The organism is Aromatoleum petrolei (assembly GCF_017894385.1).
Classification (GTDB): domain Bacteria; phylum Pseudomonadota; class Gammaproteobacteria; order Burkholderiales; family Rhodocyclaceae; genus Aromatoleum; species Aromatoleum petrolei.
The window spans coordinates 57672-115342 of record NZ_CP059560.1 but is presented as its reverse complement, the minus strand read 5'-3'; the positions used below and the strand labels follow the sequence as shown (position 1 = coordinate 115342).

The 57671-nt window shown below is 66.0% G+C and carries 43 protein-coding genes (2 of these 43 cut by a window edge); 15 read left to right on the top strand and 28 right to left on the bottom strand.

Annotated features, from left to right (window positions below; translation table 11 throughout):
* From ToN1_RS00460 to nosZ, 5 genes are all read right to left on the bottom strand, one after another.
* Positions 1–932: the 5' portion of an ABC transporter ATP-binding protein gene (locus ToN1_RS00460; RefSeq protein ID WP_169208820.1), read on the bottom strand. The gene continues 10 nt to the left of window position 1, outside the view; the window shows 932 of its 942 coding nt (coding positions 1–932); its start codon is at positions 930–932; its stop codon lies beyond the left edge, outside the window.
* Positions 904–2202 carry a nitrous oxide reductase family maturation protein NosD gene (locus ToN1_RS00455; RefSeq protein ID WP_210147946.1) on the bottom strand — a complete coding sequence of 433 codons (1299 nt, stop codon included), beginning with the start codon at positions 2200–2202 and terminating at the stop codon, positions 904–906. The genes ToN1_RS00460 and ToN1_RS00455 overlap by 29 nt, the downstream gene beginning before the upstream one ends.
* A gap of 3 nt (positions 2203–2205) precedes the next feature.
* Complete coding sequence (locus tag ToN1_RS00450) at positions 2206–2640, bottom strand: transcription regulator (RefSeq protein ID WP_169208821.1); 435 nt, start codon at positions 2638–2640, stop codon at positions 2206–2208.
* An 18-nt stretch (positions 2641–2658) separates the two neighbouring features.
* Positions 2659–4869, bottom strand: coding sequence for a NosR/NirI family protein (locus ToN1_RS00445; protein WP_169208822.1), 2211 nt, complete (start codon positions 4867–4869; stop codon positions 2659–2661).
* A gap of 219 nt (positions 4870–5088) precedes the next feature.
* Complete coding sequence (gene nosZ / locus ToN1_RS00440) at positions 5089–7041, bottom strand: TAT-dependent nitrous-oxide reductase (protein ID WP_169208823.1); 1953 nt, start codon at positions 7039–7041, stop codon at positions 5089–5091.
* 280 nt (positions 7042–7321) lie between these two features.
* Between nosZ and ToN1_RS00435 the strand changes: the two genes are divergently transcribed.
* Together ToN1_RS00435 and ToN1_RS00430 are read left to right on the top strand one after the other, a co-directional pair.
* A complete protein-coding gene (locus ToN1_RS00435; RefSeq protein WP_244860919.1) occupies positions 7322–8560 on the top strand; it encodes an ATP-binding protein in 1239 nt (412 codons plus the stop codon).
* Positions 8557–9099: a response regulator transcription factor gene (locus tag ToN1_RS00430; RefSeq protein WP_169208562.1), complete on the top strand. Its 543-nt coding sequence runs from the start codon at positions 8557–8559 to the stop codon at positions 9097–9099. Before ToN1_RS00435 ends, ToN1_RS00430 begins: the two co-directional genes overlap by 4 nt.
* A 51-nt stretch (positions 9100–9150) precedes the next feature.
* Here ToN1_RS00430 and ToN1_RS00425 read toward each other — a convergent pair whose 3' ends face one another.
* The 12 genes from ToN1_RS00425 to ToN1_RS00370 all read right to left on the bottom strand — a co-directional run bounded on the left by ToN1_RS00425 (position 9151) and on the right by ToN1_RS00370 (position 24238).
* On the bottom strand, positions 9151–9660 hold the full coding sequence (locus tag ToN1_RS00425) for a hypothetical protein (protein ID WP_169208561.1): 510 nt from the start codon (positions 9658–9660) through the stop codon (positions 9151–9153).
* Between the two features lie 22 nt (positions 9661–9682).
* The gene (locus ToN1_RS00420) at positions 9683–10372 is read right to left on the bottom strand and encodes a response regulator (RefSeq protein WP_169208560.1); all 690 of its coding nucleotides are present in this window, start codon (positions 10370–10372) and stop codon (positions 9683–9685) included.
* On the bottom strand, positions 10372–12309 hold the full coding sequence (locus tag ToN1_RS00415) for a histidine kinase (protein WP_169208559.1): 1938 nt from the start codon (positions 12307–12309) through the stop codon (positions 10372–10374). The genes ToN1_RS00420 and ToN1_RS00415 overlap by 1 nt, the downstream gene beginning before the upstream one ends.
* Before the next feature lie 85 nt (positions 12310–12394).
* On the bottom strand, positions 12395–13102 hold the full coding sequence (narI, locus tag ToN1_RS00410; protein ID WP_169208558.1) for a respiratory nitrate reductase subunit gamma: 708 nt from the start codon (positions 13100–13102) through the stop codon (positions 12395–12397).
* 9 nt (positions 13103–13111) lie between these two features.
* Positions 13112–13654: a nitrate reductase molybdenum cofactor assembly chaperone gene (gene narJ, locus ToN1_RS00405; protein ID WP_169208557.1), complete on the bottom strand. Its 543-nt coding sequence runs from the start codon at positions 13652–13654 to the stop codon at positions 13112–13114.
* An 11-nt stretch (positions 13655–13665) separates the two neighbouring features.
* Positions 13666–15216 (bottom strand): nitrate reductase subunit beta, encoded by a 1551-nt coding sequence (gene narH, locus ToN1_RS00400; protein ID WP_169208556.1) that lies wholly within the window; start codon positions 15214–15216, stop codon positions 13666–13668.
* Positions 15217–15340: 124 nt separating this feature from the next.
* The gene (locus tag ToN1_RS00395) at positions 15341–19096 is read right to left on the bottom strand and encodes a nitrate reductase subunit alpha (protein WP_169208555.1); all 3756 of its coding nucleotides are present in this window, start codon (positions 19094–19096) and stop codon (positions 15341–15343) included.
* 69 nt (positions 19097–19165) lie between these two features.
* Positions 19166–20863, bottom strand: coding sequence for an MFS transporter (locus tag ToN1_RS00390; RefSeq protein WP_210147944.1), 1698 nt, complete (start codon positions 20861–20863; stop codon positions 19166–19168).
* A gap of 39 nt (positions 20864–20902) precedes the next feature.
* On the bottom strand, positions 20903–22156 hold the full coding sequence (locus ToN1_RS00385; protein WP_169208554.1) for an MFS transporter: 1254 nt from the start codon (positions 22154–22156) through the stop codon (positions 20903–20905).
* A gap of 164 nt (positions 22157–22320) precedes the next feature.
* Positions 22321–23583, bottom strand: coding sequence for a GumC domain-containing protein (locus ToN1_RS00380; protein ID WP_169208553.1), 1263 nt, complete (start codon positions 23581–23583; stop codon positions 22321–22323).
* Positions 23580–23795: a DUF2249 domain-containing protein gene (locus ToN1_RS00375; protein WP_210147943.1), complete on the bottom strand. Its 216-nt coding sequence runs from the start codon at positions 23793–23795 to the stop codon at positions 23580–23582. The genes ToN1_RS00380 and ToN1_RS00375 overlap by 4 nt, the downstream gene beginning before the upstream one ends.
* On the bottom strand, positions 23795–24238 hold the full coding sequence (locus tag ToN1_RS00370) for a hemerythrin domain-containing protein (RefSeq protein WP_169208552.1): 444 nt from the start codon (positions 24236–24238) through the stop codon (positions 23795–23797). Before ToN1_RS00370 ends, ToN1_RS00375 begins: the two co-directional genes overlap by 1 nt.
* Positions 24239–24548: 310 nt before the next feature.
* On the opposite strand from ToN1_RS00370, the gene ToN1_RS00365 reads away from it, so the two are divergent.
* Complete coding sequence (locus ToN1_RS00365) at positions 24549–28337, top strand: DUF748 domain-containing protein (protein ID WP_210147942.1); 3789 nt, start codon at positions 24549–24551, stop codon at positions 28335–28337.
* Between the two features lie 41 nt (positions 28338–28378).
* The gene (locus ToN1_RS00360) at positions 28379–28675 is read left to right on the top strand and encodes a 4a-hydroxytetrahydrobiopterin dehydratase (protein ID WP_169208774.1); all 297 of its coding nucleotides are present in this window, start codon (positions 28379–28381) and stop codon (positions 28673–28675) included.
* 84 nt (positions 28676–28759) lie between these two features.
* On the opposite strand, the gene ToN1_RS00355 is transcribed toward ToN1_RS00360, so the two are convergent.
* On the bottom strand, positions 28760–30031 hold the full coding sequence (locus ToN1_RS00355) for a bifunctional O-acetylhomoserine aminocarboxypropyltransferase/cysteine synthase (protein ID WP_169208775.1): 1272 nt from the start codon (positions 30029–30031) through the stop codon (positions 28760–28762).
* 255 nt (positions 30032–30286) lie between these two features.
* Between ToN1_RS00355 and ToN1_RS00350 the strand changes: the two genes are divergently transcribed.
* Complete coding sequence (locus ToN1_RS00350; protein WP_169208776.1) at positions 30287–30649, top strand: hypothetical protein; 363 nt, start codon at positions 30287–30289, stop codon at positions 30647–30649.
* Here ToN1_RS00350 and pabB read toward each other — a convergent pair.
* Positions 30639–32423 (bottom strand): aminodeoxychorismate synthase component I, encoded by a 1785-nt coding sequence (gene pabB, locus ToN1_RS00345; RefSeq protein ID WP_169208777.1) that lies wholly within the window; start codon positions 32421–32423, stop codon positions 30639–30641. The two genes, ToN1_RS00350 and pabB, sit on opposite strands and share 11 nt — an antisense overlap.
* A gap of 31 nt (positions 32424–32454) precedes the next feature.
* On the opposite strand from pabB, the gene ToN1_RS00340 reads away from it, so the two are divergent.
* On the top strand, positions 32455–33876 hold the full coding sequence (locus ToN1_RS00340) for a sensor domain-containing diguanylate cyclase (RefSeq protein ID WP_244860917.1): 1422 nt from the start codon (positions 32455–32457) through the stop codon (positions 33874–33876).
* 40 nt (positions 33877–33916) lie between these two features.
* Here ToN1_RS00340 and ToN1_RS00335 read toward each other — a convergent pair whose 3' ends face one another.
* Positions 33917–37096 carry an error-prone DNA polymerase gene (locus ToN1_RS00335; RefSeq protein WP_169208778.1) on the bottom strand — a complete coding sequence of 1060 codons (3180 nt, stop codon included), beginning with the start codon at positions 37094–37096 and terminating at the stop codon, positions 33917–33919.
* 198 nt (positions 37097–37294) lie between these two features.
* Between ToN1_RS00335 and ToN1_RS00330 the strand changes: the two genes are divergently transcribed.
* Both ToN1_RS00330 and ToN1_RS00325 read left to right on the top strand, forming a co-directional pair.
* Positions 37295–41134: a CHASE domain-containing protein gene (locus ToN1_RS00330; RefSeq protein WP_210147941.1), complete on the top strand. Its 3840-nt coding sequence runs from the start codon at positions 37295–37297 to the stop codon at positions 41132–41134.
* A gap of 348 nt (positions 41135–41482) precedes the next feature.
* A complete protein-coding gene (locus tag ToN1_RS00325; protein ID WP_210147940.1) occupies positions 41483–43294 on the top strand; it encodes a M61 family metallopeptidase in 1812 nt (603 codons plus the stop codon).
* A gap of 6 nt (positions 43295–43300) precedes the next feature.
* Here ToN1_RS00325 and ToN1_RS00320 read toward each other — a convergent pair whose 3' ends face one another.
* From ToN1_RS00320 to lexA, 4 genes are all read right to left on the bottom strand, one after another.
* The gene (locus ToN1_RS00320) at positions 43301–44680 is read right to left on the bottom strand and encodes an MATE family efflux transporter (RefSeq protein WP_169208940.1); all 1380 of its coding nucleotides are present in this window, start codon (positions 44678–44680) and stop codon (positions 43301–43303) included.
* 63 nt (positions 44681–44743) lie between these two features.
* Positions 44744–46177 carry a Y-family DNA polymerase gene (locus ToN1_RS00315; protein WP_210147939.1) on the bottom strand — a complete coding sequence of 478 codons (1434 nt, stop codon included), beginning with the start codon at positions 46175–46177 and terminating at the stop codon, positions 44744–44746.
* Positions 46113–46835, bottom strand: coding sequence for a translesion DNA synthesis-associated protein ImuA (gene imuA / locus ToN1_RS00310; protein WP_210147938.1), 723 nt, complete (start codon positions 46833–46835; stop codon positions 46113–46115). Before imuA ends, ToN1_RS00315 begins: the two co-directional genes overlap by 65 nt.
* A 39-nt stretch (positions 46836–46874) precedes the next feature.
* On the bottom strand, positions 46875–47486 hold the full coding sequence (lexA, locus tag ToN1_RS00305; RefSeq protein ID WP_210147937.1) for a transcriptional repressor LexA: 612 nt from the start codon (positions 47484–47486) through the stop codon (positions 46875–46877).
* A gap of 139 nt (positions 47487–47625) precedes the next feature.
* Between lexA and ToN1_RS00300 the strand changes: the two genes are divergently transcribed.
* The 3 genes from ToN1_RS00300 to ToN1_RS00290 all read left to right on the top strand — a co-directional run bounded on the left by ToN1_RS00300 (position 47626) and on the right by ToN1_RS00290 (position 50756).
* Positions 47626–48138, top strand: a complete 513-nt coding sequence (locus ToN1_RS00300) for a peroxiredoxin (RefSeq protein ID WP_169208963.1) — start codon at positions 47626–47628, stop codon at positions 48136–48138.
* Positions 48104–48583, top strand: a complete 480-nt coding sequence (locus ToN1_RS00295) for an FKBP-type peptidyl-prolyl cis-trans isomerase (protein ID WP_210147936.1) — start codon at positions 48104–48106, stop codon at positions 48581–48583. Before ToN1_RS00300 ends, ToN1_RS00295 begins: the two co-directional genes overlap by 35 nt.
* A 91-nt stretch (positions 48584–48674) precedes the next feature.
* Positions 48675–50756 (top strand): ABC transporter ATP-binding protein, encoded by a 2082-nt coding sequence (locus tag ToN1_RS00290; RefSeq protein ID WP_169207471.1) that lies wholly within the window; start codon positions 48675–48677, stop codon positions 50754–50756.
* 15 nt (positions 50757–50771) lie between these two features.
* Here the strand turns inward: ToN1_RS00290 and ToN1_RS00285 are convergent, their stop codons facing one another.
* On the bottom strand, positions 50772–52280 hold the full coding sequence (locus ToN1_RS00285; RefSeq protein WP_210147935.1) for a transglycosylase SLT domain-containing protein: 1509 nt from the start codon (positions 52278–52280) through the stop codon (positions 50772–50774).
* A gap of 142 nt (positions 52281–52422) precedes the next feature.
* On the opposite strand from ToN1_RS00285, the gene ToN1_RS00280 reads away from it, so the two are divergent.
* Entirely contained in the window at positions 52423–53391 is a 969-nt protein-coding gene (locus ToN1_RS00280) for a diguanylate cyclase domain-containing protein (protein WP_169207470.1), read from the top strand.
* Between the two features lie 6 nt (positions 53392–53397).
* Here ToN1_RS00280 and gloB read toward each other — a convergent pair whose 3' ends face one another.
* On the bottom strand, positions 53398–54189 hold the full coding sequence (gloB, locus tag ToN1_RS00275; protein ID WP_169207469.1) for a hydroxyacylglutathione hydrolase: 792 nt from the start codon (positions 54187–54189) through the stop codon (positions 53398–53400).
* Here gloB and ToN1_RS00270 point away from each other — a divergent pair.
* The 3 genes from ToN1_RS00270 to dnaQ are packed head-to-tail and all read left to right on the top strand — an operon-like array spanning position 54188 to position 56164.
* The gene (locus ToN1_RS00270) at positions 54188–54928 is read left to right on the top strand and encodes a class I SAM-dependent methyltransferase (protein WP_169207468.1); all 741 of its coding nucleotides are present in this window, start codon (positions 54188–54190) and stop codon (positions 54926–54928) included. The two genes, gloB and ToN1_RS00270, sit on opposite strands and share 2 nt — an antisense overlap.
* A complete protein-coding gene (rnhA, locus tag ToN1_RS00265; protein WP_169131280.1) occupies positions 54929–55390 on the top strand; it encodes a ribonuclease HI in 462 nt (153 codons plus the stop codon).
* A 45-nt stretch (positions 55391–55435) separates the two neighbouring features.
* Positions 55436–56164, top strand: a complete 729-nt coding sequence (dnaQ, locus tag ToN1_RS00260; protein WP_169207467.1) for a DNA polymerase III subunit epsilon — start codon at positions 55436–55438, stop codon at positions 56162–56164.
* A gap of 71 nt (positions 56165–56235) precedes the next feature.
* Here dnaQ and ToN1_RS00255 read toward each other — a convergent pair whose 3' ends face one another.
* Together ToN1_RS00255 and mutS are read right to left on the bottom strand one after the other, a co-directional pair.
* Positions 56236–56991 carry a fused MFS/spermidine synthase gene (locus ToN1_RS00255; protein ID WP_169207466.1) on the bottom strand — a complete coding sequence of 252 codons (756 nt, stop codon included), beginning with the start codon at positions 56989–56991 and terminating at the stop codon, positions 56236–56238.
* Positions 56988–57671, bottom strand: the 3' portion of a protein-coding gene (mutS, locus tag ToN1_RS00250) for a DNA mismatch repair protein MutS (protein ID WP_425305842.1). Its footprint extends 1857 nt past the window's final position; 684 of the gene's 2541 nt are visible here — the last part of the coding sequence; its start codon lies off the right edge, out of view; it ends in the stop codon at positions 56988–56990. The genes ToN1_RS00255 and mutS overlap by 4 nt, the downstream gene beginning before the upstream one ends.

The following is a 57671-nucleotide window of genomic DNA, read 5'->3' as shown; positions in this document are numbered from 1 at the left end:
AAGCCGAAGAACACGTCTTCGAGCGAGGGTTCGTGCACGTGCAGGTCCAGCACCTTGTCGCCGAGCGAGGCGAGCGCCTGCATCACGAGCATCTTGGATTCGCGCCGGCACTCGACGGCGACGTGGTCCTCGCGTGCTTCGACGGCGCTCACGGGCAGGCCGCCAAGCACCGTACGGACGTGATCGAAGTCCTCGTGCGCGAGACGGACGCGGAACCACAGCGGCAAGTCCATTTGTTCGCGCAGCCCTTGCACGGTGCCGATGGCCTGGATTTTGCCGGAGGCCATGATGGCGAGCCGATCGACGCGTTCCTGGATCTCAGCGAGGATGTGCGAGGTGAGGATCATCGTCACACCATCCGACTTGAGACCGCGCAGGATCACGTAGAACTCGCGGATCGCCTCGGGATCGAGACCGGTGGTGGGTTCGTCGAGGAACAGGATGCGGGGCTTGCCGAGCAGGGACTGGGCGAAACCGAGGCGCTGACGCATGCCCTTGGAGTATTCGCGCACGCGCCGGCGCGCGGCGTGGGCGAGCCCGACACGTTCAAGCGCGGGGGCGCATTCGCTCCCCGCGACGCCCTTGAGGCGGGCGAAGAACTCGAGCGTCTCGACGCCGGTGAGGTTGTCGTAGAGGACGACGTTCTCGGGCAGGTAGCCGATCTTGCGGCGCACGGCGCGGAAACCGCCGCCCGTGACGGGTGAGCCATCAATGCGGATGTCGCCGGCCGTTGCCGGGATCAGGCCCAGCATCATCTTGAACAGCGTGCTCTTGCCGGCGCCGTTGTGGCCGATCAGGCCGAACAGCTCGCCCGGGGCGACCTCGAGGTCGACGCCGTCGACGGCGCGTACCGTGCCGTAGTGCTTGGTCGCACCGCTTACGGCAATCACCGGTGCGGCGCGTTCAGCGGGAGCCGGGGAAGTATCTGCCAAGCCATTCTCTCCAGTTGTTGTTCTTCGGCTGCATCTGCGGATTGGGGTCGACCACGCTGGGTGCGCGCAATAGCGGGAACTGCTGGCCGACGAGGCGCAGGGTCTGCACTGCCGGGCTCCCCAGCAGCAGTTTCACCATTGGGTGCTGCCATGACAGGCGGTCTACGAGATCGTTGGCTTCGTAGGGAACGTCGCCGATCGCATCGCCGTTGCGATCCCAGCCAAGATAGTTGCTCCAGTGGTTGCCGTCCTTGACGCCCCACAACTCGTCCTTGGCGCCGACGTAGCGCACCTGCTCGCGGTTGCTCACGAAGTCATTGATCTCGACGACATTGTTCTTTGAGCCCGCCGACAGGTGCACGCCGACGATGTTGTCGACGACGAGATTGCCGCGCAAGGTGTTGTACTCGGCGTCGTAGATGAAGAAGCCGCGGTTGTTGCCGGCGACGACGTTGTTCTCGACAACGGAGTCCTGGATCGTGCGCAGCATGATGCCGTGGTCGGAGTTCGCCCATGCCCGATTGTTGCGTACGGTCTGCTCGCGCACTTCCATCAGCGCGAGGCCGCCACGGTTCAGGTACACGTCGTTGTCCTCCCACAGGTTGTAGTAGGAGTTCATGTAGTGCGTGCCGTAGCGGCTGTGGTGCAGGCGATTGCCGCGGAAGACGGCGTGGTGCGAGACGTCGACATAGATCGAGTCGCGCACGAAGCTCACTTCATTGCCGATGATCTGCGCGCCGGTCGTGTTGTACAGCTGGATGCCGTTGCCGCGGCTCGGCGAACGGTAGTCGCGCTTGCCGGTGATGATGTTGTGTTCAATGCGCACATCCTTGACCTTCTCGATCCACAGCCCGAAAAGGTTGTAGGTCAGGTCGCAGTTGCGCACGACGGCGCGGTCTGCGCCGGGCCGGATGTAGATTCCGGCGTTCTGCGCACCGAGATCGTCGCCCGAGTCGCGCACGATCAGGCCTTCGATCACGACGTCGGGCGACGTTACGCGGATGGTGTCGCCCTTGAGTCCGCCACTCACAGTTGGGCGTTGGATGCCGCGCAGCGTGAGCGCTTTGGCGATCACCAGGTTTTCATTGTAGTGACCCCGTGCAACTTCGACGACATCTCCCGGCGCCGCGCGCTCGATGGCTGCCTGGATCGACTGGCCCGGCGCGACCGGGAGCGTCGCGGCCCGGAGCGAGGCAACGCACAGCAGCGCAAGCAGTCCGATGCCGGCATGCCGCAGCGTCCTCGCGAACGGTGCCGTCGTGCGACCCATCGATCAGCCCTGGACGACCAGAAAGCCCATCGATTTCAGCACGAGGAACAGCGTCGCCCCGATCAGCAGGTTCTTGAAGCCCACGTAGCAGACCATGTCCATCCTGTTCGCGACACGATAACGACGACCCCACCACGGGCCGTCCTTGACGTAGGGCTTGGAGCCGAGGCGCACGACGACCTCGAACACGCTCCAGCCGAACCACCAGCCGATCAATGCGCCCGCCTGCATCTGCCCCAATGCCGCGAGTACCCATACGACGCTTGCCGCGACGGCCAGAGCAATGCTGGCTGCGTGCAGGGCGCGCTGGCGCTGGAAGCCGTGGCTGCTCCACGGCCACAGGTGATCCCACACTTCGGCCGCCATCAGGCGCACGAGACTCGTCGATTCCGCATAGGGCGGGTTGGCGGGATCGGTGGGCATCGTCGGATTGACCATCTGTTCTTGCTCCGAAATTCAGTTGTGCGCGGCTGCTGCTTGCCGCTGCGGCGAAACGGTCGCGGCTGCCGGACGTGCGGGCATGGGCTTGATCGGGATGAAGTAGCCATCGGCCCCGATCGGCGTGAGCGGCAGTCCGGCCTTGGTGCGGCGCTTGCGTTCCTGGGCGAGCGGCGGGCACGCGTGGTCGTCCGTGTAGAGCACCATGCAGTCCAGGCAGTGGAGGCATTCACGGTGGTCAATGCGACCATCGGCGTCGATCGCCTGCGACCCGCAGCCGACCGCACAGGCCTTGCAGCTATTGCACTCCTGCTTGCGCTTCAGACCAAACCAGCGGAAGGTCGAAGGCATCGCCAGCGATGCGCCGAGTGGGCATAGGTATTTGCAGAAGGGCCGTTCGGTGAAGATCGACAAGCCAAGCAGTCCAGCCGCGAACAGGGTGTAGGGCCAGCTGCGGTTGAACAAACCGACGAGGAAGGTCGTCTTGAAGGGTTCGATCTCGGCAAGCTTCTCCGCAAGGCCCATCGAGAACATCGACACCGCGAGCAGGCCGAAGAAGACGCCGTACTTCACCCACTTCAGGCGGTTGTGCCACCTGCGCGGCAGCTGGAACTGGAAGCGCTTGAGGCCCACCGCGCGGCCCACCTTGTACAACAGTTCGGACAGCGAGCCGAAGGGGCACAGCCAGCCGCAGAACAGTCCCCGTCCCCAGACGAACACCGTGACGATGATGAAGATCCAGAACAGGAAAATGAAGGGATCGGACAGGAAGAGTTCCCACTTCCACTGGAATAGCAGTGCGTGGAACCACGTCAGCACCTGCGTGATCGAGGGCTGCGCGAGCATGCCGAAGCCGACGAAGCCGATGCTGATGATCCACGCGCCGTACTTGAACACATTCACCGGCCACTTGTTTTTGTGCGTGGCGCGGCGCGTGAGTCTGTCGCGGAAGGCATAGACGGTGGCCACGCCGAGCAGGAGCGCCGCGAACAGGGCGATTTCGACTGCGCGGGTCTTCCATACGCGCACCCACGGCGCATCGGGTTTGACCACTTCGGGGCGACCGCCCTGCAGGTATTGCGCCGGCAGCCAGTATTCGGTGTCGAAGTTGGCAAAGCTGCGCGCGCCCGTCGCGCGATCGACGCGATTGCCGAGGAACACGAACTTCCACGGATACGCGGCCGAGAACGCCTTGGAGCGCACGATGAAGATCGCCGACTCGGTATAGGCGGGCGCGCCGGGGGCGGCGATGCCATAGAGGTTGAAGGCGTCGGTGTCGCGGAAGGTGAAGGAGTCGGCTCCCTGGCGGACCTGCACGCGGTCGTAGATACCGCCGCGCACGAAGCCGGATCCCTTGAAGGATTCCTTGCCGCCACTGCGTACGACGAAGAGGGCGTGCTCGCCTTCCTTGAGATCCGACATCAGGCGGTTGTATGGGCCGTCGCCGAGGATTGCACGGCCGATGTCGGGTTGGTTGAGGTAGCCGAACCACAGCTCGATGAAGGGCTGCGGGCCGCGCGGGAGACCGACCTGTTCGGGCGTGACCACGACACGCTGGACCGCACCTTCCTTCACCAGGGTGTTCCAGTCGGGTTTCGCGCCGGTTTGGGCGAATTTCGCCTGTTCGCGGATGGTCGGCTTGAGGATGCCGACTTGGCGCGCGACCGAGGTGCCCGAGGTCATCATGACCTGGTTCTGGGAAATGACCGTGACCGTCGCACCGGAGATGGCGTCGAGGCCGATGATGTTCTCTTCAGGGCGCGATTGGCCAATCTCGATGTTATTGCCGACGAACTGCCCGAGGTACTGCTGGTTGAACCGGATCAGGGATGATTCAGGGATGCCCAGCAGCAGGATCGGTTCGGAGTGCTTGAGAATCTTGACGCCAACGAAGTGTCCGCCGGTGTCCATGCCGATCAGGGTGATCACCGGTTTGCCGGAATAGGCGGGCGTGTCGGTTATATCGGTCGACAACATGACGTAGCCGACGAGCTTCTTCTTGCCCCCTTCCTCTGCATAGCCCTCGACATAGCGGGGCTGGCCCTTGCGCTCCGAGAAGGACGTGGCGCCGGGCAGTACCTCGGTGCAGGGCGCGTACTTGCACAGCTCCGGGGCGGTATTGATTTCGTCGGGCAGCTTCGCTTCATACGTATCCGCGATCGCGAGCGATGCGGTCGACGAAAGCACGGCGGACAACAGGAGGTTGCGGACTACAGCCAGAAAATTCATCACACTTTCCGATCGGGCGGGACTATGTATTAGCAGTGTACGAATTAGGACTTGGGAGGTAATTGTTCCCGATCAATTGGTACAAATTGATCTTGTGCGCTGCAAGAAAAAAGAGGGGCCAGCGGCCCCTCCAATTTCACCCATCGTGGCCCCGTTGCCGAGGCCAGGCAAACCGCGCCGGAAGCCGTCGGGCCCCCGGTGCAGTCCCTCAGGAGACGATCAGGCTTCCACCATCAGGCGACTACGCATCTCGAGGTGCAGTGCGTGGCAGAAGTGCGTGCAATAGCACCAGTAGACGCCCGGCTTGTCGGCCTTGAACGTGACCGACTTGGTTTCCTGCGGGTTCACGATGAAGTTGATGTCGTACTTCGGAATCGCGAAGCCGTGCGTCAGGTCTTCCACCTTGTCGTGGTTGGTCAGGATGATCGTGACCTCGTCGCCCTTCTTCACCTTGAACTCGCCCAGGCTGTAGGCCGGCGCCTGGCTGATGAGCTTGATCGTGACCTTCTTGCCGTCACGGAAGATGCCGCTTTCCTTGTAGTCCTTCACCGCGTTCGGGAACTCGTCCATGTTGTAGATCTGGCGAGTCTTGATGATGTCACGGCGGACGATGATCGAGTCGTGCGGCTCGGACAGCACGGAGTGGTCGGCAACTAGCTTCATCTTGTCGCCGCTGATGTCGATCATCTGCGCGGTTTCAGCATGCAGCGGGCCGACCGGCAGGAAGCGGTCCTTCGAGAACTTGTTGTCGGAGATGAAGAACTTGCCATCGGCTTCCTTCGTCTCGCCCATTGACGTGAAGCCGTGGCCCGGCTGGTAATGCACGTCGATGCGATCCACCACGACCGTGACGTTCTTGTCGCCCTGGTAGGACTTGATCGCGGCTTCCACGTTCCACTTCACGATCTGGCTATCGAGGAACAGGGTGGTGTAGGCGTTGCCCTTGTTGTCGAAGCCGGTGTGCAGGGGACCGAGACCGATTTCCGGTTCCGCGACGACTGCGTCACGCGGTTCCTTCAGGTCGCCGTCGAACCACTTCAGCACGAGCTCGTGCGAAATGACGGTGGCCGTCGGGGACAGCTTGCCGGAGCAGGCGTAGTACTTGCCGTCCGGGCTGATGTTGACGCCGTGCGGGTTCTTGGGGATCGGGACGTAGCAGGTGAGCGCGGTCTTCGGATCGGCGTTCGATGCGATGCGCCCATCGACAACCGGAACCTTGGAGCCGGCGATGTGGGTGACCTTTCCAGCCTTGATGGCCTCCTCGATGCGGGCCACATGGAAGAACAGGCAGGCATCGCGTTCAGCCGACATCGTGTCCGGATAATGGACACCCATTTCGGTGTTGTACTGGTTCGTGGCCGCGAGCTTGCCGTCGTAGGAGGTGGCGACGAGGTCGCAGTTGCCGTCGATCAGCACCTGCCAACGCACTTCCATGGACTCGGAGTCGACGCAGGTGAAGACCGACCTGTAGTCCTCGATCTTGTCCATGTTCTTGCCGTCGTTCGGCAGGGGGATCGAGAATTCGCCGCCGCAGAAGACGCGGGTCGTGTAGTTGATGGCCGGGTCGACCGGGTCGCACTTGTCCGGGAAGGTGCCGTGGTAGCCCTGCATGTTGGGCAGCTCGGTGATCTTGTCGCATTCCATCGTGTCGAGACGGACACGGGCGATGCGGCCATGAATCTTGTCATTCACGAACAGGTACTTGCCGTCGTACGTGCCGTCCTTGTACGAGGGATGCACGTGGTGCGTGTCACCGGTCGTGTACTTCAGGCTGCCGTCCGGCTTGGTGCCGATGATTGCCTTCGATTCGTTGGTGATGCCCCAGCCGACGAGACAGTCGGTGTTGAAGACGGGGATGCCTTTCAGTTCGCGGCCCGACGGCAGGCCGTAGACGCGAACGTTTCCGGAATGGCCGCCGCTCGAGAAGGAATAGTAGGTGTCGAGCTGGCCCGGCGGCACTTCGTACTTGCCGAATTCGCCTGCGTCGGCATGGGCAGCCGGTGCAGCTGCAGGGGCAGCCGGAGCCGTCGCGGGGGCCTGTTCCTGCTTGCAGGCGGAAAGGCCGACCGAGAGGCCTGCGCCGGCGAGGCCGGCGAACGCGGCCTTACCGAGGAATTTGCGACGACTCGGATCGAGCGTTGCGTCGGCTGGGGTAATCTTTTCTTCGCTCATTAGCTTGTCGCTCCCATTTCAGGTATGTCGGTACTGGTAAATTCTGTCCGGCCGTTCATTTCGTCCGATGGTGCTGCGGAAACCCCAGGCTGAATGCCTGCGGCAATTTGTCCTGTGGCATTTTGTCGCAGTGAAATTCTAGGAAGATCCACTGTCGAGGCTCCTTGATCTAGAACAAGGACATCACCCGGAGCGTGGAGCAAACAGGGATTTTGTGATGGATTTTTCTATGGATGGACCTCTTGGCAATGCCGGACGCAATTCGGAGCCGGCGTTCGCCATGCGCACCGAGCGTTTCCGTCTGCTGCAATTGCGCTGGCTGTCGGTGGCAGCGATGGGTGCGATCGCGCTCATCGCGTTTCCGCTGCTGGCGCCCGCACAACCGGTAGCGCCGCTGATCGGCGTGACACTGATTCTCGGTGCGGTGAATCTCGCACTGCGCGCGGGGGTGCCGCGCGGATTCCAGCGTTACGGCGGGGCGTTTAATCTGCTCGCATCGGATCTGATCGCCTGGGGCGCGTTTCTCTATTTTGGCGGTGGTGTCACGAATCCGGCAATCTCGCTGCTGCTGCCACTTGTGGCGGTCGGTGCGGCAGTGCTGTCGGCACGGGAGGCGTGGGCACTTGCGGTGCTCGCGGGCGTGATCTATTCGCTGCTGTGGCAGTTTCACCATCCGGTGCATCTGGCGAATGCGGATCTTGCCATGCACTGGCACCTTGCGGGCATGTGGCTGACTTTCGCCGTTTCCGCGGCGACCGTCGTCTGGTTCGTCTCGCGCCTGACTGCCGCGCTGTCACATCGAGAACATGCGCTCGCGGCTGCCCGCGCCGCCCGCGCCCGGGATGCTTATCTGGTCGGGCTGGGGCAGTTGGCGGCGGGGGCGGCCCACAGGCTAGGGACACCGCTCGGCACGCTGCGCATTCTGGTGGACGAACTGGCGCGGCGTCCGGGACTAGACGGGGAGACAGGGGAGGATCTGGCGCTGATGCGCGAGCAAATCGATCATTGCAAGACCATTCTCACCGGCCTGACCCGCGAGGCAGGACAGCAGCGTGCGGAAGGCGGTGGTGCCGTGGTTGCCGATGACTGGGTCGAGGCAGTCGTCGCACGTTGGCGCCAACTGCGCCCGCACGCGTCCGCAGTGGTTCGGCGCGATGACGCGCTTGCCGGGGCCGAGATCGTCGCCGATGCGAGCCTTGGCGAAGCCCTGCACAACCTGATCGACAACGCCGCGAATGCGAACGCGGGGGTGGGCGCGAAGGGCGTCGAGATCAGCGTGGGGCGGGCGGGTGATGCAGTCGTGATCGAGGTCGCGGATCGCGGAGCCGGCATCCCTGAGCTCGTGCGTGAAACCGCGCGGCACGGACCGCTTACCGAGCGTCCCGAAGGAATGGGCGTGGGCTTGTTCCTCGCGTACGTCGCCGTGGAGCATCACGGCGGTACCCTTGATTTTCGCCCGCGGCCCGGTGGCGGCACTGTCGCCCGCCTGGCCATTCCATTGAGGAGTGCTCGCCCATGACTTCCGGTTCCCGTCCCAGCCTGCTCGTCGTCGATGACGACTTTGCGTTCAACCGCGTGCTCGTGCGTGCGCTGGACCAGCGCGGCTTCGACGCCCACGGAGCCACCGATCCCGAAGCCGCGATCGAGCTGGCGCGGGATCACATGCCGGAGTTCATCGTGCTGGACCTCAACCTGGCCGGGGAGTCGGGCTTGCGCCTGATCCGCCCGTTGCTTGAAGTGAGCCCCGATGCACGCATCCTTGTCCTCACCGGATACGCCAGTATCGCCACCGCGGTGGATGCCGTGAAGCTGGGCGCCACCCAGTACCTCGCCAAACCCACCGACCTCGACGCGATCATCCGTGCATTGCACGCCGAGGACGTGGTGCTCGCGGATGAGGCACCCGAGGCCCCGATGTCGGTCGATCGGCTGGAATGGGAGCATATCCAGCGGGTGCTTGCCGAGCACGAAGGCAACATTTCCGCGACGGCGCGGGCGCTGAAGATGCATCGACGCACGCTGCAGCGGAAGTTGGCACGCCCACCGGCCAGCGCATGACTGGCCGGCAGTCCGCGTGCAAGCGAGCCTGCGGGGCCTCGGCCGGACGCTTCAGCCGGGAGACAGGGTGATGAAGATCAGGACGAAGACCGGAGCCCACAGGATGGCGGCAACGCTGTAGGCCATGTAGGTGATGTGCAGCGCCTGGATATCATTATCCAGCCGCAATTCCTCGCGGACGTCCAGGTAGAGCCTGCGCAGCGCGACGGTATGGGCGAGGAGGTGGGCGACGACCAGGGCGCCGAGGCTGGGCACGGCGAGCACCACCGCGGAAGCCCATAACGGCGCCGCCGCGCGTGCGGCGATCGCGAGTGCCCGGGCGCGTGCGGGGCGCAAGGTGTCGGCGGGTGAAGTCAGGCGCAGCATGCCGGCGACGATGGTTACCGAGACGATTTCGGCGACGAACACCAGCAGCGCGATCCATTCCCAGTTTGTGGCCGCCGGATCCAGGCGATAGACCGCTGCATGGTCGCGCATCGCGAGCGGGATCATGATCGGTGGCACCAGCGCGAAGGGCAGGACCATGCGGCCAAAGACGCCGCTGCGGGTCGGTGGGTTCAAGCGGGCCTCCCTCGGCCGGCCTTCAGGAGCGGGGATCCTGCACGATTCCTTGTTCGACCGCAAATACGGCTGCCTGCACGCGGCTGGTGAGGCCGAGTTTGCGAAGGACGTTTTGGACGTGAATCTTGACCGTGCTCTCGGCCAGATCGAGCGTGCGCGCAATTTCCTTGTTGCTCTGGCCGCGCGCCACGAGCACCAGGATTTCCCGCTCGCGCGGTGAAAGTTTGTTCAGTTCCGATGCGACCACCGCCGGCGCCGCGACTTCGGAGACGGCCTTGGGCGGTGCGCCGCGCACGCCCTGCACGAGCTTGCCCATCATCTGCGGCGAGATCACCGATTCGCCCGCCGCCGCCTTGGTGATCGCGGCGGTCAGGGTATCGGCCTCGATGTTCTTCAGCAGGTACCCGCAGGCGCCGGCGCGCAGGGTCTCGATGAGATCTTCGGCGTCCTCGGAGACGGTCAGCATCAGCACGTGCGACTGCGGCGCCTCCTCAGCCATCATCGCGGCGGCGTCGCGGCCCGAGAGGCCGGGCATGTGGAGGTCGAGCAGCACGACGTCGGGAAGCAGCTGCGCGGCGCGCTTGACGCCTTCCATGCCGTCACCGGCCTCGCCGACGATCTCGAACTCGGGGTGGCGCTGCAGCAGGGATTTGATGCCGCTGCGGAACAGGGCGTGATCGTCGACGAGGAGCACTCGGATCGGGGCGGACATCAGTTCGGTTCCTGGTTGATGCGGGGGAGTTCGAGGCGCACTTCGGTGCCGCGGCCGGTTGCAGAGTTTAGCGAGAAGTTCCCGCCGATGCGCAGTGCACGTTCGCGCATCACCTGTAGGCCGATGTGTCCTTCCTTGTCGCGAGCGTCGTCGTCGAAACCTACGCCGTCGTCGCGCACGACGAGGGTGAGTCCATGCACGCCGCGGTGAAGGGACACGTGCACCGACTTGGCCTGGGCGTGCTTGCGTACGTTGGACAGCGCTTCCTGCACGATGTACAGGGCCTGCGTTTCGACCTCTGCGTCGAGCGGCGCGCCACCGCCTTCCAGTTCGAGCTCGGTTGCAATCCCGCTCTGGTCGGCGAGCCGGCGCAGTGCGGCGCCTATCGCACCGGCGAGATCCTGCTTCGCGACGCGGGTGCGGAAGTGCACGAGCAACTCGCGCACGTCGTCGTAGCTCTCCTGCACGCCTTGGCGCAGCATCGCGAGCGTGCCCTGGGCCTGGTTCAGGTCCTCGTGGCGCAGGGCGTCCTCAAGCATCTGCACCTGCAGGTTCATGAAGGCGAGCCCCTGCGCGATCGAGTCGTGCAGTTCGCGGGCGAGGAGGTTGCGTTCCTCGGACACCGCGAGTTCGCGCTCGCTCGCATGCAGGCGCTGGTTCTCGATGGCGATGCCGAGCTGCTGCCCGAGGGTCTCGAGCAACTGGCGATCGGATTCCGAGAGCGGGTGTGCCTCGAGGAAATACAGGTTGTAGATGCCCAGGGGCAGCTGATTCGCACTGATCGGCGTCGCGGACACGAGTTTGAAGCCGGCGCGTTTGCAGGCGCCGAGGTCGAAGGTCGGGTCGGGTCGCTCAGGTTCGCAGACGAGCGAGTTCCCGCCCCGCGCCGCCTGTCCGCATACGCATTCGCCGCACTGGAGCGTCGCCTCGCGGTCGATGAACACTTCGTCCAGGCCCGAATGCACCGTCATGCACAGCTCGCGCGAATCCCGGTCGAGCAGCCGGGCGGAACTTGCCGCCGCGCCGAACATCTTTTGCACCCGTTGGAGGAAGCCGCGGCACAGAGTATCGACGTCCTGCGGCTGGCGCAGGAAGGCGGCCATATCGTAGAGGATCTCGAGCTGGCGGTTCTTCTCCTCGAGGCTGCGGGTCTTTGCGGCGACGCGTTCCTCGAGGGTTTCGTACAGCTCTTGCAGGTGCACCGCCATGCGATTGAAGCCGTCGGACAGTTCGCCGAATTCGTCCTTGCCCAGCACCGGGACGCGGACGCTGAAGTCTTCCTGCTCCATCCGCTTGATGCCCGTCTGGAGTTCGGTGACGGGGCGAATCACGAGCACGAAGAAGAAGCGGATCAGGACCAGGGTGCCGATCACCGCCAGCGCGATCAGGGATACCTGGGATGCCCGCAGGATGTCGGTGCTGCGCGCGTAGCTCTGTTCCATCTTCAGCACGACCTCGTTGATGCTGGATACGAAGGTCTTGATCGTGCGGTCGAACTCGGGGAGGTCCTTGGCGAGCCGTCCGGGCTCGGGCTCGGTGATGAGGGCATCCAGTACGGGGCGGATGTTGCCGAACCAGTAGGCGGCCATGCGCTCGACGTCTTCGGGGATGCCGCGGTCGCGCGGGATGAAGAGGGGGCGTTCGGGATTGCCCTTGCGCAGCTCGTCGAAGACGTGCTCGAACTCGTCGAGTTCCTGGCGCAGATTTCCCGCGAACGCCAGCGGCTCGGTCAGGGAGCGGATGTCGGCGCGCGACAGCAGTTGGTCGATGCGGTATGCACGCATGCGCAGGCTGCCGGCGTCGTTGATGGCGGCCGCCGCACCCTGGAGTTGCCAGGACATGAACAGCGTGATGCCGATCGCAGTCAGTGCGACGAGGAAGAATACCAGCAGGATGCCGGTGATTTTGGTGCTGAGGCTGTTGCCGAGGGGACGCATGTACGCTCGATGAGGCGGGGGGACGTGCAGACTACGTCGCCTGCCGCCACCCCGCAAGCCGGGGGCTCTTGCCCCCGGGGTGGCCTCAGGCGGATGCGGCTGCCTTGATGCGGCGCTTGGAACGCACGATCTGGTAGGCGCGGCCGACATACGTTAGCGGCGCGGTAAGAATGTGCACGAGACGAGTGAAGGGAAACAGCAGGAACACCGTCATTCCGAGCACCATGTGGAAGCGGAACACGGGCTCCACCGCTGCGAGCAGCTCGGGCTTCGGCTGGAAGGTGAGCACGCTCTGCACCCAGCCCGACAGCGCGAGCATCACGCCGGGATCGCCGTGGTTCGCGTGGCCGATCGACACCGGCAGCGTGGACAGGCCCGCAACCAGCGTCAGCAGCAGCCAGCTCAGGATGAAGGCATCCATGCGGCGGCCGGCGGCGCGAACGCGCGGGTTGAACATGCGGCGCAGCCACAGGATCGCGCCGCCGATCAGGCACATCGTGCCGAACACGCTGCCGGCGACGATGGCGATCCACTGGTGCTGCAGGTCGGAGACGCCCAGCCCGATCCACAGCGCGTGCGGCAGCACGAGGCCGGCGAAGTGGCCGGCGAAGATCGACAGGATGCCGACGTGGAACAGGTTGCTCGCGATCCACATGTTGCTCTTCGACAGCAGCTGCGAGGAGTCCGTCTTCCACGAGTATTGCTCGTTGTCGTAGCGGATCCAGCTGCCGATCACGAACACCGACAGCGCGATGTAGGGATAAATCCCGAAGAAGAAGTTGAGTGCGTTCATGTCGTCTCCTCAGGCAGCCAGGCGGGTCAGGCTGCCCTGTTTTTCCACTATCCGGACCAGCGGCGCATAGGGGCTGGCGGACTTTTCCAGGTTGTCGGCGAGCACCTTCAGCACCTTCGCGACGTCGCCGAGGAAGATCCAGGCTTCACCGATGCTGAGCGTCGAGCAGAACTCCAGCATCACCGGCAGGTAATCCGGGAGTTCCTTCTCGTCGGCCTGCAGGCCATAGCTGCGGTAGAACTCGCCGAGGTCGATCAGCGCGGGGCCACGCGTCTTCTCCTCGCCGAAGATGTGGTGCGTCAGGTGCAGGCTGTGCTCGGCCGTGAGGTCGAAGCACTGCACGTAGGCGCCCTGCAGTTCGAGCGGGTCGGAGGCGAGCAGCGCCGTGATGAAGTCGGCGACGCTACGGTATTCCTCGGCGCTGAGGGCGCTTTCTTCATCGAGCGACTCGACGAAGGCGTACGCGTCCTTACCGGCGAGTTCGCTCAGTTCGGCGAGGAATTCGTTGCTCGGGTAGTCGAGCAGTGCGGAAAGCAGTCGAAAGATTTTCATCGTTCTCTCCTTCAGTCGCGGGGGCCGGCAAGCGGAGCCGGTTCGCGCGGTTCGGCCGATTCGGTGCGGCGCTCGGGGAAGAGGGCGAAGGTGCCGTAACCCTTGGAGTTGTCGGCGCCGAACGTGAAGCCGTTCTGGCCCTGGAAGCCGTGGTAGTCGTCGAGGCGGATCTCCTCGTGTGCGGTCGGCACGACGAAGCGGTCCTCGTAGTTCGCGATCGCGAGGTAGCGGTACATGTCCTTCGCGTTCTGCTCGGTGATGCCGGCGCGGTTGAGCGGGCCGAGGTCCGGTTGGCCGTCAACGTTGACGGAGCGCATGTAGGAACGCATCGCGAGCAGGCGGTTGAGCGCGTTGGTGATGTACTCGGTCTTGCCCGCGGTGAGCAGGTTGGCGAGGTACTGCACCGGCAGACGCATCGCCTCGGCCTTCGGGATCACGCCGTCGGCTTCGGTCGGCAGCTTCTTCTGGTCGATCTGCGACTGCACGGGCGAGAGCGGCGGCACGTACCAGATCATCGGCAGCGTGCGGAACTCGGGGTGCAGCGGGAAGGCGATCTTCCACTCGACGGCCATCTTGTAGATGGGCGACTTCTGCGCGGCGTCGATCCAGCTCTGCGGCACGCCGTCCTTCAGCGCCTGGGCGATGATCGCGGGGTCGTACGGATCGACGAAGAGGTCGAGGTGGGCCTTGTACAGGTCCTGCTCGTTGTCCGTCGAGGCGGCGTCCAGCAGCTTGTCGGCGTCATAGAGGATGATGCCGTTGTAGCGGATGCGGCCGACGCAGGACTCGGAACAGACGGTCGGCAGGCCCGATTCGACGCGCGGGTAGCAGCCGATGCACTTCTCGGCCTTGGACGATTCCCAGTTGAAGAACACCTTCTTGTACGGGCAGCCGGAGATGCACATGCGCCAGCCGCGGCAGCGGTCCTGGTCGGCGAGCACGATGCCGTCTTCCTCGCGCTTGTACATCGCGCCAGAGGGGCAGGAGGCGACGCAGGCGGGGTTGATGCAGTGGTTGCAGATGCGCGGCAGGTAGAGGTGGAAAGTGTTCTCGAACTGCTTGTACATCTCCTTCTGCATGTTCGCGAAGTTGGCGTCCTGAGCGCGCGCGGCGAATTCGCCGGCGAGGTCGTCTTCCCAGTTCGGGCCCCAGGTGATCTTGTCCATCTTCTCGCCGGTGATCTGCGACACCGGGCGCGCGGTCGGCGCGGCCTCCGACAGCGGCGCGTTGTGCAGGCGCGCGTAGTCGTAGGTGAAGGGCTCGTAGTAGTCGTCGATCTCGGGCATGTTCGGGTTGGCGAAGATCTGCACGATCTTCTTCAGCTTGCCGCCGGCCTTGAGCTCGAGCTTGCCGTTGACCTTCTCCCAGCCGCCTTTCCACTTCTCCTGGTTTTCCCAGTTCTTCGGATAGCCGACGCCGGGCTTGGACTCGACGTTGTTGAACCAGGCGTACTCGATGCCCTTGCGGTTCGACCAGACGTTCTTGCAGGTCACCGAGCAGGTGTGGCAACCGATGCACTTGTCGAGGTTGAAAACCATCGCGAATTGCGCGCGAATCTTCATTTGAATCTCCTGTGTCCTGTTCGGTACCCCGCCGCGCGGGAGCGGGCCGGGCGAGAGGCTCGGGGGTTAGCCTCCCCTCGTCCTGCCGCAGCTGCCCGCGCGCGGAAGTACCCTTTCGTGTGCGTTAGCGGGGCCCGACGCCGACCGGGTTGCGCTGCTGTTCGCGCTCCGGCGTCAGCGGCCGCTCCAGCCAGTCGATGTCCTGATCCGCGACCTTGTGCAGCACCACCACCTCGTCGCGCTGGCAGCCCACCGTGCCGTAGTAGTTGAAACTGTACGCAAGCTGGGCGTAGCCACCGACCATGTTGGTGGGCTTCACGATCACGCGCGTCACCGAGTTCAGGATGCCGCCACGCTTGCCCGTGGAGGGCGAGCCGGGGACGTTCACCGTCTTCTCCTGTGCGTGGTACATCAGCGCCATGCCGCGCGGCACCCGCTGCGAAACCACCGCACGGGCCATCGTCGCGCCGTTGGCGTTGATCGCCTCGACCCAGTCGTTGTCGCGCAGGCCGATCTCCTTCGCGTCGTCCTCCGAGACCCACACGTAGGGGCCGCCGCGGAACAGCGACAGCATGCGCAGGTTGTCCTGGTAGGACGAGTGGATGCCCCACTTTGAGTGCGGCGTGATCCACGACAGCGTCAGGTGCGGCTTCTTGCGCACGGAGTCGGGGATCACCTTCTGGGCCTTCATGTCGATCGGCGGACGATAGGCGCAGAAGCCTTCGCCGAAGTCGAGGAACCACTCGTGATCCTGGTAGAAGTGCGCGCGGCCCGTGAGCGTGCGGAACGGGATGTGCTCGTGGATGTTGGTGTAGCCCGCGGTGTAGCTCACGGTCTCCGACTCGATGCCGGACCAGGTCGGTGCGGTGATAATCTTGCGCGGCTGGGCCTGGATGTCGCGGAAGGTGATCTTGTCCTCGTGGCGGCCGGCGTACAGGTGGTGATGGTCGATGCCGGTCTTCTTCGACAGGGCCGACCACGACTTGTGCGCGACTTCACCGTTGGTCTCGGGGGCCATGCGCATCACCGCATCGCACACCGAGATGTCCTCTTCCAGCGAGGGCATGCCGAAGGAGATGCCGGGGATCTGCACCGTGTAGTTGCACTTCTTCAGCTCTTCGTACTCGGCGTCCGTGTTCCAGTCGAGACCCTTCACGTTGTTGCCGAGCTTGGTCATCAGCGGGCCGAGCGCGATGTACTTCTTGTAGGTGTCGGCGAAGTTGCGCTCGACGACCTTCAGCAGCGGCATGGTCTTGCCCGGCACCGGCTCGCATTCGCCCTTCTTCCAGTCGCGCACCTGGCCGAGCGGCTGCGCCAGCTCGAACGGCGAGTCGTGCTGCATTGGCAGCGCGACGATGTCCTTCGCGACGCCCAGGTGCTTCTCGGCGAGATCGGAGAACTTCTTCGCGATCGTGCGGAAGATCTGCCAGTCCGACTTCGACTCCCAGCCCGGCGTCACGGCTTCGGACAGCGGGTGGATGAAGGGGTGCATGTCGGTGGTGTTGAGGTCGTTCTTCTCGTACCACGTCGCCGTCGGCAGGATGATGTCGGAGTAAGCGCCGGTCGAGTTGAGGCGGAAGTTGATGTCCACCATCAGGTCGAGCTTGCCGACGGGCGCTTCCTCGCGCCACTTCACTTCCTTCGTGCCCTTGCCGTCGCCGCCTTCCTGCAGCACGCCGTTCTGCGCGCCAAGCAAGTGCTTGAGGAAGTACTCGTGACCCTTCGCGGACGAGCCGATCAGGTTGGCGCGCCACACGAAGAGGTTGCGCGGCCAGTTCTCTTCCGCGTCCGGGTCGGCGAATGCGACGTCGAGCTTGCCCGACTTGAGTTCGTCGACGATGTACTTCGCGACGCCGGCCTCATCGGTCGCCCCGGCCTTCTCGGCTTCGGCGACGAGGTCGAGCGGGTTGCGGTTGAAGTGCGGCATGGACGGCAGCCAGCCCATGCGGGTCGCGGCGACGTTGTAGTCGGCGAGCTTGTAGCCCTTGTACTTGCCCTTCGCGGCCGGCTGCAGCAGCTCGTCGGCGTCGATGGTCTCGTAGCGCCACTGGTCTGTGTGGAAGTACCAGTAGGAGGTCGAGTTCTGGTGGCGCGGCGGACGCTGCCAGTCGGTCGCGAACGCGATCGGCGCCCAGCCGGCCTGCGGACGCAGCTTCTCCTGGCCGACGTAGTGAGCCCAGCCGCCGCCGCTCTGGCCGACGCAGCCGCACATGTGCAGCAGGTTCATGATCGACCGGTACTGCATGTCGTTGTGGTACCAGTGGTTGATCGCCGCGCCCATGATGATCATGGACTTGCCGCGCGTCTTGGCCGCGTTCTGCGCGAATTCGCGACCGGTGCGCTCGATGTCGGCGGCCTTCACGCCGGTGACCTTGGAGGCCCAGGCGGGGGTGTAGGCGACCGTCACGTCCTCGTAGGACTTCGCGACGTTCTTGCCGCCCAGTCCGCGATCGATGCCGTACTGTGCGACCTGCAGGTCGAAGACGGAGGCGACGAACACGGTTTCGCCGGACGCCAGGGTGAGCTTGCGGACCGGCACGTTGCGGTACAGCAGGCCCGGTTCGCCCGGCTGGAAGTGCGGGAAGCCGACCGATGCGACGTCATCGCGTTTGTCGATGCACGACAGTTCGGCGTCGATGTCCTGCTGGTTCGCGGCGTTCTTCGCGAGCAGGTTCCACTTGCCTTCCTCGCCCCAGCGGAAGCCCACCGAGCCGTTCGGCGCGACATAGGCGTTCGTGCGCGCGTCGAACACGATCGTCTTCCAGTCGGGGTTGTTCGCCTCGCCGAGGTTGCCGTCGAAGTCCGAGGCGCGCAGGTTGCGGTCGGGCACGAAGGCGCCGTCGTGCGCGCGCAGGATCACCTGCATCGGCAGGTCGGTGTACTTCTGCGCGTACTCGATGAAGTAGGGTTCCTGGCGCTCGATGAAGTATTCCTTCAGCGCGACGTGCCCCATCGCGAGGAAGGCCGCGGCGTCGGTGCCCTGCTTGACCGGCATCCACAGGTCGGCGAACTTCACGTACTCCGCGTAGTCCGGCGCCATCGACACGATCTTCGCGCCCTTGTAGCGGACTTCGGTCGCAAAGTGCGCGTCCGGCGTGCGGGTCATCGGCAGGTTCGCGCCGGTGATGATGAGGTAGGTCGAGTTGTACCAGTCGGCCGCTTCCGGCACGTCGGTCTGCTCGCCCCAGGTCTGGGGGGAGGCCGCGGGCAGGTCGCAGTACCAGTCGTAGAACGAACCGCAGGCCGCGCCGATCAGCGACAGGTAACGCGCGCCGGCGGCGTAGGAGATCATCGACATCGCGGGAATCGGCGAGAAGCCGTAGATGCGGTCCGGGCCCCACTTCTTGATTGTGTAGATGTTCGCCGCGGCGATGATCTCGTTGACCTCGTCCCAGTTCGTGCGCACGAAGCCGCCCAGGCCGCGCACCTTCACGTACTTGTCGCGCTTGGTGTTGTCGGCCTGGATCGCCGCCCAGGCTTCGACCGGATCCTTGCCGCTCTTGCGCTCTGCGCGATACACCTCGAGCAGGCGGCCGCGGATCATCGGGTGCTTGATGCGGTGCGGCGAATACAGGTACCACGAGAACGACGCGCCACGCTGGCAGCCGCGCGGCTCATGGTTCGGCAGGTCCTCGCGGGTGCGCGGGTAGTCCGTCTGCTGCATCTCGAACGACACCAGGCCGTTCTTGACGAAAATCTTCCACGAACAGCCGCCCGTGCAGTTCACGCCGTGCGTCGAGCGCACGACCTTGTCGTGGCGCCAGCGGTTGCGGTAGGCGTCTTCCCAGCTGCGGTCCTCGTTGGTGACGATGCCGTGGCCGCCGGCGAAGGAGTCCTTCACCTTGTCGAAGAATTTCAGGCGGTCGAGAAAATGACTCATTGCTTGCTCCTGTGAATCCTGCTTTGCGTTTCGGTCGTTTGTTGTGTTCGGAGGTGTTCGAAATTCGGGTCAGGGGTTGCGGATGTAGGCGTTCTTGCGCAGGTAGAACCACCAGTTGATCAGTACGCACAGCGCGTAGAACACGGCGAAGCCATACATCGCGTTTTCCGGCGTGCCGGCCTTGATCTGCTGGCCGATGACGACCGGCGCGATGAAGGAGCCGTAGCCGCCGATCGCCGAGGTCCAGCCCAGCACCGGGCCGCGCTGGTCCTGGTCGAACACGAAGCCCACGGTGCGGAAAGTCGAGCCGTTGCCGATGCCGGAGGCGGCGAACAGCAGGATGAAGAGCAGCATGAACACCAGGAAGTACTGCTCCGGGGTGGCCGACTGGTAGGCGAGGTGCATCACGTAGCCGGTCACCGCGGAGGCGACGACGAGCACGAAGGAGATCACTTGCGTAACGATCGAGCCGCCGAGCTTGTCGGAAATCCAGCCACCGACCGGTCGGATCAGCGCACCGACGAAGGGCCCGATCCAGGCGTACATCAGCGCGGAAGGCGCATTCGGGTTCTTCGCATGCACCCAGGCGCTGGTGGCCGGATCGAACACGTGCGTATTGCCGAAGATCACCGTGATCGACAGCGGCACGGCCATCGAGAAGCCGATGAAGGAGCCGAAGGTCACCAGGTACAGCGCCGTCATCGACCACGTGTGCTTATTGCGGAAGATCGCGAACTGCTTGTCGAGGTTGGCCTTGACGTCGCTTGTCGCGACCGCCTTCATGCCGAACAGCGTACCGATCGTCACCAGCGGCGGCACCGCCCACATGCCATTGCCCGACAGCAGGCCGAGGCCGCTGGGGGCCGGCAGGTAGAGGTACAGGCCGATGCCCGACACCACGAGTGCGACGGCATAGAGCGTGAGGACCTTGCCCATTGCTGCGCCGGTCGAGCCGATGTTCGGCGAAACGGTCTTCAGATTGTTCAGCCCGAACCAGCCGATCAACGCCAGCGGCACCAACAACACCAGCCACACGAAGCCCGCGTTCTGCACCCAGGTCGGCGTGCCGGCGGAGATCTTGCCGATCAGCGTCGCGGAATCCTTCGCCAGCGGCAGCGCATCGCCGCCCAGCGCGCCGAACACGCCGATTGTCATCACCGCCGGGATCAGGATCTGCGAGGTCGTCACGCCGAAGTTGCCGAGACCGGCGTTGAGCCCGAGCGCCGTGCCCTGCAGACGTTTGGGGAAGAAGGTGCTGATGTTGGCCATCGAACAGGCGAAGTTGCCGCCACCGATGCCCGAGAGCAGCGCCATGAGCTGGAACACCCACAGCGGTGTCGCCTTGTCCTGCAGCGCGAGGCCGGTGCCGAGCGCCGGGATTATCAGCAGCGCGGTTGTCAGCCACACGGTGTTGCGGCCGCCACAGATGCGGATGAAGAAGGAGGCGGGGATGCGCAGCGTCGCGCCGGAAAGACCGGAGATCGCAGCGATCGAGAACAGCTGGTCGGGCGTGAAGGGGAAGCCCGCGTTCGCCATCTGCACCGTGATGATTCCCCACATCAGCCACACGGCGAAGCCGCACAGCAGACTCGGGATCGAGATCCACAGGTTGCGGTTGGCGACGCGCTTGCCTTCGCGTGCCCAGAAGGTCTCGTCCTCGGGGCGCCAGTCCGCGATGTCAGCTCCGCGACCCCGGCCGCCTGCGTCTACGCCGGCGGGAACGGGGCCTGGAACCGGCGGGATCGAGCGGAGTTTTTCAGGTGACATGCTTTCTCCTCACTCAGGAATTTCGTGTTTGTTTCGGGATCACTTGGTAGTGGCTGCTGCGCCGCCGTGCATGACGTCGGTGCGGCGCACCTCGGTCCAGTACATCCAGATCAGCGACACCCAGGTCACGCCGTAGAGCAGCATGAAGGCGCTGGAGCGGACGCCGGTCAGGTCGAGGAGGGCGCCGAACATGATCGGCAGCAGGAAGCCGCCGAGGCCGCCGACGAGGCCGACGATTCCCGACACGGCGCCGATCTCGTGGGGGAATTCATCCGAGATGTACTTGAACACCGAGGCCTTGCCGAATGCCCAGGCCACACCCACCGTGAACATCAGCGCAGTGAAGAACCAGACGTTGTGATGAATCGCGAAGGTCTTTGGGCCGGCCACGGTCATGATCGTGAACTCGGTGTGCGGGTAGGAGAGCAGGAACAGGCAGACCCACGACACCCACATCACCCACCAAGTCACCTTGTGCGCGCCGAAGCGGTCCGAGAACCAGCCGCCCACTGCGCGCAGCACGCCGCCCGGCAGCGAGAAGCACGCCGCGAGGAGGGCCGCGGTCTCGAGGCCCAGGCCAAACTCCGTGACGTAGTACTTGGTCATCCACAGCGCGAGCGCGACGTAGCCGCCGAAGACGATCGAGTAGTACTGGCAGTACTTCCACACCCGCGGATTCTTCAGCACGCGCAACTGGTCGGCGAAACTCACGTTCGACGACACGCGGTGCTCGGGATCTTCGTAGGTGAAGAGCCAGAAGGCGATCGCGATCGCGAGCATCGCCATGGCGAAGGCCTTCGGCACGAACTCCCAGCCGAAGGCCACGACCAGCATCGGCGCGACCAGCTTGGTCACCGCTGCGCCCGAATTGCCGGCGCCGAATACGCCCATCGCGAAGCCCTGGTTCTTGCGCTCGAACCAGCGCGCACAGTAGGCGATGCCTACCGAGAACGAGCCGCCGGCGAGGCCGACGAAGAGGCCGGCCAGCAGGAACTGCCAGTATGCCGTGGCGTGGCTGATCAGCCAGATCGGTGCGACCGTGGCCACCATCAGCGCGAAGAACACCAGCCGGCCGCCCAGCTTGTCGGTCAGCATGCCCAGCGGCAGGCGCACCAGAGCGCCGGTCAGCACCGGCATTGCAGCCAGGAGGCCGAACTGCGTCTCATTGAGGCCCAATTGGGCCTTGATCGGAATGCCGATCACGGCGAACAGCATCCACGCCGCAAAACACATCGTGAATGCGGTCGTGCTCATCACCAGAACGGAGAACTGCTTGCGGCGTTGCGAGGCCATCTTCCTCATCCTCCAGGGCGGAGCGCACTGCGCTCCATGCTGGAAACAAGGTTATTCCTCGCGACTGCCGGCGAACATTCGCCAAAAGCAGGGGGTGAAGTATTAGTGTCGCGCCGGCCGGACTAGTTCTTCGGTACTAGTCCCCGGACGGGCGGGCGTGAGACTCAGCCCGCGCGCGCCCGCCGATAATTCCCAAGCACCTTGACGATGTTGGAAAGGAGAAAGCCAAACTCGGCGACGACCAGCAGTCCGGCAATGCGGATCAGCCAGTGATTGCCGACGAGTGCCGCCACGAGCAGGGCAGCGAGCGCGACCGCGTGCAGCGCCAGATGACGCCGTATCGGCGAGTCCGGCTGCAACTTCTTCATGTTCGGCGCCTTGCCGACATCCTGGGTGAGGTGCAGCCATGCCAGGAACGGGATGATCTTGTACATCATGCCGATGATCACGCTGACGAAGCCGCCGTGCAGGATCAGGATTCCGGCGAGGAGGGGCCATACCTGATGATCCGACTGCTGCGCGACGAGCACGCAGACGAGGCCCGCGATGAAGCTCCCCATCCCGACCTGGAAGGCCCTTGTCGTCATGTCCGGCACCGTGCGCCGCGATTGCCGCTGCAGATTCAGCGTGCTGACCGCGAACAGCACGCACAGCACCGCGAGGACTGCCGACAGCGCGAACTCGGCCGACCCCAGTTCGCCATACACCGTCGTACTCCACGCGAGCAGCACCGCCCCCGTCCCCAGCGCCCAGAAGCGCGTGAGTGGCATCGGGTAGTTCGGGGTAATCTGGAACATCGGCACGACCACCCAGCTCGCCGCCGCGAGCAGCACGCCCGCACCGCCCACTAGGGCCCAGCCGATATGCAGTTTGAGCATTGTCAGCAGCCGCAGATCGAGGTGGCCGCCCAGCGCGAGCGCCAGGGTGATGCCGAGCGCGACGGCAACCGCGAACCCGAGCAGTGCGATACGCAGGTCGCGTGGTGTCGCCTGTGCGACGGGGATCCGCCGCAGCCCCAGAAAAGCGGCCACCACGAAGAGCGCGAGTCCTCCCCCGAGCAATACCGTTGCCGGTGCGAGAAAGGCAGGTGAGCCTCTGCCCAGCCCCCACGCCAGGCACAGGGCACCGAACGTCATCGTCAGATGCACCACCTTCGCAACCGGGCCCGAGCGCGGAATCACCGCCCCCGCGACCACCGGCAAGACCTGGAACAGGGCCCCCAGCATCACCGTCAGCATGAAGCCGACGGCGATCAGGTGCGTCACCGCCAGTGCACCGGGCGTCCACCTCGATTCCAGCAGTTCGGGCGCAGCCAGCAGGGCGGCCCCGGCCGCGGCGCCGAAGAGTGGGGCGGTGAGAAAGAAACGCAGCGGGGTCGAGAAGGCCGGCGCTGCGTCGTAGCTGAGGGTTTGCCCGTCTGGAATCATGGATTCACTATGTCGATCTCCACGACACCGTCGTCGCGGATGCGGCTTTCATACTTGTAGCCGTCGCGGTCCAGAATGCGGAACAGCGGATGGGGCATGCGATCGAGGAGGAGCACAAGACCCTCTCCCTTGGGCAGGTCCGCCAAGGCATCCATCACCAGTTCGAAAGGCTGCGGTGGTTCCAGACCGCGCGCGTCTACAGTTTTCTTCATCAGGCCCTCGCGTGGAGGCGCTCGCTCAACCCGCTCGCGACGTCGGTGCCGGACAGGTGCGAGTCGCACATCGGATAAAGAATATTCTCTTCCTTCATATTGTGCTGCTGCATCAGGATCAGCAGGGTTTCCGATTCGCCGGCGTAATCGTCCTTGTCCTTGTTGGCCAGCGCCTCGCGCATGCGGGCAAGCGCGCTGCGCATCTCGGCATGCTCGCCGCGCATCACCTTGGTCGGGCCTTCGGTCATCCCCGTGGCGGCCTCGAACTTCGGGAAGAGGAGGGATTCCTCGGCATCGAAATGCCCTTCAAGCTCGCTTGCGAACTGTTCCAGGGCTGCGCTCGCCTCGTCCCACTTGCCTTTGGCCACAGCCGTTTCGGCACGGGCAAAGGACTCGTCGCAGTGGCGGTGGTCGTCGGTCATCAGGGAAGTGATCTGGCTCATGGTTGCGGGTCTCCTGTGTGGGTGGATGAATTCTCGCAATTCCAGCAGGGTGATCCTTGATGCGTGTCAAACCGTTCGTGTATCCAATCAATTCGGCCCGCACCGCGGTCCGGCTGCAGCCTGCGTCGACGCGCGACCGATTCCGGTCGGAAATTTTCGGAGACAGTTCCGCCGTACTCGCAATGGTGCAAAAGGCCCAGGATCGTGGATTGGTGCGGCGGAGATTCACACTCGTGCGGTGGCCTGCTAGATTGATGTCATGGGCTGGAGCGTTCCAGTCATCCGTTCGGTATTTCCTTGGAGACCCTGCATGTCCGTCGAGTCACAGGCTCGTAGTTCGCGATTCGATCGTGCCCGGCTCAAGCGTCCTGCCAAGTGGCTGGCAGGCACCATTCTCGTGATCGCCGTGCTCGGCTTCCTGGCCGCGCCGCCGCTGGTCCGACACTTCGGACAGAAGATCGCATCGGACGTCCTCGGCCGTCAGGTCACGATCCAGGATATCGACATCAACCCCTTCGCGATGTCCGTGACCGCAACCGGGCTCGACATTGCCGAAGCCGACGGTCAGCCCGGGGCGTTCTCGTTCCGCTCGCTGTATGCGAACCTCGAAGGCGAGTCGATCTTCCGTGGCGCGCCCGTCTTGCGCGAGATCCGTCTCGAGGCGCCGCGCGTCAATTTCGTGCGTCTCGACGACACCCGACACAGTTGGAGCGATGTCCAGGAACGGCTCGCCGCTCGGCCGAAATCGGAGGACGACAAGCCTGCGCTTTTCTCGCTGAACAACATCCAGCTCGTCGACGGCGCAGTTCACGTCGACGACCGGTTGGTCGGCGTCAAGAACGACATCACCGACCTCACCATCGGCCTGCCCTTCGTCTCCAACCTGCCAGTCAAGGTCGAGCTCTTCATCGAGCCGGTCATCTCCGCGCTGATCAATGGCCACCCCCTGCAACTCGTGGGGCGTACGCGACCGTTCGCCAACGACCGCGACACCGTCCTCGACCTCAAGCTCGACGGATTCGACTTCACTCCCTACGTCGCCTACCTCCCTTTCAAGCCCGCGTTCCGGCTGTCTGAAGGCCGGGTCTCGACCAATCTCGAACTCGCCTTCTCGCAGGTCGCCGACGAGACGCCGAATGTCGCGCTGAAAGGAACGGTCGATTTCGCTTCGATCACGCTGCAGGATGCGGACGGCGCCCCGCTGCTCGACATTCCGACGCTCTCGGTCGGCCTTGCCGATGTGCAGCCGCTCGCGCGCAAGCTCCATTTCGACCGCGTCGAGATCGCGCAACCGAGCGTGGACGTCGTGCGCCTTGCCAACGGACGCCTGAATTTCCAGGAGATCCTGCCTCCGCCCGCGGAAAAGCCTGCTGCAGCGGCTCCCGAGCCTGCCGCCGCGCAGGGGGCCAGTCCTTCCGACACCGCGCCGCAGCCACCCCCCGCCGCAGTGCCTGGGGCGACCCCGGCCGCTGCAGCGCCGCTCCTGTTCACGCTGGACAAGGCGACGATCACGGGGGCGACCATCCGTGTCGAGGATCGCGCAGCGGCCGGACCGAACAGTGGGGGCGAGGCGTTCCGCACCGAGATCAAGGACCTGCAGTTCGAGGCCCGCAATCTCAGCACCGCGCCGGAAGCTGTCGCCGAAGTTGCCCTCGATTTCTCCACGGACGCGGGCGAGAAGAGCAGCCATCGCGACCGCGTGCGCCTGAGTCCGCTTGAGGTCGAGGGCCGCATCGCGGCGGAGAACTTCCTCGTCCCGCGCTACCTGCCGTACTACGCAGCCGAGATTCCGGGCGGCGACGTCCGCGGCGGGCGCGCCGACGCGACCGTGCAATACAAGGTGAAGATGGCCGGCGACGAGCCGCAACTCGACCTGCTCGCCGAGTCGCTCGTGCTACGGGAATTCGAGCTCGCGCTCAAGGGGCAGAAGCAACCGCTCGCCAAGCTCGCACGCTTCGCCGTCAATGACCTCAAGGTCGTGCCGGCTGACCGCAGCGTGAGCGTCGGCAGTGTCGAATCGACCGGAGCCGCATTTGCCGCGGTCAGGGACAAGCAGGGCAAGCTCGACGTCCTCGGCCTCGTTGGTGAGCAGAAGCGGGAAAAGGCCGGACCGGCCGTAAAGCCTGCCAAGGCAGCCAAGCCGGCGAAGGGCAGCAAGCCGTCCGCGGATGACGGGGCGGTCAAGCCTTGGGCCGTGACGGTGAACAAACTCGCCCTCGCCGACTGGTCCGCGCGCTTCGAGGACCGCACGCAGGGCATGCCCATCGTGCTACTCGCCGACGCGATCAAACTCGGTGCGGAAGGGATCAGCACGGCGAAAGGCTCCACGGCGAAGCTCGACCTCGCGGCGCGCGTGAACAAGCGCGGCAGCGTCGGCGTGAAGGGCGTTGTCGGCATGGAGCCACTCAAGGGCGATCTGAGCCTCGATCTCAAGGCGGTCGATCTGCTCCCGCTGCAGCCCTACGTCGTAGAACAACTCAATATCGCCATCTCGCGCGGAAACCTCGGCACGCGCGGCAAGCTGGCCTTCGAGCAGGTGCGTGACGGCAGCTTCAAGGCGAGCTTCCGTGGCGACGTCGGGGTCGACAACTTCGCGTCCATCGACAAGATGCAGGCCGCGGACTTCCTGCGTTGGAAGAAACTCGCCGTCAGCGGTATCGACTTCCGCCTCGCGCCGCTCGCGGTGGCGGTCAAGGAGATCTCGCTCAACGACTTCTATACGCGCCTGATCCTGGACGAACAGGGCCGGCTCAACCTGCGCGAGATCCGTCATCATGACACGCCGGAGGCAGCGCAGCCCGCCGCCACGCCCATACCGGGCGAAGCGCCACCGGCCCCGGCGGCGCCAGCGTCGGGCAAGGCGGAAACCACGCTCCCACCCCCGAGCGTGCCGCCTCCGCCGATCTCGATTGGTAAGATCGCGATCAAGCAGGGCAACATCGAGTTCAGCGACCGCTTCATCCGCCCGAACTACGACGCCAACCTCACCGGCATGGAGGGCGAGCTCGTCGGCCTGTCTTCCGATCCGTCGACAATCGCGAAGCTCGATTTGCGGGGCAAGGTCGACAATGCCGCACCCGTCACCGTGGCAGGCCAGCTCAACCCTTTCCGCCAGGATCGCTACCTCGACATCGCCGCGTCGGTGAAGGATTTCGAGCTCACCGGCGTCTCGGCGTATTCGGGCAAGTACGTCGGTTACGGCATCGACAAAGGCAAGCTGTCGGCTGACCTGCATTACAAGATCGAAGACCGCAAACTCAGTGCGACCAACCGCATCTTCCTGGATCAGCTCACCTTCGGGGACAAGGTGGACAGCCCCACGGCCCTGAATCTGCCGGTACAGCTCGCGGTGTCTCTGTTGAAGAACAGGCGTGGCGAGATCGACCTCAACATGCCAGTCGGCGGCTCGCTCGACGACCCCGAGTTCAGCGTTGCCGGCATCGTCATCAAGGCCATCATCAACCTCATCGGCAAGGCGCTGACGGCGCCGTTCTCGCTGCTCGGTTCGATGTTCGGCGGCGGGGAGGAGCTGTCCTACGTCGAATTCGCGCCAGGTCGTGCGAGCCTCGATACGGCGAACACCGAGAAAGTCGCGACGCTCGCGCGCGCCTTGGCGGATCGACCAGCGTTGAAGCTCGAGATCACCGCCCATGCCGATCCAGCCACCGATCCCGATGGCCTCCGCCGGGTTCTGATGGAGCGCAGCGTCAAGGCGGCCAAACTCAAGGAAATGGTGCGCAAGGGTGAAGAGGCGCCGTCGCTCGATGAGCTGACGCTGACGCAGGAGGAGTACGCGACCTGGCTCAGAAAGGTCTATCGCGACGCGGACTTCAAGCGCCCGCGCAACGCCATCGGGTTGCTCAAGGACTTGCCGGTGGAGGAAATGGAGGCGCTGATCCTCGCCAACACCAAGGTCGACGACGAGGCGGTGCGTCAGCTCGCCCTGCAGCGTGGTCAGGCGATCAAGGACAAGCTGCTCGAGGACGGCAAGGTGCCTGCCGAGCGGGTGTTCCTGCTCAGCCCCAAGGTCGAGGCGGCGGGTGGCGAGAAGGCGGGGGAGGAGGGCGCCGCGCGGCGCACGATGTTCTCGCTGAAATGACAGCGCTGTGCAAACCGCACGTGCATCAACCGGAGAAGATCATGAGTCCGAAACTTGGCGACGACGAACGTGCAGCCGCGCTGGCGACGCTACCCGAGTGGGCGCCGGTGCCGGGACGCGACGCGATCACGCGCAGCATCCGCTTCAAGGACTTCAACGCCGCCTTCGCCTTCATGACACGCGTGGCGCTGAAGGCGGAGAAGATGGACCACCATCCGGAGTGGTTCAACGTCTACAACCGCGTCGACCTTACGCTTTCGACTCACGACGCGGGCGGGCTGAGCGAGCGCGACATCGAGCTTGCGCGCTTCATCGACCAAGTCGCAGCGGGTAGCTGAATGCAAGAAGCGCCGCGGGAGCCGGGGCAAACCCGGTCCGGCGGCGCTTGGCGGCCCCCGGCCGGGGCCGGGGCGGTGTGGTGGTCAGGCTGCGGCCAGCGCCTGATCCAGGTCCGCGATCAGGTCGTCGACATGCTCGATGCCGACCGACAGGCGAATCATGTCTTCGGTCACGCCGGCGCGCACGAGCTCCTCGGGCGAGAGCTGGCGGTGCGTTGTCGAGGCCGGATGGCAGGCGAGCGACTTGCAGTCACCAATGTTCACGAGGCGCGTCACCAGCTTCAGCGCATCCTGGAAGCGACCACCGCCTTCACGGCCGCCCTTCACGCCGAAGTTCAGGATGCCCGAGGCGCGGCCGCCCATGTAGCGCTGCACCAGCGGGAAGTCCTTGTGCTCTTCCAGTCCCGCGTAATTGACCCAGCTGACCTTCGGGTGGTTGGTGAGATGGCGCGCGATCTTCACTGAGTTCTCGCAGATGCGGTCCATGCGCAACGCCAGCGTCTCGATCCCCTGCAGGATCAGGAAGGCGTTGAATGGGGAGATCGCGGCACCCATGTTGCGCAGCGGCACCACGCGCGCACGCGCGATGTAGGCCGCCGGTCCGAGCGCTTCCGTATAGACCACGCCGTGGTACGACACGTCGGGTTCGTTGAGGCGCTTGAAGCGCTCCTTGTGCTCGGCCCACGGGAACTTGCCCGAATCGACGATGATGCCGCCGATCGAGTTGCCGTGGCCGCCCAGATACTTGGTCAGCGCATGCACGACGATGTCTGCACCATGCTCGAAGGGACGGCACAGGTAGGGCGAGGGCACGGTGTTGTCGACGATCACCGGCACGCCGTGGCGGTGAGCGACTTCGGCGAGTTTCTCGAAGTCCGTGATGTTGCCGAGCGGGTTGCCGACCGACTCGCAAAACACCGCCTTGGTGCGGGAGTCGATCAGGCGCTCGAAGGCGTCGGGGTCGCGGTAGTCCGCGAAGCGCACCTCGATGCCGTACTGCGGCAGCGTGTGCGCAAACAGGTTGTAGGTGCCGCCATACAGTGTACTGGAGGTGACGATGTTGTCGCCTGCTTCGGCAATCGTCTGGATCGATGCGGTGATCGCCGCCATCCCCGAAGCCATCGCCAGCGCGGCGATGCCGCCTTCCATGGCCGCGACGCGCTTCTCCAGCACATCCTGGGTCGGGTTCATGATGCGCGTGTAGATGTTGCCCTGCACCTTCAGGTCGAACAGGTCGGCGCCGTGCTGGGTGTCGTCGAACGCGTAGGAGGTGGTCTGATAGATCGGTACCGCCACCGCCTTGGTGGTCGGATCGGGCGAGTAACCGCCGTGCACGGCAAGCGTTTCGAGTTTCATGCGTTCATCCCGGATGATTGGCGAGGTTCGGTTGCGAGTCGAAAAGTATAGCCAGCGTGCGCGCCTTGAAAAAGCCGGATTTCTGAAATGCGTGCGTCTATACTCAAATCGGGTAATGTTGTGCAGCTATAAAGTGATTTCTGTATTGAATGCTAACATCGTATATTGCTAATATATAAACTTGTGAAAATATAACGATTTCACCGGGTTGCAATGATCCGGCGGTATAAGAGCGAAAAAAGGAGGGAGAATCTCATGGATGCTGCAACGACGATTCATGGCAAGGTCGCAACCTGGCTGGAACTTGCGGTAGCACCGCAATGGCGTCGGTCGCGATGCAAGATCCAGGTGCACGCTGTCGGTCCGCGCGAGGGCACCTGCTATGCGATTTCGATGGACGGACGCTGGCTATGCGCCGGTTCGGGGGAACTGACCGTATTCCACGGCTTGAGCGCCGCGCTGCATTTTCTCAAGCTCCTGGGTATCGAGGACTTCGAGCCGGGCGAGCCGACGGGCATGCCCGCGGTCGGAACCGGGAACCATCATTGCATGTGTACCGATGGCGGCAAAGGACTGCTGCCGTGCAATTGCACGGGCAGTCGCTGCCTCACCCACTGAGTTCCAGTTCGACACGGAACAGGCCACGGGCCGCATTCGACAACAGGATGGCACGGGCGCGTGACAGGTCTGTGCGCGTCAGGCGCTGCTCGCGGGCTTTCCCTTCGTCGAGCAGCTTTCGCCGATACACGCCATCCAGCACGCCGCAGTGCAGCGGCGGCGTGAGCAGGCAGCCCGTGCCAAGGTCCAGATACACGTTCGTGCGGGCACCTTCGGCAAGTTCGTCGCGCTCGTTGAAGAACAGCGCATCGAAGTGGCCCTGCGCCATCGCTCCGCGCAGCTCCGCATCGTAGAGCTCGCGGGCGGTGGTCTTGTGCTGCAACAAGGGATCCTCGCTCGAGATCGTGCGTGTCGAAACGATGACGGTCGGCGTTTTCGCCGTGCTGTCCTCAAGGGGGGTGGCGGCTAGCGCGAAACTGCCGTCCGCAGCGAGTTCCACTCGCACCCGCTGCGGACCGCTGAGGGTCTTTGCCTGATCGAGCAGCGTACGGCGGATCGCATCGACATCCAGCGTGAAGCCGAATGCGGCGGCAGATCGGGCGAGGCGCGCAAAATGGCGGGCGAGCAGCGGATAGGGCTCGGCCGCACCCGGTTCGCAGCGCAGCGTTTCGATGAGGCCGAATGGCGGCCGCAGATCGGTCAGGAAACGCCCCTTGAGCAGGGACTCGGCCCACTCGGCTGCCGGTTCCGAATCGGCGACGATGCCGCTGCCCAGGCAGAGCCGTGCGTCGCGGTCGCGACTGACCTCCAGTGTGCGGATCGGCACGCTAAAGCGGAAATCGCCGTCGGGCGCGATCCATCCCAGCGCTCCGCAATAGATGCCGCGCGGCGCCGTCTCGAGTTCGTGGATGATCTGCATCGCCCGGATCTTCGGCGCGCCCGTGACCGAGCCGCAGGGAAACAGGGCCCGGAACACGTCGGCAATGCTGGCCTTGACGGGTTCGGCGACAACCGTCGAGGTCATCTGCCAGACGCTCGGATAGGGCTCGACTTCGCACAACCGCTCGACCCGCACGCCACCGCTGGGCGCCAGGCGCCCCAGGTCGTTGCGGATGAGATCCACGATCATGATGTTTTCGGCGCGATTTTTTTCCGACGACGCCAATGCTGCCGGATCGGTATCGCGCGCCGCGGTGCCCTTCATCGGACGGCAGTGCAGGCGATCGCCGCGGCGTTCGACGAACAGCTCGGGCGAACGCGAGAGGACTGCGCCGTCGGCGTGGCAGATCAGCGCCCCGTGCCGAACCGGCTGGGCTGCGCGCAATGCGCGGTACAGGCCCAGCGGCGAACCGTAGAGCCGTCCGCGCAGCGCGAACGTGAAGTTCACCTGATAGCAGTCGCCGGCCGCGATGTAGTCGCGAATGTGTCGGACGGAGCGCAAGTAGTCTTCTTCGGCGATCTCGCCCTGCAGGCTCATCACTCCGCCAAGCCGGCTGTGCTCGTCGCATCGGGCCACCACCGCGGCGATCCGCGCGTCGGTTTCGGACGGGGAAAGCCGTTCGGCGCGGCCATACACCCATGCCGTCAGCAGCGGGGCGCCGTCGTTGCGTAGCAGCCCCCGCAAGCGGGGTTCGAGGGCGTAACCCAGTTCGTAGCAGGCAGCAATCGCGACCCATTTCCCGTTCAGGCGGGCACGTTCGATTGCGTGGAACGCGTCGTCGACCTCATCTGCCCTCGAGCACGGGATGATCTCCTCCAGTAGTGACAGAAGAAGGTCGCCTTGGCCGTTCTGGTTGTCGTCGAACAGGGCGAATTCGTGCGCGGAGTCGATCATCGTTGCGGGCGCCGGGGACGGCGTCGCGAGTGTGGCGAGGGATCAGCATGTTAGCGCATGGCCCCTGCGCCCGTGCGCCGCAGGGGAGAGTGAGTGGGTCAAAAGCCCCTGTGATTTTGTGGTTATGATTTATTTGGCATTATTTGCGGGCTATCTACTATCATTGCGGTATGTCGATGATTTCTCCTCGTTAACCGGGCTCCAAGGGCTGATGTCTTTCCCCCGCACGTCGTTGGCAATTTTCCTCGTGGTGGCGTTCCTGTCGCTCACCGCGCTAGGGCTCTGGATGTTGGACGGCGTGTTTGCGGCCGACGGTCTTGGTGGCGCCGAAACCGAAGTGAACATCTTCGTGCCTTTCCTCGGCTTATCGCTGCTGCTGCTCGCGGTTGTCGTCGCATGGGCGGTATGGCCCTTGATGTGCACGGCCGGCGAGTACTCGCGGGCCGGTTCGGAGGGGGCGGAGAGGAGCTTCCCGCCGCCGACCGATTTTTCCGTCGGCGAGACGCCGGATTTCAGCCGTGTGGAGCTTCCGGTCAGCGAGTACGCACTGGAAACCTACAAGGCGGCAGTCGATCATGCCCCGACCGCAATCATGATCACGAACAACCGCGGCCGGATCGAATACGTGAACGCCGCCTTCCTGAAGACCTCGGGGTATTCGCGTAGCGAGATCCTCGGCCGCAGCCCGGCGATGTTCGGTGCGGGGCATACGCGCAGCGAGATCTATGCGGACCTGTGGCAGACGATCCTTTCCGGCAACGTATGGCGGGGCGAGGTATGCAATCGCAGGAAGAGCGGCGAGGAATACTGGGAGAACATGGCGATCTCGCCGCTGCGGGATCGCTTCGGGCGGGTGTCGCATTTCGTCGCGGTGCGTGAGGACATCACCGAACGCAAGGGGCGCGAGGAGGATCTGCGGCAGCTGGCGCAGGTGGACGCGTTGACGGGCATTGCGAATCGCCGCTATCTGATCGAGCGCGCCGAGCAGGAGCGGCGGCGGGCAGAGCGTTTCGGGCAGCCCTTGGCGGTGCTGATGGTCGACATCGATCATTTCAAGGCTATCAACGACGAGCACGGGCATGCCCTGGGCGATCAGGCGATCAGGATGGTGGCGCAGACCTGTGCCGCGAGCGTGCGCGAGATCGACATCGTGGGGCGCTATGGCGGCGAGGAGTTCGTCATTGTCTTGCCGGGGACCTTGCCTGAAGGGGCTCGGGAGCTTGCGGACCGTTTGCGGCAGCGGGTCGCGGGGATCGAGATCTCGGGAGCCGACGGCACGCCCGTCGCGGTTACGGTGAGTATCGGCTTTGCCGCGTTCGAGCCCGGCGACGAGCTGGAGCAGTTGCTGGCGGCGGCGGATGCGGCGCTGTACCGGGCGAAGAGCCTGGGTCGCAACTGTGTGGTGGCGGTCACCGACTGCCTGCGCCTGATGCCGCCGGGAGACGTGCAGTAAAGGGGCAAGGCGGTGTGCGCGGCGGTGCGGCGCGCAGTCTTCAGTGGAAATCGCGGCTTTTCGCGTCGAGCGTGCCGAGCAGCGCGGAATGATCGACGACACGGCTCGCCAGCAGGTGCGTGACATCGCCCTGGCGGCTGATCTGCCCGAATACTCCCAACAGACGTGCGCCGAGCAGCTCCCGGCGCTGGCGGTCGATGAGCTCGGGCCGGATGATCACGTTGGCGAGCCCGGTTTCGTCTTCGATGGTCATGAACAGCGTTCCCTTCGCGGTGCCCGGCCGCTGGCGGCAGGTGACGATGCCGGCGGCGCGGGCGAGCTTGCGGTCGGGGCAGGCGGAGATTTCCGCAGCGGTGAGGAAGCGCATCGCGCTGAGCCGCTCGCGCAGCAGCGCAAGGGGATGGCGGCCGAGCGTGAAGCCCAATCGGGCATAGTCGGCAAGGAGCTCCTGTGCTTCGCTCGGGGGCGCAATCGCGGCGGCGCTTTCCCGCACCGGTGCGCCATGCAGCACGCCTTCCTCCGGCAGGCCGCCGGCCGCCTGCCACAGCGCCTGGCGGCGGTGGCCGGCGAGCCCCGCCAATGCGCCGGCGGTGGCGAGCAGCCTGAGGTCGCGGGCGTCGAGCGCGGCGCGCAGCGCCAGATCGTCCACGCCGGCGAAGGGGTGTAGGCTGCGTGCTGCGGCGATCCGCGCCGCGGCGTCGGCGTTGAAGCCCTTGATCATCCGCAGCCCCAGGCGCGCCGCGGGCAGCTTGGTGCCGTCCTGGGGCTCGAGCGTGCAGTCCCAGTCGCTTGCGCGCACGTCGGTGCCGCGTATCGTCACGCCGTGCCGGCGGGCGTCCTGGATCAGTTGTGAAGGGGAATAGAAACCCATCGGCTGGCTGTTGAGCAGCGCGCACAGGAAGACAGCGGGCTCGAAGCGCTTGATCCAGGCGGAGAAATACACCAGCAGCGCGAAGCTCGCAGCGTGCGACTCGGGAAAGCCGTAGCTGCCGAAGCCTTCGATCTGGTTGCACAGTCGTTCGGCGAACTCGGCCCGGTAGCCGCGCGCGGCCATGCCGGCGAGCAGCTGCGCGCGGTAGCGTTCGAGTTCGCCCTGGCGGCGCCAAGCGCCCATCGCGCGGCGCAGTTGGTCGGCATCGCCGGGGGTGAAGCCGGCCGCGACCACGGCGAGCTGCATGACCTGTTCCTGGAAGATCGGCACGCCCAGTGTGCGCTCGAGCACGTGACGCACGCCGTCGTCCTGCGGTGCGCCGGGGGCGCGACATTCCGGGCGCGGGTAGTCGATTTCCTCGCCGCGTTCCTTGCGGGCCCGTGCTTCGAGGTAGGGATGGACCATGCCGCCCTGGATCGGCCCGGGGCGGACGATCGCGACTTCGACGACGAGGTCGTAGAAGCGGCGGGGCCGCAAGCGCGGCAGCATGGTCATCTGGGCGCGCGATTCGACCTGGAAGACGCCGACGGAGTCGGCCGCGGACAGCATGTCATACACGGCGTCGACTTCGCGCGGGATATCGGCAAGGGTGAACTCGCGTCCGTGCCATGACGACATCAGCGCCAGGCCGCGGCGCAGAGCAGAGAGCATGCCGAGGGCGAGGACGTCGACCTTGAGCAGCCCGAGGGTGTCGAGGTCGTCCTTGTCCCACTGGATCACGGTGCGCTCGGGCATCGCGGCGTTTTCGATCGGCACCAGTTCGTCGAGGCGGCCGCGGGCGATGACGAAACCGCCGACATGCTGCGAGAGGTGGCGCGGAAAGCCGATCAGCTCCTCGGTGAGGGCGGTGAGGCGCCGGACGTTGGGGCTGTCGGGGTCGAGGCCGGCATCGCGCAGGCGCTCGGGCAGGATGTGGCGGCCGTCGAACCAGAAGTGGTCGCGCGTGAGCCGCTCGATCTGCGCCGGCGGGAAGCCGAGGGCGCGGCCGACGTCGCGCAGGGCGCTGCGCGCGCGGTAGCGGATGACCGTGGCGGCGAGCGCGGCCCGTTCGCGGCCGTATTTCGCGTACAGGTACTGGATGACCTCTTCGCGCCGGTCGTGCTCGAAGTCGACGTCGATGTCGGGCGGTTCGTTGCGTTCCTTCGAGATGAAACGCTCGACCAGCATGATGCCGAGTTGGGGATCGACTTCGGTGATGCCGAGCGCCCAGCACACGACCGAATTGGCCGCCGAACCGCGTCCCTGGCACAGGATCCCGCGGCTACGGGCGAAGCGCACGATGTCGTGTACGGTGAGGAAATAGGCTTCGAAGCCGAGTTCGGCAATCAGGGCGAGTTCGTGTTCGATCTGTGTGCGCACGCGCGGGGGAAGCTCGCCGTGCGGGCGATAGCGCCAGCGCAGCCCGTCTTCGACCAGGCCGCGCAGCCAGCTTGCCGGGGTTTCGCCCTCGGGAACCAGCTCGGCGGGGTATTCGTAGCGCAGTTCGTCGAGACGGAATCGACAGCGCGCGGCGATGTGCAGCGTCTCGGCGAGGAGTTCCGGCGGATAGCGGCGGGCGAGGGTGCTGCGCTCGTGCAGGCGGCGTTCGGCGTTCGCGGCGAGCCGGGAGCCGGTTTCGGCGACGGTGGCATGGAGACGGAGCGCGGCGAGCACGTCGGCAAGCGGCCGGCGCGCGGCCTCGTGCATCAGTGCGCCCGTGGCCGCGACGGGACGCAGGCCGGTTTCGCGGGCGACTGTCTGCTGGCGCGCAAGCCGTCCGGCATCGTCCGGCCCGCAGGCGAGTTCGACGGCGAGCCAGGCTGAGTCGGGAAAGCGCTCGCCGAGCCAGCGGGCGTCGGCGGCGAGGGCAGCGTGGTCCGGTGCTTCCCCGGGCGGCACGAGCAGGGCGAGGCAGCCCGGCAGGCCGTCTTCGAGATCGGCGCGGGTGAGGCGATATTCGCCCTTGTCGGCGGCGCGCCGGCCGCGGCTGATAAGGCGCGAGAGCCGGCCGTACGCCGCGCGGTCGGTGGCGAGCAGGACGAGGCAGGGGCCGTCGGCGAGGCGGATTTCGCTGCCGATGATGAGATGCAGTGGCAGCGCCTGGCGGCGGATCTCCTGGTGTGCGCGCACGACGCCGGCGAGCGAGCACTCGTCGGTGATGGCCAGCGCAGCGTAGCCCAGCCCGGCCGCCCGTGTGACCAGTTCCTCGGGGTGCGAGGCACCGCGCTGGAAGCTGAAATTGCTCAGACAGTGGAGTTCGGCGTATCCGGCGTCCCCTGACGAGGCGGGAAAGGATGTTGTGCTGTACATAAATACAGTATAAACATCATGCGCCGGATTGCCGCCCGAATGTCGTGATGCACTGTCCGGAGCGGCTGCGGATGACGAATGGGCGTGCCGGTGTGACGGTCGTCCTGCGCGACGAACGATCCGGGGGCGTGAATGTCATCCGTTTGGCTTAACATGCCATTAACCCCATGCGCGGTAAGGGGATGGAGCCGTAAGCGGATGAGCAAGCGAACCCTCGTTTTTCCCCTGGCGGTCATCCTCATCGGACTTGCCGTTGCACTGGGGGTGGCCCGGCAGACCGCCGAGACGAACCAGCAGACCGCGGACGCCCGTTTCGATGCGCTGGCCACCCGCACTGCGGCTGCACTGATCGCGCGCTTCGAAACCTTCGAGTACGGCATGAGGGGCGTTCGCGGTGCCATCATCGGAGCGGGCAGCGAATCGATACCGCGCCAGCGTTTTCTGCAGTATGCGCAGTCGCGCGAGGCGGACCGCGAATTCCCCGGTGCGCGGGGCTTCGGCTTCATCCGCCGTGTGGATCCCGCGGACGAGGCCCGGTTCGTCGCCGCCGTGCGCAGCGACGGGAGGCCGGATTTCAGTATCAAGCAGATCGCGCCGCACGCGGGCGAGCGCTTCGTCATCCTGCATGTCGAGCCCGAGGCGAACAACCGCGAAGCGATCGGACTCGACATTGCGTCCGAACTGAACCGCCGTACTGCCGCGCTGGCCTCGGTTCGCACCGGGCAGCCGGTGCTCACCGCACCTCTCACCTTGCTGCAGGCGATGGGCAAGCCGGAGCGCGGCTTCCTGCTGCTCCTGCCCGTCTATCGCGGCGGGTATCAGCCGGCGACACCGGAAGAGCGCTGGCGAACATTGCTCGGCTGGGTTTACGCGCCGCTGATCATCGATGAGGTCCTGGCGGATTTCGATTTTCGCGGCGGAGAGTTTGCGGTTTCGATCTACGACGCAGCGTATGCCGAACAGCCTCTCCGATTCTACGAATCCCCGGGAGGCGACCACGCGACGGTCGCAGGCTTGGTCAGGCAGTTGCCGGTGGAACTCTTCAGCCGTGACTGGATTGTGGAGGTGAGGGCGCTGGCGCCCTTCCACAAGGCGCTGAACCTGCCTGATCCACGCTGGTTCGCGGCGGGCATCCTGGCGCTGTCCGCACTGCTCGCCAGCCTCGCCTACATCTACCTGCAGAATGTGCAGCGCCGCATCGGCGCCAGCGCGGTGGAAGCGCGCCACGCGGCGCTAGTGGAGCAGGGCGCACGCCAGCAGCGTATCGCGGAGAGGCTGAAGCTCGCGACAGAGGCAGCCGAAATGGGTGTGGCGGAATATCGCTGCGAGGACGGGAGGCTGAGCTGGGATGACCGTCTCCGCGAGATCTATCGGGTGCCTGCGGACGCTCTTCCGGAGCGGGTGGAGCAGTGGCTGGCGCACGTGGCGGCGAGCGATCGTGCCGCAGTCGGTGCGGCCTTCGAGCGCGCCCTGAAGGGCGAGACCTTCGATTTCAGTTTCCGCATCGTGCGCCCGGATGGCACCGAGCGCATGGTCCGGTCGCTCGGGCGGGCGCAGCGCGACGCGACGGGCGAAACACTGCGGGTGGTGAGCGTCACGCTGGACGTGACCGAGCAGCGGCAGAACGAGGAGGCCTTGCGTCAGAGCGAGCGTTTCCTGAGCGCTGTTACCGAAAACATTCCGGCGATGATCGCGTACTGGGATGACGGTCTGCGATGTCGTTTCGCGAACCGCGCGCTGCAGGAGTTCCTCGGAAAGCCTGCCGTTTCGGTGCGCAATGCGCCCATGGGGTTCGTGTTCGAACCTTCCCTGTATGAGACGAGTAGGCCATACATGGAGGCGGCGCTCGCGGGGCAACCGCAGAAATTCCAGGCGAGCGTGGCTGACGAGCGGGGCGGAGGCGTGAAGCATCTGTGGTGGCATCTGGTTCCAGACCATGACGACGGACACGTTCGCGGCGTGTATGCGGTGATTTCGGACGTGAGCGAACTGAAGGACGCGCAGATACGTTTGGAAGAGTTGAACCTCGAACTCACCCGCCAGTCGGAGCTCGCCCAGGCAGGGAGCCGCGCCAAGAGTGAATTCCTCGCGAATATGAGCCACGAGATTCGCACCCCGATGAATGCGGTGCTCGGCTTGGCATATCTGCTGGAACGGGCCGATCTGCCGCCGGCGGCACGCGAGTTGGCTCGCAAGATCCAGCGGGCGGGCCGGTCGCTGCTGGGCATCCTCAACGACATCCTGGATTTCTCGAAAATCGAGGCCCATCGGCTCGACATCGAGCACCAGCCCTTCCGTCTCGCCGAAGTGCTCGACGAGCTGGCGAGCACGATGGCGTATGCGTGCGAGGGCAAGCCGGTCGAGGTCGCAGTCTGGCCGCCGCCGCCCGGCACGGAATCCCTTGTGGGCGACGCGCTGCGTTTGCGGCAGGTTCTGACCAATCTTGCGAGCAATGCGATCAAGTTCACGGAGCGCGGCGAGGTGGTGTTGCGCGTCATGCCGGTGGGGCGCGATGGGGATCGCTTGCGTCTGCGGTTTGCGGTGTCGGATACCGGGATCGGCATTCCGCCGGAGAAGCAGGAGGAGATCTTTTCTCCCTTCAGTCAGGCGGATACCTCGACGAGCCGGCGCTTCGGTGGAACCGGCCTCGGACTGGCGATCAGCAGGCAACTGGTCGGACTCATGGGCGGGCAGCTCGGCGTGCGCAGCGAGCCCGGACAGGGCAGCGAGTTCTTCTTCGAGCTGCCGTTTGCGACGGAGGAAAGGCCGGCAGTGGCGGTGCCGGCACCCGTTCCGCAGCGGGTGCTGATTGTCGATGACCATCCGCTGGCGCGCGAAGCGCTGACCGCGGTTGTCATGGCGTTGGGGTGGTCGGTCGAAGTCGCCGATTCCGGCGCGGCGGCCATCGAGGCTGTGCGGACACGTCGCGAATCAGGGCAACCATTCGATGTCTTGCTGCTCGACTGGCGCATGCCGGGCATGGACGGGCTGGCGACGGCCGCGGCGCTGCGTCCCATGTTCGGCAGCGATGCGCATCCGGTGATCGTGATGGTGACGGCAGCCGACCGGGAAGCGTTGCAGAGGCATCCGGATAGCCGTTTCGCCGACCGCGTGTTGACCAAGCCGGTGACAGCTACGACCTTGCTCGAAGCAGTGGCGGAACTCGTTGCGGGCAGGGGCGGAGGAGAGGTCGGTGTGTCGACCTCGACGCCGTCGGGTCGCCTTGCCGGATACCGTGTACTCGTGGTGGACGACAGCGACATCAACCGCGAGGTTGCCCAAGGGATTCTCGAGGGCGAGGGCGCACGGGTTGCCCAGGCGGAGCACGGCGAGGCGGCCCTCGGGCTGCTGGAGCGACAGCCCGCGGACTTCGATGCAGTGCTGATGGACGTGCAGATGCCGGTCATGGACGGCTACGAGGCGACGCGCCGTATCCGCGCATCCGAAGCGCTGCGGGCGTTGCCCGTGATCGCGGTGTCGGCCGGTGCCTTCCATGACCAGCATACGGCCGCACTACAGGCCGGAATGAGCGGCTTCGTGTCGAAGCCATTCGCGGCCGAGGATCTGATCTCGGCTCTGCAGACTTATGCGCCTCGGCCGATCTCCGCAGCGGCACCCGCAGCGCCTGTTTCGGTTGCGCCCGGCGCAGACGAGGTCGTGCTAGACGCTGCGCTCGGTCTCAGACTGTGGCGCGACGCGAAGACCTACGCGACCTATCTCCAGCGCTTTGTCGATACCTGCGGAGGGGATCCTGGCAGGATCGCCGCTTTCCTGCATGCGGGGAACCCCGCGGCGGCAGTGGGCGTGGTGCACAAACTGCGCGGCGCGGCGGGGGCGATGGGTCTGCCGCGACTGGCGAATGCCGCCGCCGTGGCGGAAACGGCCTTGAAGGATGGCGGGGCTCCTCAGGGGGCGGTGGACCGTCTGCAGGAGGCGATGGATGCGACGCTCTCCGAGATCGGACGCTTCCTGTCGCCCGTGCAGCAGATTGCCAAGGGCGGGCCGTCGACCGACGCGGTGCGCGCGACTGTGGAGTGAGGTGGCGGGGGCTTTCACAGAACTGTCCGCTTATCCCCACGCGGCGTGTGCAGTCTTGTGGACAACTTGTGGGGACGTGCTTCAGGCCACTGAAGCATAAGGAAATGTCGTCGCTGCACAAAAATGAGGCATTTTCGCAACGCGTGTTGTGGGAAAGTCGTTCCTTATCCCCACGGAGCGTGAGCAGTCCTGTGGACAAGTTGTGGGGAGGTGTCGCAGAGGACTGACGCGAAAGGAAATGCTGCTTCTGCGCAAAAATGAGGCATCGACACAACGTGCTCGGTGGCCGTCCGATGCAGCTCTGCTGCGGCTAAAATCGACGGTTTGCTTCGTTCTGCGGAATTTTCAATGCCCCACCAGCCCCGCGTGTCGTACACCATCGCCCCCGCGCGTCCGAACGCACACATCTTCGAAGTCACCTGCACGGTCGCCAGCCCCGATCCGGCCGGACAGGTGTTTCGTCTTCCTGCGTGGATTCCCGGCAGCTACATGATCCGCGAGTTCGCCCGCAACATCATCACCCTGCGCGCGGAATGCGGCGGTCGACCGGTCGCGATGGAAAAGCTCGACAAGCACAGTTGGCGTGCGGCGCCGGTGGAGGCCGGGCGAGCCTTGACGCTGAGCTACGAAGTCTACGCATGGGACCTCTCGGTGCGCGCCGCGCATCTCGATGCCACGCACGGATTCTTCAACGGCACCAGCGTGTTCCTCGCGGTTGAGGGACGGACCGACGAGCCCTGCTATGTGGACATTCTCCCGCCGGATGGCCCGGAGCTGCAGACATGGAAGGTCGCGACGACCTTGCGGCGCCCGGCCGGAAATCCGCTCGCGGCGCCCGCGATGGGGTTCGGCCTCTACTACGCGGAAAACTACGACGAGCTCGTCGATCACCCGGTCGAAATGGGCTGCTTCACGCACGCCCGCTTCGAGGCGGCGGGCGTTCCGCACGACATCGTGCTCACGGGGCGGCATGACTGCGATCTCGAACGCTTGTGCAGCGATCTCTCGCGCATCTGCACGTGGCAGATCGAACTGTTTGGCACGCCCGCCCCGGTCGATCGCTACCTCTTCCTGACGATGGTGGTCGGCGACGGTTACGGTGGCCTCGAGCACCGTGCCTCGACGGCGCTGCTGACCGGGCGCAATGATCTGCCCTACGTCGGCATGCACGAGCACACCGACGGCTACCGGACCTTCCTCGGCCTGTGCAGCCACGAGTATTTCCACACCTGGAACGTCAAGCGCATCAAGCCCGCGGCGTTCGCGCCCTACGACCTCGCCACCGAAAACTACACGCGCCTGCTGTGGGCGTTCGAGGGCTTCACTTCCTACTACGACGATCTCGCGCTGGTGCGCTCGGGCGTGATCGGCGTGGAGGATTACCTCGCGCTGCTAGGCAAGACGATGTCCGGCGTGCTGCGCGGCAGCGGCCGCCTCAAGCAGAGCGTCGCCGAATCGTCCTTCGACGCGTGGATCAAGTACTACCGGCAGGACGAGAACGCGCCCAATGCGATCGTCAGCTACTACGCGAAGGGTGCGCTGATCGCACTCGCACTGGACCTCCAGCTGCGCGCCGCGAGTGCGGGGCGGAAGAGCCTCGACGACGTGATGCGCCTGCTGTGGCAGCGGCACGGCCTGACGGGCGAGGGGGTCGCCGAGGATGGCCTGTTCGCGCTTGTCGCCGAGGTGGGGGAAGCTGGCCTCAAGGGGGCGGGGCGGCGCCTGTCGCGCTGGCTGAAGGACGCGGTCGAGGGGACCGAGGATCTGGCGCTGGACGAGTTCCTCAGGGCGTTCGGGATCGAGTTCCGCGCCGAGGCCGCCGCGAAGGGAGCCTGGTTGGGTGTGAAGCTGGCTGGCGGTAACGGCGAGGCGAAGCTCGCAAACGTGTTCGACGACGGCCCCGCGCAGCGATGCGGGCTTTCGGCGGGGGATGTGCTCGTCGCCATCGATGGCCTCAAGGTGACGGCCGCGTCGCTCGACGGCATGCTCGCGCGCCGCGGGCCGGGGGAGCAGGTGACCATCCACGCCTTCCGGCGCGACGAGCTGATTACCGTTACGGCCGAACTGGTGCCTCAGCCGGCCGATACGGTGAAGCTCGCGAGCGGCAAGCGCGTCTCGGCGGCGATGCGGGCGCTGCGTGAGGGCTGGCTGGGAAGCTGAGCGTCCTCAGGCAGGAGATTCCTCCTGCCGTCGCATGACGGCGCGCAGCAGCCAGCCGAACAGCATCGCGGCGACCGTCGTGGACATTACGCCTGCCTCCCAGAAACCGGCCACGTGTGGTCCGTCGGTGCGCCAGGGGGCATGGAAGCTCGCCCAATAGCCGCCGGCGAGGCCCACGCCCCAGAAGCACACGGCGTGCATCAGCATCGGCACGAAGGTCACCTTGTAGCCGCGCAGCGCATGCGCCGCGACGGTCTGCACCGAGTCGAACAGCTGGTAGAGGCAGACGTAGATCAGCAGCATCAGGCTGACGGTACGCACGGCGACGTCTTCCGAGAACAGCGCGATGAGCGGCTCGCGCGCGATCCATAGCGCGATGCCGATGAGCGACGCGAGTCCCGCCGTGACGATCATGCCCACCCGTATCGTCATGCGTGCCCGGGCCCAGTCGCGCGCGCCGGCCGCCTGGCCGACGAGGACGAGCACGGCGATCGACATCGCCAGCGGCAGCATGTAGATCAGGGCGGCGACGTTCGCGACGACGCGATGGCCGGCGACGGCCTCGGCGCCCAGGCGGGCGGCGAACAGCGCGATCAGCGTGAAGGACGACACCTCGATGAAGGTCGACAGCCCCATCGGCACGCCCAGGCGCAGCAGGCCGAGGATCTCCTTGGCCTGCGGCCCGCGCCAGTGCGAGAAGAGGCGATATGGCCGGTAGCCCGGATTGCGCGCGAGGTAGACGGCGCCGCAGGTGAAGGCGAGCCAGTTCACGATTGCCGTCGAGATGCCGCAGCCGAGCACGCCCAGAGGCGGCAGCCATAGATGGCCGTACACCAGTGCCCACGCGAGCGGAACATGGGTCGTGGTGACGATGAAGCTGATCGCCATCAGCACACGCGGCTTGCCCACGGCGTTGTTGAAGGCATAGAAGGTGCGGTACAACAGCACGGCGGGCAGGCCCACGGCGGTGGCGAGGAGGTACTCGCGGGTCTTTGCGTCGACGTCGGCGGGGACGCTGCTCAACTCCAGCAGGAAGCCGGGGAAGACCATTAGCGCGATGCCGGGCACGGCGAGCATCAGCGCGAGCCAGAACCCCTGCTGCAGCGAGGGCGCGATCCCTTCCATGCGGCCGGCGCCGAAATGATGCGCGACGGTCGGGGCGACGGCCTGCAGCACGCCCACCACCAGCATCACGATGGAGATATATACGCCGCTGCCGACGGCGACCGCGGCGAGGTCGACGGTGCTGTAGCGGCCCACGATCACGGTGTCGGCGATCAGCATGCTCATCGACAGGATCTGCGCGACTAGTACGGGCCACGCGTGGTGCAGCAGCTGGCGGGCGATGAGGGAGGCCGAGACGGACGACGAGGCGGGGGCGCTCAAGGAAGAGGGGGATCGGGGTTGAGGGAAGGATTCCCGGCGGGAACCGGGAGTGGGGAAGCGAGTTTAGCCAAAAAAACCATGCACGTACCAGCCACCGGGTGGGTCGAGCTGCTCGAATACCCACCACAGCGCGGCATCGGGTGCGCGGGCGATGTAGTAGTCGCGACGCATGTCGGCGCCGTCCCACCACCCGGATTCGATGCGTTCCGGCCCGCGCAGCAGCGTCAGCGCGCGGATAGAGTCGAGCGCGCGCGGTTCGTTCATCAGCCATAGGGGGCGAGGGCCGGTGGCCGGCGGGGTGCTGTGGGGGGCGGGGCGTCCGGGGTCGGCGAGGCGCCAGGCGCGTTCGGGCCGGTGCTCGCAAACCGGATGTACGGTACGAACCGCCTCGCGCCCCAGCCGCGCGCGCAGACGATCGAGCAGCAGGGCGGCGGCGTCGCGTGCGCTGTCGGGGTCGCTGAACAGGTCCTGCGTGCGCCCCGGGGTGACCACCGGGTTGTCGGCGAGAAGGCGCAGTGCCTCGACCGGCGCGGGCAACTGCAGCGCGGCGAGGTGTTCGCGGGCAAGCATCAGCAGTCGCCCGTCGTCGCGCCCCGGCGTGCCGGTGACGATCTCGAGCACGGTGTCGGGGTGGCCCTCGTGCTCCAGCTGCAGGCGGCAGCGATCGAGCGCGGCATGGCGGGCGGCAAGCCAGGCGGACAGCCCGGAAAACAGCCTTCCGGCGGCGAACAGCAGTGGCTCGGTGTGCAGCAGGCTCGCGGGCAGGACCAGCCGCGATTCGAAGCGTTCCGGCGGCAGAAACCAGGGGCGCGGATCGGGGCGTTCGCCGCGGGCCCGCGCGAGCGTGTCGAGCACGACGGAGGCCTGGCGGCGGGCGAGCCCGTCGCGCGGCAGGCGGGCGACGTCGCCGATGCGGCGGGCGCCGATGCCGTGCAGCAGGTCGAGCGTGGCGCGGGATACTTCGGCGCCGTCGCCGAGCAGTTCGACGGGCAGGTCGTCGAGCTTGCGCCACCACTCGGCGGCGGCCCGGAGCTGCCGGCCCGGGTGCGTGCGCGCGAGCCAGCGTGCCGCGAGCGGGGTCGGGGCAGCGGCGATCGCGGCATCCAGGCCGAGCGGCGCGAGGCCGGCGCGGATGCGCCGCACCAGCCCCGTGACGCCGCCGAACAGGCGCAGGCTGCCGCTCGTTTCCAGCACCAGCCCATCGGGCGGGTCGATGCTGACGCAGGGCGTGAATTGCGTGGCCCACGCGGCGAACTCCGCCAGCGTCGCGGCCTCGAGCGCCGGGTCGCGTTCGCGCAGTTGCAGCGACGGAGCGACCGCGAGGGCGCCGGCCGCGCCCTGGCCGGGTTCGACGCCGCGCGCGAGCGCAGCGGCAGTCGCCGCGACCACGCGCGCGCCGGGGCTGTGTTCGACGACCGCCAGTTCGCCCGGCTCATCCACGCCGCGCGTGAATACCTGCAGCGGCAGATCGGACAGGATCAGGGCGAACCAGAGCATCGTTGAGGGCGGGAATGCGGCGCAGGCCGGGTCGTTGCGGGAGGGACAGGTACAGCGGGGCGGCGAGGCCGGGGCCGCGCCGTTTGAGGATGTCCACGGCGAGTTCGCCGTCGCTCGCAGCGAGCCGCAGGCGCAAGACGGCGGGGGAGGGCTGCCGGGCGGCGGAGACGGGACGGAACAGGAACAGCGGGGTCGCGGAGCTTTCGGCGGCGAGTTGCAGACGCCGCAAGGCGGCGGTGTCCGCACGTGCCAGCCAGGCGAGCACGATGCTGCTGCCGCCCGACGCTAATGCCTGTCGCACCGACCACAGGATTTCGGCGTGGTTGCCCGGTTCGAGCAGCAGCAAACGTTCGAGCGGCACCCCCGCTGCGACGAGGGCAGGGGCGTAGGGCAGATGGGGCGGGGCGACCCAGACGATCCAGCGATCGGCCGGCAGGGCGTGCAGCACGGGCAGCAGCAGTCCGAGTTCGCCGATACCGGGGCGGTCGGACAGCAGTTCGATCAGCGCATTACGGGGCCAGCCGCCGCCCGGCAGCTGGGCATCGAGCGCCGCGAAGCCGGTGGCGATGCCCGCCTCGGCCGACTGCGCGAGCCGGTCCGCCTGCCATACGAGGCCGGACGGCAGGGCTGCGAGGGTGGTCTGGGCGAGGGCGGCCATCGAAAGCGGGGGGCGGGAGGAGGATCACGGCGGCAGGCTTCACAGCGAGCCGTTGCGCACCAGGCCGACGGCGATCCCCTCGATCGTCAGGGGGGTGCTGCGGGTATCGACGACGATGGGCGCGAAATCGGGGTTGGCCGGCAGCAGGCTGACGATGGGGCCCTTGCTGGTGAAGGTCTTCACGGTCACCTCGTCCTCGACGCGGGCGACCACCACCTGCCCGGAACGTGCCTCGTGGCTGCGGTGCACGGCGAGCAGGTCGCCGTCGAGGATGCCTGCGTCGCGCATGCTCATGCCGCGCACGCGCAGCAGGTAGTCGGCGCGCGGCGAGAAGAGGGCCGGGTCGATCTGGTGGCGCGATTCGATGTGCTCGACCGCGAGGATGGGACTGCCGGCCGCGACCCGACCGATCAGCGGCAGACCGAGCCCTTGGGCAAGGCGGATGCCGCGCGCGCGCCCCTCCTCGAGCAGGATCGCGCCCTTCGCGGCGAGTGCGCGCAGATGGCTTTCGGCCGCGTTCGGCGAACGGAAGCCGAATGCGCTGCATACCTCGGCGCGCGTGGGCGGACGCCCCTCGGATTCGACCGTCTGGCGGATGAACTCGAGGATTTCGCTCTGGCGGGCGGTCAGGTTGTGGTCGCGGTTGCTCATGGGGTTCTCCGGGGTAACTGTAATTTTAAACAGCTTGTGCTGATCCGCAAGCATTAAATCGGTGTAGCGCAAGCGGGGGAGACGCAGGTAGAGTTCGCTTCGTGTCTCGGCTAGAATCCAACGACGTCAGGGAGATCACATGTTGCAGATCGGTGATATCGCGCCAACGTTTTCGCTGCCGGATGCGGACATGGAGGATTTCGACCTCGCCGCAGAACGCGGCAGGCACCATGTGGTCCTCTACTTTTACCCTCGTGACAACACGCCGGGATGCACCATGCAGGCGGCCGACTTCTCCGATCATGAAGACGAATTCGCCCGCTACGACTGCATCGTCGTCGGCGTCAGTCCCGACGATTGCCTGACCCACGCCGAATTCCGCGACCAGCACGGCCTGTCGATACGTCTGCTTTCCGACGTCGAGACCGAGGTGTGCCGGCTCTACGATGTCTGGCAGCCCAAGGAAGTCGATGGTGTGAAGAAGATGGGCGTGGCGCGGACGACCTTCGTGATCGACAAGGAAGGCATCATCCGTCACGCACTCCGCGACGTTACCCCCCGCGGCCATGCGGCGGGGGTTTTTGAACTGGTCAGGAAACTGGAAACAGAGAAAGCTAATGGAAATCGTCAAGAACAGCGTCGTAACGCTTAAGTACACCGTCGTCGACCCGGACGGCAACATGATCGATGATGGTCAGCAACCGCTGGTCTACCTGCATGGCGGCTACGATGGCATCTTCCCCGCCATTGAGGAGGCGCTGCACGGCAAGAAGGTCGGTGAGCAGCTGAAGGTCAAGCTGCAGCCCGAAGATGCCTTCGGCGATTACGACGAGGAACTCGTGCTGGTCGAGGACATCAGCCAGTTCCCCGAGAACATCGAGGTCGGCATGTCCTTCGAGCGCGTCACCGACGACGGCGAGGAGGAGATGATCTACCGCATCACCGACATCGCCGACGGCAAGGTCGTTGTCGATGGCAATCATCCGCTGGCCGGCACCGCCCTGGTGTTCGATGTGACCATTGCGGAAGTGCGCCCGGCGACCGCCGAGGAGCTGGCGCACGGCCACGTGCACGGCGCGGGCGGCCACCACCACTGATCGGACGACCGGTCGCAGCATTGCCACGGGGCCGCGCAAGCGGCCCTTTTTCCATCCCTCTTTCGTTTCACTCCGCGTCCATACCCGTCCGATGACCGTACTTGCCGGAACCGACCGTCCGCCCGCGCAGGAGGACCGACCAATCGACGCCCCGCTCCTGGACGTGCGGCACTTGCGCGTGCATATCGGCGCCGCCGCACGGCCCGTACGTCCGGTCGACGGCGTCGGGTTCTCGATCGCGGCGGGGGAGACCTTTGCACTGTTGGGCGAATCCGGCTGCGGCAAGTCGATGACGGCGCTGGCCCTGCTGCGCCTGCTGCCCGACGCCGGACGCATCGTTGGCGGCGAGGTGCGCTTTGCCGGCGACGAGCTGCTCGCCCGCAGCGAGGCGGACATGCGCGAGGTGCGCGGCGGCCGGATCGCGATGATCTTCCAGGAGCCTTCGACCAGCCTGAATCCGGTGATGACCGTGATGACGCAGATCGGCGAGGTGCTGGCACGCCATCGCGGCCTGCGCGGCGCGGCGGCCCGTGCGGAAGCACAGCGCCTGCTTGACGCGGTCGGGATCCCCGACGCTGCGCGACGGCTGGACGATTACCCCTTCCAGTTTTCCGGCGGCATGAAGCAGCGTGTCATGATCGCGATGGCCCTCGCGGGCGACCCGGAACTGCTGATCGCCGACGAGCCAACGACCGCGCTCGACGTGACCATCCAGGCCCAGGTGCTCGACCTGCTCGCGCGCCTTCAGGCCGAGCGCGGCATGGGCATGCTGCTGATCACCCACGACCTGGGCGTGGTGGCGCATATGGCGCACCGCATCGGCGTGATGTACGCGGGCGAGCTGGTCGAGACCGGCGCGCGCGACGATTTTTTCCGCGCGCCCCTGCACCCGTATTCGCGCAAGCTCTTCGCCGCGCTGCCGACCGACGCCCAGCGCGGCCATCCGCTGGCGGCCCTGGGCGGGCATGTGCCGCCGCTGGACCAGGTCTTCACCGGCTGCCGCTTCGCCGGGCGTTGCCCCGACGTGTTCGAGCGCTGCCATCACGACGCCCCGGCGTGGCAGTCGGTCGGAGCGCAGGCAGTGCGCTGTCATCTGTACGCGGAAGATCATGCCGAAAGGCCCGCGGTCTCCGCCGCGGCGGCCTCGGCAGGTGCGGCTGGCGAACGTGCCGCCACAAGGACGGCGCCCCTGCTCGATGTGCGCGACCTGCAGGTGCATTTCCCGGTGCGCAAGGGACTCCTGCGGCGCGAGGTGGCGCGCGTGCGCGCCGTCGATGGCGTGAGCCTGGCGCTCGCGCCGGGCCGTACGCTGGCGCTGGTGGGCGAGTCCGGATGCGGCAAGACGACCGCCGGCAAGGCGATCCTGCAGCTCGTCGCGCCGACCGGCGGCGAGGTGTACCTCGACGGCACGCCGCTCGCGGGGCTGTCCCGCGCGGCCTTGCGCGCGCTGCGGCGCGATTTCCAGATGGTGTTCCAGGACCCCTTCGCGTCCCTGAACCCGCGCATGCGCGTCGGCGAGATCATCGAGGAGGGCATGCTCGCGCTGGGTGTCGAGAAGGATCCGTCAGCGCGCGCGGAGCAGATCGATGCCTTGCTTGCGCGCGTGGGACTCACGTCGGAAATGAGGCTGCGCTACCCGCACGAATTCTCCGGCGGCCAGCGTCAGCGTATCGCGATCGCGCGGGCCCTTGCGGTGCGCCCGAAGCTGATCGTGTGCGACGAGCCGACGAGTGCGCTGGACGTGTCGGTGCAGGCACAGATCCTCAACCTGATGCGCGAATTGCAGGCGGAGTTCGATCTCGCCTATCTCTTCATCACGCACAACATCGGCGTGGTGAGCTGGCTCGCCGACGACGTTGCGGTGATGTACCTGGGACGCATCGTCGAGCAGGGGCCGGTGGGGAAGGTGCTGGCCGCGCCGGCGCATCCCTACACCCGTGCGCTGCTCGCGGCGGTTCCCGATATCGCGCGCGAAACCGCGGCGCATGCGGGCGCTGCCGAGCGCGCAACGCGGCCGGTGGTGGCTGGCGACCTGCCGTCGCCACTGGCGCCTCCGCCCGGCTGCCACTTCCACCCCCGCTGCGAGCGGGCGACCGATATCTGCCGTGCGCAGTATCCGGCGGTAACCGACCTGCGCGGCGGGCGCAGCGTGCGCTGCCACTGGCCCGCCTGAGGCGGTCCGCGGCGTTCAGCGCTTCTGGTTCTTCTGCGCGGAGGTCGTCGTCTTGCCGGACGACTTCGGCGCGGTCTTGGCAGTCGATTTCGCGGGTGCCTTGGCGTTCCCCGACGAAGCCTTCTTGCCGGCCGCGCGCCTGCCGGTCGAGGTCTTGCCAGCCCCCGATTTCTTTCCGCCCTTCGCCTGCGCGCCCTTTGCGTCCGCCTTGGACGGGATCGTGCTGGTGTCGAGCGCGGCGTTGCGCGGAATCATCCGGGCCGCCGCGATCGCGCCGTCGGGTTCGATGCCGTTGGGGACTAGCAGGGTGTATCCGGGGCTCACGCGGCTGCGCGCATCGAGGCCGTTGATCTGGTGCAGTTCGCTCAGCGACAGGCCGAAGTCGCGTGCGACCGACGCGAGGGTGTCGCCGCGGCGCATCTCGTAGGTGCGCCACTGCTTGCCGTTGTTCTGATGTTCGGCCAGGCGGGCGCGGAAGCGTTCGGCGCGGTCGACCGGAATCACCAGCGAATCGGCTCGCGTGGTGGCGGGACGGTTGTAGGAGGGGTTGAGCGCGAGGAACTCCTCGAGCGGCATCTCGGCGAGGCGCGCGGCGGTCGCGAGGTCGATACCGGCGGGGGTGTCTACGGTGACGAAGTGGCGGGTGTTCGGAACGTAGGGCAGCTCGAAGTGGAAGAGCTCGGGCTGCGCGACGATGTTCTTCAGTGCCTGCAGCTTGGGGACATAGTTGCGGGTTTCCTCGGGCATCCGCAGCTGGCTGTATTCGGCTGGCAGCCCCTCGGCGAGGTTGCGCTGCACGGCCCGTCCTACGGCGCCTTCGCCCCAGTTGTAGGAGGCGAGGGCGAGGTGCCAGTCGCCGTGCATCTCGTAGATGGTCTGGAGGTAGTCGAGCGCGGCGTTGGTCGAGGCGATCACGTCGCGCCGTTCGTCCACCCACTTGTCTTGCGTCAGGTTGTAGTTGCGCCCGGTCGAGGGGATGAACTGCCACAGTCCCGAGGCGCGCGCGCGCGAATAGGCCATCGGGTTGTAGCTGCTCTCGACCATCGGCAGCAGGGCGAGCTCGGTGGGCATGCCGCGGCGTTCGAGTTCGTCCACGATGTGATAGAGGTAGCGCCCGCCGCGCTCGAACACCCGTTTCAGGAATCCCGGACGGTTGAGGTAGAAGAGTTGCTGTTCGGCGACCGTCTCGGTATCGAGGTCGGGCATGCCGAAGCCGCGCCGGATGCGGTCCCAGATGTCGTTCGCATCGCGTGTGAGGTCCAGTGTGAGGACGCGCGGGGCAGGGTCACGCAGTTCCAGTACTTGGCCGGGCGAGGCGGCGAGGCCTTCCGTTCTGCGCGCGGCCGATGGCGGGCGCAGGCTCCCGAGCGAACGCGGGCTGGCTTCGGCCGGCGCGGTGTCGACCGGCGCAGGGGCATTGGAGGGCAGGACATCGCCAGCCGGGGTGTCCTCTGCAATGGCCGAGGACGCCGCCGCGGTCAGCGCGATGACCAGCAGGAGAATTCGCAGGAGAGGAATCGCCATGAATCCGGCGCCTCGTTCGTGAAAAGAGGGTGGACTCTAGGGCAGGGGAGAAAGTGCGTCAAACCGGAAATCGCTGACGACATATCGGGACTTAGTTGATACCATAACAAGGTTTTATCCATCCGCTGGGATATCGACAGGCATGAAGGTTCTCGTAATTGAAGACACCGTGACGAGTGCCGCCCTGATCTGCCGGATGCTCGGCGGAATGGGGCTCGAAACCATGCATCGGCGCGACGGAGAGGGGGGCATCGAGGCCTTCCGGCAGTCACGCCCCGATCTCGTCATGCTCGACGTCGTGATGCCCGGGATGGATGGCTTCGAGGTCGCGCGGCGGATACGCCAGCTCGAGTCCGATGGCGAATGGACGCCGATCATCTTCCTGTCGGCGCGGACTCAGGACGAGGACATCGAGCGCGGCATCGCCGTGGGGGGCGACGATTATCTCGTCAAGCCGGTTTCCGAGGCGGTGCTCAAGGCCAAGGTGTGGGCCATGCAGCGCATCGCCCACATGCGTGCCTCGCTCGTGGCGCTCACGCGCAAGCTCGACGAGGCGAATCGGGAGTTGACGCGCCTGTCGGCCTTCGACGGGCTGACGGGGATCGCCAACCGCCGCACCTTCGACGCCACGCTCTCGCGCGAATGGCGGCGCGGCGCACGCAGTGGCGCGTCGATTGCGCTGATGGTGGTCGATGTCGACTGCTTCAAACAGTTCAACGACGCATACGGCCATCAGGTTGGCGACGAGTGCCTGAAGGCGGTCGCGCGCGCCCTCGCGGGCAACACCCGGCGGCCGGTCGACCTGGTGGCACGCTACGGCGGCGAGGAGTTCGCCGTCGTGCTGCCCGAAACCGACGCACAGGGCGCGGCGATCGTCGCCGAGTCGATGCGCAGGGCCGTCGAGGCCTTGGCGATCACGCACCGGCACTCGACGGCGGCACGCGTCGTCACGGTGAGCGTCGGCATTGCAGTGACGAGCCCCGAGCGCAGCGACGACGGCGGTTTCGCCACGCTGGTCGCGCGCGCCGACGAAGCGCTGTACCGCGCGAAGCGCGATGGCCGCAACCGCTGGCACCTTGCCGCGGCGCCCGAACTCGCCACGGTGCGGTAAGCCGCGTCAGAACACGTCCTTCCAGCGGCGCAGGGCGGCGAAGCATTCGGCGGAATTGGCCGGACGCTGCCCGCTGTGTGCCGTGACCGTGTCGATCACGCCGGGCAAATCGGTGCGCAGGAAGGGGTTGATGCTGCATTCGCGCGCGATGCTGGTGGGCAGCGTCGGCCGTCCTGCGGCGCGCAGGGCTTCGCATTCGGCGAGCCATGCGTCGCGCGTCGGATTGGCCGGTTCGGCCATCTGAGCAAAGGCCAGGTTGGACAGCGTGTATTCATGGGCGGCGTAGACTGCGGTGTCGCCCGGAAGCCGCGCCAGACGCTGCAGCGAGGCGTGAAGCTGCGCCGCCGTGCCGCCGAGGAGGCGGCCGCAGCCGGCGCTGAACAGGGTGTCGCCCGCGAACAGGATTCCAGGGGCATGGTAGGCGATGTGGGTCGTCGTGTGGCCGGGGATCGCCAACACGGTGAAGCTCTGCTCCAGCGCATTGAGGGCGACTTCGTCGCCTTCGCCGACACCGCGCGTGAGTCCTGGGATGTTCTCGCCCGCGGGACCGAACACCGCGGGATGGTGGCGCGCGGCGAGCTCGGCCACGCCACCGATGTGGTCGTCGTGGTGGTGGGTGAGCAGGATCGCGACGAGCCGCAGGCCGTATGCCTGCAAGGCTGCCTCGACGACGGCCGCGTCGCCGGGGTCGATGACGGCGGCGCAGGGGCCGCGGCGCAGTAACCAGATATAGTTATCGCGGAAGGCCGGAAGAGGGATAATGTCGGCGCTGCGGATTTTTGAGTGCTGATCGTCCATGTCCATCCTCAGTCTGTCGGACTGGCTTGAAACCCCGCAGGGAAGTTATCTGCTGCGGTGGGAGCAGGCCAAGTTCGATCTCATGGTAGCCGACATTTTCGGCTACAACGCGGTACAGATCGGATTGCCGGAATATGATTTCCTGCGCGGCAACCGTATTCCGTTCCGCTTCCATTGCGCGCGCTCGGGCGACATCGCAGTCGTCGCGGAGGGAAGCGCCTTGCCGTTCGCGTCGGCGAGCATCGATCTGGTGCTGCTGCCGCACGTGCTGGAGTTCTCGCGCAACCCGCACCAGGTGCTACGCGAGGTGGAGCGGGTGCTGGTGCCCGAGGGCAGCGTGATCATCGCCGGCTTCAATCCGCTCAGTCTGTGGGGAGTGCGGCGTCTGGTGGCGAGACGCTCGGGAAGCTATCCGTGGCGTGGACAATACCTGTCGGTGCGGCGCACGAAGGACTGGCTGGCGCTGCTCGGCTTCGAGACGCAGGCGGGCAGCTTCGGCTGTTACGCGCCGGCGTTCACGAGCACGAAGTGGCTGGAACGCTGGGGCTTCATGGACAAGGCGGGCGACCGCTGGTGGCCGATCTGCGGCGGGGCCTACATCATCCAGGGCATCAAGCGGGTGCAGGGAATGCGCCTGATAACGCCGAATTGGCGCGATGCGCGCGCCGCGGCAAAGCGCCTTTCACCTGTCACCCATCGCGGCCGGCAGGTGACGGGCGGCGTACAAAAAGTGGAATGAATGGAAGAAGTCGAGATATTTACCGACGGGGCGTGCAGCGGCAATCCGGGCCCCGGCGGCTGGGGCGCGATCCTGCGCAGCGGCCCGCACGAGAAGGAAATCTGGGGCGGCGAGCCGCAGACCACCAACAACCGCATGGAACTGCTCGCCGTGATCCGTGCGCTCGAGACGCTCAAGCGTCCGGTGGCGGCGCGCGTGCATACGGACAGCCAATACGTGCAGAAAGGGATCTCCGAGTGGATTCACGGCTGGAAGAAGCGCGGGTGGAAGACCGCCTCACGCGAGCCGGTGAAGAACGAGGATCTGTGGCGCGCGCTCGACGAAGCTGCGAGCCGGCACAAGGTGGCGTGGATCTGGGTGCGCGGCCATGCGGGCCATGCCGAGAACGAGCGCGCGGACGAACTTGCGCGACGCGGCGTCGAGGCCGTGCGCACGCGCGGCAAGGCCGTCGCGGAAATCTGATCAACCGGCCCGCAAGGGCGCGAACGAACTATCGGGGATGAACCCTTGAGACAGATTGTCCTGGATACGGAAACCACCGGACTCGACTGGCGCAATGGCGACCGCGTGATCGAGATCGGCTGCGTGGAGTTGCTCAACCGCAACCTCACCGGCAAGCATTTTCACGTCTATATCAACCCGGAACGGGGGATCGACGCGGAAGCGATCGCGGTTCATGGCATCACCGAGGAATTCCTCGCCGACAAGCCGAAGTTCCGCGACATCGTGGGCGATTTCATGGATTTCGTGCGCGATTCGGAACTCGTGATCCACAACGCGAGCTTCGACGTCGGCTTTCTCGACCACGAATTGTCGCTGCTGGGGCATCCAAAGCTGGGGGCTCAGTGCGCGGGCGTGATCGACACGCTCAAGATGGCCAAGGAGCAGAACCCGGGCAAGAAGGCTTCGCTCGACGCGCTGTGCGACCGCTTCGAGATCGACAACGCCGCGCGTACCCTGCACGGCGCGCTGCTCGACGCGGAACTGCTGGCTGAGGTCTATCTGGCGATGACCCGCGGGCAGGAAAGCCTGATGATGCTGCTCGACGACGAGCCGGCGATGGGCGGCCTCGACGCGAGCGGCAGCCCGATCGAGCGGCCGCCGCTGCGTGTGCTGCGTCCCACGGCCGACGAACTCGCCGAGCACGACAAGGTGTTGCGGGACATCAGCAAGGCCAACAAGGGCGCCTGCCTGTGGATTCCGCCTGCATCGGCCGAGGAAGCGCCCGCGGCCTGAAAAAGACGAGGCCTTCGTCGCACGGACGGCGGAAAACGCCACCGCGCGGCCCATCCGCGCTGCGGAAGTCCTCAGAGCATCAGCCTGCCGCCCGGCAGGCTGCCCGCCTGCTCCAGTCGGGTGACGGTGGGGCCGAGGTCTAGGCCGGTTTTTTCCTTCAGCGCACGGGCGCGTTCGCGCAGCTCGGCCACCGGAATGTCGATGCGCTCGCCTTCGGCGCCGAAGGCGACGACGTTGCCGCTGTCGCAGGACGGGAAGGCGATCGCGCGGTCGTCGAAGGCGGTGATGATGCGCTCGACGCTGGCGCGGAAGCCGCGTGAGCGTCCGAAGAGGTTCACCGACAGCAGACCCTGTCCGGACAGGCGCGTGCGCGCTGCCGCATAGAACGGGGCGGTGTCGAGCGCGCCGGCGCGGGCGTTCCGATCGAAACCGTCCACCAGGATCAGGTCGAACTTGCGCTCGGTCTCCATCACGTAGCGCACACCGTCGCCGACGTGGATCGCGAGCCGCTCGTCCTCGGCGGGCAGCTTGAAGAACTGGCGCGCCGCGGCGACGACGCGCGGTTCGATCTCGACGACCTGCGTGCGCGTCTGCGGGCAGTGGTGATGCAGGAAGCGGGTCAGCGACGCCGCGCCGAGTCCGATCACCAGCGCCGTGCGCGGCCATTCGTCGGCGTCGCGCAGCAGCAGTCCGGCCATCATCTCGCGCGTGTAGGCGAGTTCCAGTGCGTTGGGGCGACGGATGCGCATCGCGCCCTGGACCCATTCCGAGCCGAAATGCAGGTAGCGGACGCCGCCGTCCTCGCTGATGTCGATTGGCGTGCTCATGCTGTCAGTCTCTTGAGGGCGTAAAGCTGCTCGAGCGCCTCGCGCGGGCTGAGGCTGTCCGGGTCCAGTTCTGCCAGCGCGGTGAGTGCCGGGTGCGACAGGGGTTCGTTTTCGGGTTCCGGCAGCATGGCGAACAGGTCGGCCTGCGGGCCGGCGCCGACCTCGCGGTTCTCCAGTGCGCGCAGGCGGCGCTTGGCGTCGCGGATCACCGAGCCGGGAATGCCGGCCAGCGCCGCGACCTCGATTCCGTAGCTCTGGCTCGCGGGGCCTTCCTCGACGGCGTGCAGGAAGACGATGCGGTGCGCGTGCTCGACCGCGTCGAGGTGCACGTTCGCGCATTCGGGGTAGTCGGCGTTGAGCCGGGTGAGCTCGAAGTAGTGGGTCGAGAAGAGCGTGAGGCAGCGGTTCTTTTCGAGCAGGTGGCGGGCGATCGCGAAGGCCAGCGCCAGGCCGTCGAAGGTGGAGGTGCCGCGGCCGATCTCGTCCATCAGCACGAGGCTCTGGTCGGTCGCGCCGTGCAGGATCGCGGAGGCTTCGGTCATCTCGACCATGAAGGTCGAGCGTCCCGACGCGAGGTCGTCGGAGGCGCCGATGCGGGTGAAGATGGCGTCGAGCGGACCGATGCGCGCGGCCTGCGCGGGCACGAAGGCTCCGACGTGGGCGAGCAGCGCGATGAGCGC

Coding starts and splice junctions, on each gene's coding strand:
- ToN1_RS00455 (WP_210147946.1), bottom strand. CDS start 2,202: ATGGGTCGCACGACGGCACCGTTCGCGAGGACGCTGCGGCATGCCGGC.
- ToN1_RS00450 (WP_169208821.1), bottom strand. CDS start 2,640: ATGGTCAATCCGACGATGCCCACCGATCCCGCCAACCCGCCCTATGCG.
- ToN1_RS00445 (WP_169208822.1), bottom strand. CDS start 4,869: ATGAATTTTCTGGCTGTAGTCCGCAACCTCCTGTTGTCCGCCGTGCTT.
- nosZ (WP_169208823.1), bottom strand. CDS start 7,041: ATGAGCGAAGAAAAGATTACCCCAGCCGACGCAACGCTCGATCCGAGT.
- ToN1_RS00435 (WP_244860919.1), top strand. CDS start 7,322: ATGCGCACCGAGCGTTTCCGTCTGCTGCAATTGCGCTGGCTGTCGGTG.
- ToN1_RS00430 (WP_169208562.1), top strand. CDS start 8,557: ATGACTTCCGGTTCCCGTCCCAGCCTGCTCGTCGTCGATGACGACTTT.
- ToN1_RS00420 (WP_169208560.1), bottom strand. CDS start 10,372: ATGTCCGCCCCGATCCGAGTGCTCCTCGTCGACGATCACGCCCTGTTC.
- ToN1_RS00415 (WP_169208559.1), bottom strand. CDS start 12,309: ATGCGTCCCCTCGGCAACAGCCTCAGCACCAAAATCACCGGCATCCTG.
- narI (WP_169208558.1), bottom strand. CDS start 13,102: ATGAACGCACTCAACTTCTTCTTCGGGATTTATCCCTACATCGCGCTG.
- narJ (WP_169208557.1), bottom strand. CDS start 13,654: ATGAAAATCTTTCGACTGCTTTCCGCACTGCTCGACTACCCGAGCAAC.
- narH (WP_169208556.1), bottom strand. CDS start 15,216: ATGAAGATTCGCGCGCAATTCGCGATGGTTTTCAACCTCGACAAGTGC.
- ToN1_RS00395 (WP_169208555.1), bottom strand. CDS start 19,096: ATGAGTCATTTTCTCGACCGCCTGAAATTCTTCGACAAGGTGAAGGAC.
- ToN1_RS00390 (WP_210147944.1), bottom strand. CDS start 20,863: ATGTCACCTGAAAAACTCCGCTCGATCCCGCCGGTTCCAGGCCCCGTT.
- ToN1_RS00385 (WP_169208554.1), bottom strand. CDS start 22,156: ATGGCCTCGCAACGCCGCAAGCAGTTCTCCGTTCTGGTGATGAGCACG.
- ToN1_RS00380 (WP_169208553.1), bottom strand. CDS start 23,583: ATGATTCCAGACGGGCAAACCCTCAGCTACGACGCAGCGCCGGCCTTC.
- ToN1_RS00375 (WP_210147943.1), bottom strand. CDS start 23,795: ATGAAGAAAACTGTAGACGCGCGCGGTCTGGAACCACCGCAGCCTTTC.
- ToN1_RS00370 (WP_169208552.1), bottom strand. CDS start 24,238: ATGAGCCAGATCACTTCCCTGATGACCGACGACCACCGCCACTGCGAC.
- ToN1_RS00365 (WP_210147942.1), top strand. CDS start 24,549: ATGTCCGTCGAGTCACAGGCTCGTAGTTCGCGATTCGATCGTGCCCGG.
- ToN1_RS00360 (WP_169208774.1), top strand. CDS start 28,379: ATGAGTCCGAAACTTGGCGACGACGAACGTGCAGCCGCGCTGGCGACG.
- ToN1_RS00355 (WP_169208775.1), bottom strand. CDS start 30,031: ATGAAACTCGAAACGCTTGCCGTGCACGGCGGTTACTCGCCCGATCCG.
- ToN1_RS00350 (WP_169208776.1), top strand. CDS start 30,287: ATGGATGCTGCAACGACGATTCATGGCAAGGTCGCAACCTGGCTGGAA.
- pabB (WP_169208777.1), bottom strand. CDS start 32,423: ATGATCGACTCCGCGCACGAATTCGCCCTGTTCGACGACAACCAGAAC.
- ToN1_RS00335 (WP_169208778.1), bottom strand. CDS start 37,096: ATGTACAGCACAACATCCTTTCCCGCCTCGTCAGGGGACGCCGGATAC.
- ToN1_RS00330 (WP_210147941.1), top strand. CDS start 37,295: ATGAGCAAGCGAACCCTCGTTTTTCCCCTGGCGGTCATCCTCATCGGA.
- ToN1_RS00325 (WP_210147940.1), top strand. CDS start 41,483: ATGCCCCACCAGCCCCGCGTGTCGTACACCATCGCCCCCGCGCGTCCG.
- ToN1_RS00315 (WP_210147939.1), bottom strand. CDS start 46,177: ATGCTCTGGTTCGCCCTGATCCTGTCCGATCTGCCGCTGCAGGTATTC.
- imuA (WP_210147938.1), bottom strand. CDS start 46,835: ATGGCCGCCCTCGCCCAGACCACCCTCGCAGCCCTGCCGTCCGGCCTC.
- lexA (WP_210147937.1), bottom strand. CDS start 47,486: ATGAGCAACCGCGACCACAACCTGACCGCCCGCCAGAGCGAAATCCTC.
- ToN1_RS00300 (WP_169208963.1), top strand. CDS start 47,626: ATGTTGCAGATCGGTGATATCGCGCCAACGTTTTCGCTGCCGGATGCG.
- ToN1_RS00295 (WP_210147936.1), top strand. CDS start 48,104: ATGGAAATCGTCAAGAACAGCGTCGTAACGCTTAAGTACACCGTCGTC.
- ToN1_RS00290 (WP_169207471.1), top strand. CDS start 48,675: ATGACCGTACTTGCCGGAACCGACCGTCCGCCCGCGCAGGAGGACCGA.
- ToN1_RS00285 (WP_210147935.1), bottom strand. CDS start 52,280: ATGGCGATTCCTCTCCTGCGAATTCTCCTGCTGGTCATCGCGCTGACC.
- ToN1_RS00280 (WP_169207470.1), top strand. CDS start 52,423: ATGAAGGTTCTCGTAATTGAAGACACCGTGACGAGTGCCGCCCTGATC.
- ToN1_RS00270 (WP_169207468.1), top strand. CDS start 54,188: ATGTCCATCCTCAGTCTGTCGGACTGGCTTGAAACCCCGCAGGGAAGT.
- gloB (WP_169207469.1), bottom strand. CDS start 54,189: ATGGACGATCAGCACTCAAAAATCCGCAGCGCCGACATTATCCCTCTT.
- rnhA (WP_169131280.1), top strand. CDS start 54,929: ATGGAAGAAGTCGAGATATTTACCGACGGGGCGTGCAGCGGCAATCCG.
- ToN1_RS00255 (WP_169207466.1), bottom strand. CDS start 56,991: ATGAGCACGCCAATCGACATCAGCGAGGACGGCGGCGTCCGCTACCTG.